This is a genomic window from Acrocarpospora corrugata, from assembly GCF_009687845.1.
GTDB classification, from domain to species: domain Bacteria; phylum Actinomycetota; class Actinomycetes; order Streptosporangiales; family Streptosporangiaceae; genus Acrocarpospora; species Acrocarpospora corrugata.
Genome location: NZ_BLAD01000037.1, coordinates 173,987 through 227,395 on the forward strand (window position 1 = coordinate 173,987; position 53,409 = coordinate 227,395).

46 protein-coding genes, 2 pseudogenes and 1 riboswitch are annotated in these 53,409 nt (G+C 70.0%); of the genes and pseudogenes, 22 read left to right on the forward strand and 26 right to left on the reverse strand.

What is annotated here, in order from left to right; genetic code table 11:
• Nucleotides 1-383, forward strand: a pseudogene (locus Acor_RS04045) (NAD(P)-dependent oxidoreductase); the annotation flags it as partial.
• Nucleotides 384-585: 202 nt separating this feature from the next.
• Here Acor_RS04045 and Acor_RS04050 read toward each other — a convergent pair.
• Nucleotides 586-927 (reverse strand): hypothetical protein, encoded by a 342-nt coding sequence (locus tag Acor_RS04050; protein ID WP_155335148.1) that lies wholly within the window; start codon nt 925-927, stop codon nt 586-588.
• A 220-nt stretch (nt 928-1,147) separates the two neighbouring features.
• On the reverse strand, nt 1,148-3,940 hold the full coding sequence (locus Acor_RS04055) for an ATP-binding protein (protein WP_155335149.1): 2,793 nt from the start codon (nt 3,938-3,940) through the stop codon (nt 1,148-1,150).
• A 241-nt stretch (nt 3,941-4,181) separates the two neighbouring features.
• On the opposite strand from Acor_RS04055, the gene Acor_RS04060 reads away from it, so the two are divergent.
• Nucleotides 4,182-5,654 carry a hypothetical protein gene (locus tag Acor_RS04060; RefSeq protein WP_155335150.1) on the forward strand — a complete coding sequence of 491 codons (1,473 nt, stop codon included), beginning with the start codon at nt 4,182-4,184 and terminating at the stop codon, nt 5,652-5,654.
• A gap of 64 nt (nt 5,655-5,718) precedes the next feature.
• Here Acor_RS04060 and Acor_RS04065 read toward each other — a convergent pair whose 3' ends face one another.
• Together Acor_RS04065 and Acor_RS04070 are read right to left on the reverse strand one after the other, a co-directional pair.
• Nucleotides 5,719-6,330, reverse strand: a complete 612-nt coding sequence (locus tag Acor_RS04065) for an FtsX-like permease family protein (protein WP_155335151.1) — start codon at nt 6,328-6,330, stop codon at nt 5,719-5,721.
• The gene (locus Acor_RS04070) at nt 6,245-7,051 is read right to left on the reverse strand and encodes an ABC transporter ATP-binding protein (RefSeq protein WP_155335152.1); all 807 of its coding nucleotides are present in this window, start codon (nt 7,049-7,051) and stop codon (nt 6,245-6,247) included. The genes Acor_RS04065 and Acor_RS04070 overlap by 86 nt, the downstream gene beginning before the upstream one ends.
• A gap of 54 nt (nt 7,052-7,105) precedes the next feature.
• On the opposite strand from Acor_RS04070, the gene Acor_RS04075 reads away from it, so the two are divergent.
• Nucleotides 7,106-7,675 carry a helix-turn-helix transcriptional regulator gene (locus tag Acor_RS04075; RefSeq protein WP_155335153.1) on the forward strand — a complete coding sequence of 190 codons (570 nt, stop codon included), beginning with the start codon at nt 7,106-7,108 and terminating at the stop codon, nt 7,673-7,675.
• A gap of 637 nt (nt 7,676-8,312) precedes the next feature.
• Here the strand turns inward: Acor_RS04075 and Acor_RS04080 are convergent.
• Nucleotides 8,313-8,522: a hypothetical protein gene (locus tag Acor_RS04080; RefSeq protein WP_155335154.1), complete on the reverse strand. Its 210-nt coding sequence runs from the start codon at nt 8,520-8,522 to the stop codon at nt 8,313-8,315.
• Nucleotides 8,523-8,617: 95 nt separating this feature from the next.
• Here Acor_RS04080 and Acor_RS04085 point away from each other — a divergent pair, with 95 nt between their 5' ends.
• Nucleotides 8,618-8,866, forward strand: a complete 249-nt coding sequence (locus Acor_RS04085) for a type 1 periplasmic-binding domain-containing protein (protein WP_155335155.1) — start codon at nt 8,618-8,620, stop codon at nt 8,864-8,866.
• Between the two features lie 3 nt (nt 8,867-8,869).
• On the opposite strand, the gene Acor_RS04090 is transcribed toward Acor_RS04085, so the two are convergent.
• Nucleotides 8,870-9,919 carry a LacI family DNA-binding transcriptional regulator gene (locus tag Acor_RS04090; RefSeq protein ID WP_246238410.1) on the reverse strand — a complete coding sequence of 350 codons (1,050 nt, stop codon included), beginning with the start codon at nt 9,917-9,919 and terminating at the stop codon, nt 8,870-8,872.
• A gap of 538 nt (nt 9,920-10,457) precedes the next feature.
• Between Acor_RS04090 and Acor_RS04095 the strand changes: the two genes are divergently transcribed.
• The 4 genes from Acor_RS04095 (at nt 10,458) to Acor_RS04110 (ending at nt 20,146) form a co-directional block, all read left to right on the forward strand.
• On the forward strand, nt 10,458-15,131 hold the full coding sequence (locus Acor_RS04095) for a discoidin domain-containing protein (protein ID WP_218034116.1): 4,674 nt from the start codon (nt 10,458-10,460) through the stop codon (nt 15,129-15,131).
• Between the two features lie 69 nt (nt 15,132-15,200).
• Nucleotides 15,201-18,362 carry a family 43 glycosylhydrolase gene (locus Acor_RS04100; protein WP_218034117.1) on the forward strand — a complete coding sequence of 1,054 codons (3,162 nt, stop codon included), beginning with the start codon at nt 15,201-15,203 and terminating at the stop codon, nt 18,360-18,362.
• Between the two features lie 50 nt (nt 18,363-18,412).
• Nucleotides 18,413-19,033, forward strand: a complete 621-nt coding sequence (locus tag Acor_RS04105; RefSeq protein ID WP_155335156.1) for a hypothetical protein — start codon at nt 18,413-18,415, stop codon at nt 19,031-19,033.
• A 78-nt stretch (nt 19,034-19,111) separates the two neighbouring features.
• A complete protein-coding gene (locus Acor_RS04110) occupies nt 19,112-20,146 on the forward strand; it encodes a WxL protein peptidoglycan domain-containing protein (RefSeq protein WP_155335157.1) in 1,035 nt (344 codons plus the stop codon).
• Nucleotides 20,147-20,151: 5 nt separating this feature from the next.
• Here the strand turns inward: Acor_RS04110 and Acor_RS04115 are convergent, their stop codons facing one another.
• Nucleotides 20,152-21,117, reverse strand: coding sequence for an SDR family NAD(P)-dependent oxidoreductase (locus Acor_RS04115; protein WP_155335158.1), 966 nt, complete (start codon nt 21,115-21,117; stop codon nt 20,152-20,154).
• A gap of 98 nt (nt 21,118-21,215) precedes the next feature.
• On the opposite strand from Acor_RS04115, the gene Acor_RS04120 reads away from it, so the two are divergent.
• Nucleotides 21,216-21,803 carry a TetR/AcrR family transcriptional regulator gene (locus Acor_RS04120; RefSeq protein WP_155335159.1) on the forward strand — a complete coding sequence of 196 codons (588 nt, stop codon included), beginning with the start codon at nt 21,216-21,218 and terminating at the stop codon, nt 21,801-21,803.
• On the opposite strand, the gene Acor_RS04125 is transcribed toward Acor_RS04120, so the two are convergent.
• A complete protein-coding gene (locus Acor_RS04125) occupies nt 21,788-22,273 on the reverse strand; it encodes a winged helix-turn-helix transcriptional regulator (protein WP_174876102.1) in 486 nt (161 codons plus the stop codon). The two genes, Acor_RS04120 and Acor_RS04125, sit on opposite strands and share 16 nt — an antisense overlap.
• Nucleotides 22,274-22,421: 148 nt before the next feature.
• Here Acor_RS04125 and Acor_RS46115 point away from each other — a divergent pair, with 148 nt between their 5' ends.
• Nucleotides 22,422-23,219 (forward strand): SDR family NAD(P)-dependent oxidoreductase, encoded by a 798-nt coding sequence (locus Acor_RS46115; protein WP_422664787.1) that lies wholly within the window; start codon nt 22,422-22,424, stop codon nt 23,217-23,219.
• 502 nt (nt 23,220-23,721) lie between these two features.
• On the opposite strand, the gene Acor_RS46120 is transcribed toward Acor_RS46115, so the two are convergent.
• Nucleotides 23,722-25,527, reverse strand: coding sequence for an AAA family ATPase (locus Acor_RS46120; protein ID WP_422664788.1), 1,806 nt, complete (start codon nt 25,525-25,527; stop codon nt 23,722-23,724).
• A gap of 31 nt (nt 25,528-25,558) precedes the next feature.
• Here Acor_RS46120 and Acor_RS43995 point away from each other — a divergent pair, with 31 nt between their 5' ends.
• Both Acor_RS43995 and Acor_RS04145 read left to right on the forward strand, forming a co-directional pair.
• Nucleotides 25,559-26,074, forward strand: a complete 516-nt coding sequence (locus tag Acor_RS43995) for an RICIN domain-containing protein (RefSeq protein WP_155335160.1) — start codon at nt 25,559-25,561, stop codon at nt 26,072-26,074.
• A 64-nt stretch (nt 26,075-26,138) separates the two neighbouring features.
• On the forward strand, nt 26,139-27,005 hold the full coding sequence (locus Acor_RS04145) for an NAD-dependent protein deacetylase (RefSeq protein ID WP_246238412.1): 867 nt from the start codon (nt 26,139-26,141) through the stop codon (nt 27,003-27,005).
• Between the two features lie 53 nt (nt 27,006-27,058).
• Here Acor_RS04145 and Acor_RS44000 read toward each other — a convergent pair.
• A pseudogene (locus Acor_RS44000) lies at nt 27,059-28,375 on the reverse strand (glucose/sorbosone family PQQ-dependent dehydrogenase); the annotation flags it as partial.
• A gap of 256 nt (nt 28,376-28,631) precedes the next feature.
• Between Acor_RS44000 and Acor_RS04155 the strand changes: the two are divergent.
• Nucleotides 28,632-29,987: a sensor histidine kinase gene (locus tag Acor_RS04155; RefSeq protein WP_246238413.1), complete on the forward strand. Its 1,356-nt coding sequence runs from the start codon at nt 28,632-28,634 to the stop codon at nt 29,985-29,987.
• On the opposite strand, the gene Acor_RS04160 is transcribed toward Acor_RS04155, so the two are convergent.
• Nucleotides 29,988-30,602 (reverse strand): vitamin K epoxide reductase family protein, encoded by a 615-nt coding sequence (locus Acor_RS04160; protein WP_155335163.1) that lies wholly within the window; start codon nt 30,600-30,602, stop codon nt 29,988-29,990.
• A complete protein-coding gene (locus tag Acor_RS04165; RefSeq protein WP_218034118.1) occupies nt 30,583-31,320 on the reverse strand; it encodes a DsbA family protein in 738 nt (245 codons plus the stop codon). The genes Acor_RS04160 and Acor_RS04165 overlap by 20 nt, the downstream gene beginning before the upstream one ends.
• 323 nt (nt 31,321-31,643) lie before the next feature.
• On the opposite strand from Acor_RS04165, the gene Acor_RS04170 reads away from it, so the two are divergent.
• Entirely contained in the window at nt 31,644-32,981 is a 1,338-nt protein-coding gene (locus Acor_RS04170) for a glycoside hydrolase family 12 protein (RefSeq protein ID WP_246238414.1), read from the forward strand.
• 46 nt (nt 32,982-33,027) lie between these two features.
• Here Acor_RS04170 and Acor_RS04175 read toward each other — a convergent pair whose 3' ends face one another.
• From Acor_RS04175 to Acor_RS04185, 3 genes are read right to left on the reverse strand one after another with little or no spacing between them, the layout of a single operon-like run.
• Nucleotides 33,028-33,681, reverse strand: coding sequence for an ABC-2 transporter permease (locus Acor_RS04175; protein WP_155335164.1), 654 nt, complete (start codon nt 33,679-33,681; stop codon nt 33,028-33,030).
• Entirely contained in the window at nt 33,678-34,565 is an 888-nt protein-coding gene (locus Acor_RS04180) for an ABC transporter ATP-binding protein (protein WP_155335165.1), read from the reverse strand. The genes Acor_RS04175 and Acor_RS04180 overlap by 4 nt, the downstream gene beginning before the upstream one ends.
• Entirely contained in the window at nt 34,562-34,942 is a 381-nt protein-coding gene (locus Acor_RS04185) for a GntR family transcriptional regulator (protein ID WP_155335166.1), read from the reverse strand. Before Acor_RS04185 ends, Acor_RS04180 begins: the two co-directional genes overlap by 4 nt.
• A gap of 157 nt (nt 34,943-35,099) precedes the next feature.
• On the opposite strand from Acor_RS04185, the gene Acor_RS04190 reads away from it, so the two are divergent.
• The 3 genes from Acor_RS04190 (at nt 35,100) to Acor_RS04200 (ending at nt 39,490) form a co-directional block, all read left to right on the forward strand.
• Nucleotides 35,100-36,008: a Bug family tripartite tricarboxylate transporter substrate binding protein gene (locus tag Acor_RS04190; RefSeq protein ID WP_155335167.1), complete on the forward strand. Its 909-nt coding sequence runs from the start codon at nt 35,100-35,102 to the stop codon at nt 36,006-36,008.
• Between the two features lie 56 nt (nt 36,009-36,064).
• A riboswitch (cobalamin riboswitch) is annotated at nt 36,065-36,228 on the forward strand.
• 131 nt (nt 36,229-36,359) lie between these two features.
• Nucleotides 36,360-38,495 carry a ribonucleoside-diphosphate reductase subunit alpha gene (locus Acor_RS04195; protein ID WP_155335168.1) on the forward strand — a complete coding sequence of 712 codons (2,136 nt, stop codon included), beginning with the start codon at nt 36,360-36,362 and terminating at the stop codon, nt 38,493-38,495.
• Nucleotides 38,495-39,490, forward strand: coding sequence for a ribonucleotide-diphosphate reductase subunit beta (locus Acor_RS04200; protein ID WP_155335268.1), 996 nt, complete (start codon nt 38,495-38,497; stop codon nt 39,488-39,490). The genes Acor_RS04195 and Acor_RS04200 overlap by 1 nt, the downstream gene beginning before the upstream one ends.
• On the opposite strand, the gene Acor_RS04205 is transcribed toward Acor_RS04200, so the two are convergent.
• The gene (locus tag Acor_RS04205; protein ID WP_155335169.1) at nt 39,487-40,128 is read right to left on the reverse strand and encodes a hypothetical protein; all 642 of its coding nucleotides are present in this window, start codon (nt 40,126-40,128) and stop codon (nt 39,487-39,489) included. The genes Acor_RS04200 and Acor_RS04205 overlap by 4 nt on opposite strands.
• Nucleotides 40,129-40,332: 204 nt before the next feature.
• Here Acor_RS04205 and Acor_RS04210 point away from each other — a divergent pair, with 204 nt between their 5' ends.
• Nucleotides 40,333-40,932: an Rv1733c family protein gene (locus tag Acor_RS04210; protein WP_155335170.1), complete on the forward strand. Its 600-nt coding sequence runs from the start codon at nt 40,333-40,335 to the stop codon at nt 40,930-40,932.
• Here the strand turns inward: Acor_RS04210 and glgC are convergent.
• The gene (gene glgC / locus Acor_RS04215; protein WP_218034119.1) at nt 40,929-42,155 is read right to left on the reverse strand and encodes a glucose-1-phosphate adenylyltransferase; all 1,227 of its coding nucleotides are present in this window, start codon (nt 42,153-42,155) and stop codon (nt 40,929-40,931) included. The genes Acor_RS04210 and glgC overlap by 4 nt on opposite strands.
• Before the next feature lie 50 nt (nt 42,156-42,205).
• On the opposite strand from glgC, the gene glgA reads away from it, so the two are divergent.
• Entirely contained in the window at nt 42,206-43,372 is a 1,167-nt protein-coding gene (gene glgA / locus Acor_RS04220) for a glycogen synthase (protein WP_174876103.1), read from the forward strand.
• Here the strand turns inward: glgA and Acor_RS04225 are convergent.
• Nucleotides 43,357-44,394: a zinc-dependent alcohol dehydrogenase family protein gene (locus tag Acor_RS04225; RefSeq protein ID WP_155335173.1), complete on the reverse strand. Its 1,038-nt coding sequence runs from the start codon at nt 44,392-44,394 to the stop codon at nt 43,357-43,359. The genes glgA and Acor_RS04225 overlap by 16 nt on opposite strands.
• Before the next feature lie 22 nt (nt 44,395-44,416).
• Complete coding sequence (locus Acor_RS04230; RefSeq protein WP_155335174.1) at nt 44,417-44,704, reverse strand: hypothetical protein; 288 nt, start codon at nt 44,702-44,704, stop codon at nt 44,417-44,419.
• A 100-nt stretch (nt 44,705-44,804) separates the two neighbouring features.
• Here Acor_RS04230 and Acor_RS04235 point away from each other — a divergent pair, with 100 nt between their 5' ends.
• From Acor_RS04235 to Acor_RS42745, 3 genes are all read left to right on the forward strand, one after another.
• Nucleotides 44,805-45,296, forward strand: a complete 492-nt coding sequence (locus Acor_RS04235; protein ID WP_155335175.1) for a hypothetical protein — start codon at nt 44,805-44,807, stop codon at nt 45,294-45,296.
• Between the two features lie 65 nt (nt 45,297-45,361).
• Nucleotides 45,362-47,104: an ABC transporter ATP-binding protein gene (locus tag Acor_RS04240; RefSeq protein ID WP_155335176.1), complete on the forward strand. Its 1,743-nt coding sequence runs from the start codon at nt 45,362-45,364 to the stop codon at nt 47,102-47,104.
• Between the two features lie 80 nt (nt 47,105-47,184).
• Nucleotides 47,185-47,871, forward strand: a complete 687-nt coding sequence (locus Acor_RS42745) for a hypothetical protein (protein WP_174876104.1) — start codon at nt 47,185-47,187, stop codon at nt 47,869-47,871.
• A 20-nt stretch (nt 47,872-47,891) separates the two neighbouring features.
• On the opposite strand, the gene Acor_RS04250 is transcribed toward Acor_RS42745, so the two are convergent.
• From Acor_RS04250 to Acor_RS04280, 7 genes are all read right to left on the reverse strand, one after another.
• Nucleotides 47,892-48,575, reverse strand: a complete 684-nt coding sequence (locus Acor_RS04250) for a hypothetical protein (RefSeq protein WP_246238415.1) — start codon at nt 48,573-48,575, stop codon at nt 47,892-47,894.
• A 53-nt stretch (nt 48,576-48,628) separates the two neighbouring features.
• Nucleotides 48,629-49,306 (reverse strand): NUDIX domain-containing protein, encoded by a 678-nt coding sequence (locus Acor_RS04255; protein WP_155335177.1) that lies wholly within the window; start codon nt 49,304-49,306, stop codon nt 48,629-48,631.
• Nucleotides 49,306-49,548: a DUF5302 domain-containing protein gene (locus tag Acor_RS04260; RefSeq protein WP_155335178.1), complete on the reverse strand. Its 243-nt coding sequence runs from the start codon at nt 49,546-49,548 to the stop codon at nt 49,306-49,308. The genes Acor_RS04255 and Acor_RS04260 overlap by 1 nt, the downstream gene beginning before the upstream one ends.
• A gap of 48 nt (nt 49,549-49,596) precedes the next feature.
• Nucleotides 49,597-50,175 (reverse strand): chorismate--pyruvate lyase family protein, encoded by a 579-nt coding sequence (locus Acor_RS04265; RefSeq protein WP_155335179.1) that lies wholly within the window; start codon nt 50,173-50,175, stop codon nt 49,597-49,599.
• 13 nt (nt 50,176-50,188) lie between these two features.
• The gene (locus tag Acor_RS04270; RefSeq protein ID WP_155335180.1) at nt 50,189-51,859 is read right to left on the reverse strand and encodes an MFS transporter; all 1,671 of its coding nucleotides are present in this window, start codon (nt 51,857-51,859) and stop codon (nt 50,189-50,191) included.
• 55 nt (nt 51,860-51,914) lie between these two features.
• Nucleotides 51,915-52,973 (reverse strand): 3-deoxy-7-phosphoheptulonate synthase, encoded by a 1,059-nt coding sequence (gene aroF, locus Acor_RS04275; RefSeq protein WP_155335181.1) that lies wholly within the window; start codon nt 52,971-52,973, stop codon nt 51,915-51,917.
• Nucleotides 52,970-53,409: hypothetical protein (locus Acor_RS04280; RefSeq protein WP_170316782.1), on the reverse strand; the 440-nt coding region annotated here is incomplete at its 5' end. The genes Acor_RS04280 and aroF, both read right to left, overlap by 4 nt.

Consider the following 53,409-nt stretch of genomic DNA (forward strand, 5'->3'; position numbering starts at 1 on the left):
TGCACCACGTCCACGCCGACGACGTCGCCCAAGCCTTCGAACTGGCCATCCAACACCGGGACGCGGCGGCGGGCCAGGACTTCAATATCGTCGCTCCTACCGCGCTGAACGTTCGCGGCTTCGCGCACCAGGCGGCCGCATGGTTCGGGCAGACCGCGTCGCTGGAACAGGTGACTTGGGAGGAGTTCCGCCACAACACACCCCCGGAGCACGCGCAGGCGAGCTGGGAGCACCTCTACCGCAGTCATTTCTGCTCCATCGAGAAGGCTACGGCCCTCCTCGGCTACGCACCGAGCCACCAACCGCAGGCCGCCGTCCTGGAGTCCGTCCGCTGGCTGATCCACCACGACGAGCTGAAGGTGGCCGGCCCGCTCATCGCCTGAGATGGCGGAACACCTCTGAGCATCAATCGCCGACATAGACTCGGCAGGAAGATCGCTGGCGGGCGTGCCGCTCATCGGATGGTCGCCGCACAGCCGCCGAATCAGCGCCGTAGGTCGTCAGTTGTTGGTGAAGATGGGGCCGAACTGCGTGTCCAAAGACGGCTGGCAGGCGACTGAGAAGTCGTCGACCTGCCGGCAGAAGTCAGCCCTGTGGTCGCCGTTGAAGTCGGCCCATGAGGTCCCCGCCGGCCCAGACGCCGGCGCCGAAGCCGCTGCCGGTGGACAGCAGGCACCTCATGACGTTGAAGATGTCGACCAGGCAGCTGTCGGCGCGGCCGTCGCCGTTGAAGTCCGTCCAGGCGGCGCTGCCCTGGATGTTGTGGAACCCGGGGACGGTGGCGTGCGCGGGTTTGCCGCCGCCGGTGAACATCGTCGCCGAAGCGGCGAGGACGATCGCGAGCGCCCGCCCGACGCGTACGGACAGGTGCCCTCGGCGGCGCGCGGCCGTGGTCGGGCGGTATGACTTCCCGGCATGGAACCTCATGACGGTTCCCCCTTTTCTTGGCGTTGGTTGGTTTATTCGCGTCCGCGCTGCGGGCAGCGCAATGGAATAGGCGACGGATCGTAAGAAGAAATGCCGGCGGAAGACGAAGGCTTGATGTCACCGCTTTCCGGTCCCCGGATGATTGGGTGTCATCGTGAGGTGGAAGGCAAAAGCCTCGATAGGGTAATTCTGCGTATTTCCTGGGCGGTACGGTCGGGGATCAGGACGGCAGGAAGGGGGTCAGGCGCAGGGCCAGCGCGGTGCGGTTGGGGCATCCCATCTTCTGGAGCAGCCGCTCGACGTGCTTGTCGATGGTGCGCGGGGACAGGAACAGATGCTGCGCGATCTCGCGATTGGACAGGCCGCGGATGACGAGCCCGGCGACCTCGAGCTCTCTGGCGGTCACCCCCGCCGCCTTGAGATCGAAGGGTACGCCCGCCCGGGGAGCCGCCCTCGTGGCGTGCGCGGCCGATGTGCCCGCGCAGGCCTGGGCGAGTGTGCCCAGCGCGGCGGCTTCGAAGAACCCCCGGGCGTGCTGGAGGTAAGGAGCCAGCTCGGGCCAGGCCGGGCCGACGTCGGACGCCGCCACATGGCGTACGGTCACCGCCTGAAACCAGGGGGTCGCGGCCAGTGTGCCGAACGCCTCCCGCAGCAGCACGTTCGCGCGGGCCCGGTTTCCCTGCCGGGCTTCCCGGATGGCGCACGCGGCCAGGGCAGGGCCGCGTGCCGCGGCGTGGGAAAGCCGATCGGGGTCCTGGAGCAGGGTCCGCACCGTCTCGTGGTAGTCCTCACCGGCCACGACCGACAGGAGGGTCAGCAGCCCCGGCACCGGGCTGTGGTGCGGGTCGGGGATCTGCATGAGGCCGTGGGCGTGCCGCAGCGCCAGCCGGGCCGCGTCGGAATCGTCCCGGTTGATGGCGGCGACGGCGTAGCAATGCCCCCAGATGAGGCTGGACCACTCGGGATCCGCCTTCAGCGCCTCGGGGACGTGCCGCAGCAGCTCCTCGACCGCGGAGATGTCGTCGCCCCGGGAGGCGGCGACCGCGGCACGGGCGATGGACGCCGCGTACTCCAGCGGCCCCATCCGGTGGCGGTGCGCGAGGTCGAGCAATTCGGCGGCGCGGCTCTCGGCGCGGTCGAGCTCGTGCCGGAACAGATGCAGGACCACGAGGTTGAACTGGGCGACGGTGCCCGCGACCACGGCCCCGATGGCGAAAGCCTGGCCGCGGGCTTGTTCCAGCGCGTCCGGCGTCCCATTGCGCAGCAGGTCGAGCGTGCCGATCTCGTTCAGTGATCCGGCGATCAGGTCCGGCATGGAACGTCGCTCGGCGAAGGCGAGCGCCCGCGCGAACGCGTCGCGGGCGCGGTCGGCGTCGTTCGGCCGGCGCGCCCGCCCGAGGATGAGCAGCGCCTCGCCGGCCAGCGGATGTTCGGGGTCGGTGTCGAAGGCCGCCTGCGCCAGCCGTTCCGCTTCCCGGTGCCGGTCGCGGCCGATGGCGATGTCGGCGCGGATCAGGTCGATCTCCTGGCGGAGGCGGCCCCGCGGGTCGAGACGCCTGGCCTGCGCGGCGTTCGCGGCGGCCTGCTCCCATCGTTTGGCGCCGAGGTGGGCCCGCGCGACGGCCAGCTGGATCCGGGCGCGCCGCTCGGGTGGCGCGTTGCCGGCCTCCAGCCGGAGCGCGAGATGCCGGCCCAGTTCGACGGCCTGGTCCAGGCGGCTCACGTGCACCCGGACCAGGCTGCCCCGGGCCCGCCAGGAGGCGAGGACGGCGAGCGTCTCCTCGTCGATCTGATCGATCGTCTCCGGATCCACGGCCAGCTCGCGTGCCCGGGTCAGCGCGATCTCCGCCGGGGCCGGCGCGCCGCACGCGCGGGCCCGCCGCGCGAAGGTCAGCAGCACGTACGCGCCGCGGGCCGGCTGGCGCGCCAGCGTGGCCAGCCCGGCCATGCTCTCCGCGATGTCGCCCGACTGCGCCTCAGCGCTTTCCAGGACGGTCAGCGCGGCTGACGCCAGAAGTTCGCGTTCGCCCGCGGGCAGGGAGGTGAGCACCGCCTCGCGGGTCAGCGTATGGCGGAACTCGACCGTCCCGTGCCGCTCCACCAGCAGGTACGCGCTGGACAGCCGGGCGACCAGGTCGGCCAGCCGGTTCTCCGGGAAGCCGGAGACCAAGGACAGCAGGCTCAGGGCGCTCCGACGGCCGAGCGCGGCCGCCACGGACACCACCCGCCGTTCGTCGGGGCCGAGTGCCGCCAGGCGACGGGTGACCGCCGTGCCGAACGCCCCCGGAATCACGAGCGCCGGCAGTTCGCCGGCCACCCACACGCCGTCCACCTGGCGCAGCCCGCCCGATGACAGGAGCGTGCCGAGCAGTTCCTCGACCAGGCGGGGAATCCCGTCCGCGTAGTGGCGGACGTAGTCGCCCACCGCGGCCGGCGCGCCGCCGAGGCACTCGTCGCAAATCCGCGCGATGTCGGGGCCGGACAGGCGGCCGAGGTCCAATCGGTCGACCGCGTGCCGGGCCGCCAGCCGTTGGACCATGTCCTGGGCAGGGCTCGCCTCCTCGGCGCGCAGGGCGGCGACGACGAGCACAGGTTCACGCGCGAGGCTGTCGGCGAGATATTCGACGCTGGCGAGGGTCTGCTCGTCCGCCCAGTGGAGATCTTCGAGCACCAGGATCCCCGGCCCGCCGCGGCCGGCCCGGTCGCGTAACACGCGAAGCACCGTCTCCCCGGCGACGATCGGGCTGAGCAGCGGGTCGAGCGTGCGCCCGGCCGACGCGGCGCCCGCGCGCTCCACCGCCATCAACGCCTCGGCGAAGGGCCGGTAGGGCACGGGGTGGGAGGCAGGGACGGCCCTGCCGATCAAGGGCTGTGCGGCGGTGAGAGCCTCTCCGACGAGCCGGGTCTTGCCGATGCCGGCCTCGCCCTCGATCACCAGGACCCGGCCCTCACCCCGTGCCGCCTGAGCGGCCGCGTCAAGAATCGAGCGCACCTCTTCGTCGCGACCGATCATGACAGGACATCGGGGAGTCCTCGCCCACCTGCTGTGCCGCACGTTCGGCCCCCTTCGGAGGCGTGCCACACCACCAGGTGGAGGGTAACTCCGCCGGGAAGACGCCGCCACATATTACTTTTTACTTTTCCATGATCACGCACCCGGCGAATACGTAGTTCTGCCCTACCGGCGCCGTCGCCGCCCCGCTCAGGATGAGTCGCGCCACGAAACAACGACCATTCCAGAACGGGGAAAAGAAATGAAGGCAGGAATTCGGGCACGACGGCTGTTCGCGCTGTCGTTGCTGGCATTACCTCTGACGGGCTGGACACAGCTCGTCCTGAGTCCGTCCGCGTCGGCGGATCCCGTCCGGCGGACCACCACCATCGTCTCGATGGGCGATTCGTACGCCGCCGGCGAGGGCTCCCCGGGCCCGGGGCGGACCTGGCAGGACCCGCTCTGCCACCGATCGTCCAACTCGGCGCTCAATCTGGGGATAAACGCGTTGCGGGCCGCCAGCCCATTCGCGGATCCGTACGTTCAGCTCAATGTCACCTGCGGCGGCGCGAAAATCGACGTCACGGACGGTGCCAGCGGAGGAATCCTGTCGCCGCAGCGCAATTTCGCCTCGGACCCGAACGCGGAACGGCCCGCGCAGATCGACCAGGTCGAACAGTGGTGGAACGACAACCAGCTGGGGATCGACGTCCTGACCATCGGCGCGGGCGGCAACGACGCGGGATTCGAGAACCTGGTGCGGGCGTGTGGCGTCCCGTGGAATCTCGACAGCTGCGACGGCTTCATGCAGGACGACCTCGACGCCGGCCTGGCGGCCATGCGCGGCCACTGGGCCGAGCTGATCAAGGCCATCCAGGGCGACGGGCAGGGTGGTTCCCGGAGACTGCACGCTCCGGTTCGCGACATCTACGTCACGATCTATCCGGACCCGACCTCCAAGCTGGTCAACGGCCAGCGGGCGTACTGCGACCGGCAGCCCCTCACTGACCCCGTGATGGGTTCGGTGACCGGCCGCGAATCGCAGTGGCTGTCGACGGTGGCCGTCGCCGGCATGAACCAGGTGGTCCGCGACGTGGTGAACGACGCCAACCACCAGGCCAGGGACGTCTACCCGGCGTGGCACGTCATCGAGCCGCCGGACTGGAGCAACCACGGATGGTGCGCGGCCCAGCCGTGGACCAACACCTACCTGCGCAGCCAGAGCATCCAGGGTGACGAGTGGGGCACCGCGCATCCGAACCTCGCTGGATACTCGGCGCTGGGCTCGGAGATCCAGGGCGCGCTGTACTACCTGAACAACGGGGTCAGGGACGCGAGTATCCGGACCACCATCTCCGCCGCGCACAGCAACCTGCCCCTGCAGATCCTGGCACCGGGCCAGGGCATGCCCGTCATGCAGGGCGGACCGTTGGACTACGAGCAGTTCACCTTCCACGCGAGCGGCACCACCGTGCAGGTCCGCTCGGAACGAAGCGGCAAGTGCCTGGTGAACGACCCGGCCAGGCCTCCGTTCGAGCCGGGCGCGGGGATCGTGCTCGGGGACTGCGCCAGCCCGTCTTCCCGCTGGGACGCGCGGCCGGCTCCGTACGGCGCGTGGGTCTTCACCCGCGGATTCCGGATGTGCTGGGACATCTGGCTGGCGACCACGGCCTGGAGCGCGCCGCTCATCCAGTACCCCTGCCATTTCGCCAACAACCAGAGATGGTGGATCTGACATCGTGTCCATCGCCCGTGTCCCCGCCAGGGGGCGCGGGCGATGCCTGCTGGACTTGGTCACTTCACTCGCGTGCCAGCACCCGGGCCGGCGGCAGTCGCTGGACGAGGATCGCCGGGGCGACTGAGGCGAGGGCCGCCAGCAGTACCGCGACCGCCCCGGCCACCAGAGCCCCCACGGCGACGGCGGCTCCGGCGGTCCCGGTGACGGCGAGTGTGACGGCCAGTCCCACGCCCGCGCCGACGACGGCGCCGAGCACGCCCACGCCGACGCCTTCGGTCACGATGAGCCGGGCCAGGGCCGTCAACGGCCAGCCGGACGCCTTCAGGGCGGCGAGTTCGCCGTCGCGTTCACGGACGCCGAGGTAGAGGACGTCGGCCACGGCCAGGGCGGCGAGCGCGAACATCAGACCGATCGCCACGTAGTCGACGGCCCGTGCCTGCAGGACGATCGCGTCGCCGAGGAGCGATCCCACGACCCGGCCGCGGAAGCCGTACGTCACGCCGAGCAGGATGGTGAGGGCGACCACCGCGATCGCGAGCGTCGCCGCGCCGAGCAGGGAACGGCCGGGGGCGTGCTCGCGGTCCCGGTCAGGACCGTGAATCCGGTGGCCGCCACGACGATGCCCAGCAGCAGGACGAGGGCGCGCCCGGCCCGGTGCCGCAACTGGCCCCACGCGAGCCGGGTCCTCCGATCCGGCCGATCCGGTCCATGACGTCGTCGGACGGCACGACGGTCTGGTCGGCGACCACGCGCCCGTCGCGCAGCCGCACCACCCGGTCGCGGGCGGCGGCGACCTCGGGGTTGTGCGTGGCCATGACGAGGGTCATGCCGCGTTCCTCGCGCAGCCGCAGCATCAGGTCGACGATCTCCTCGCCGGTGGCGGTGTCGAGGTTGCCGGTCGGTTCGTCGGCCAGCAGCAGGGGCGGTTCGGCGACGAGCGCGCGGGCGATCGCCACCCGCTGCTGCTGGCCGCCCGAGAGCTCGCCCGGCAGGGACTTCTCCCGCCCGGAGAGCCCGACGGCCGCGATGAGGTCCCGGCCCCGCGCCCTGCGGTCGAAGCCCACCCGGTACGGCAGGACCGGCGCGAGCACGTTGTCGAGCACGCTGAGGGCGGGCAGCAGGTGGAAGCGCTGGAAGACGAACCCGACCGTGCGCCGGTGCCGCTCCAGGCCGCGCCGCCGCAGCGTGTCGACGCGCTGCCCGCCCACGTGGACCTCGCCCCCGTCCGGGAAGTCCATCGCGCCGATGAGGTGCAGCAGCGTTGATTTGCCTGCCCCCGAAGGGCCGGTGAGCGCCACGGTGCCCCCCGCCGCGATCTCCAGGCCGACCCCGTCGAGGGCGAGCCCCGACGCGTACGCCCGGGTGACCGCCACGAGCCTGATCTCCACACTCATGAGCGATAAATTGTCACAATGTATGGGAAGTGCGGAAGCCCCTAGGATGACCGCATGCCGTTGAGCCACGCCGTACTGGCCCTGCTGTCGAGCGGCCCCAGCCACGGGTACGAGTTGAAGGGCCGCTTCGAGGCGGCCATCGGCCCCCAGTGGGGCGGGCTGAACATCGGGCACCTGTACCAGATCCTAGACCGGCTGGTCCGCGACGGCCACGTGACGAGGGACCACGTCTCCCAGAACGACCGCCCCGACAAGACGATCTACCGCCTCACCGACACCGGCCTCACCGAACTACGCGACTGGGCGGCCAGCCCCGTGGTGCGCGCCGGAGGCTTCCGCGACGAGCTCTTCCTCAAGCTGCTGGGCGTCGCCCGGCTCGGCCCCGAGGCGCTGGCCGCGTTCGTCGACCGGCAGCGCACCGCCTACCTGTCCGACCTGGCCGCGCTCACCCGGCAGCGCCGGGAACAGCCCGACCCGCTGGTCGCCGTCCTGATCGACGCGGCGATCGCCCACACCAAGGCCGACCTGGAGGTCGTGACGGCAGCCGAGACACGACTCGCCGAGCTGGCTGAGCGCTCGGGCCGATCCGGGCTTTCAGTCGGGGAACAGCGGTCAGTGGGCTGACGAGAGCGTCCCGGCAGCCGGCCAGAACCCACGCGAATCGTCTTCGGCCGTGGCAGCTCGCTGGGGTTCCTATTGTGGTGTGATTGTCGCACCGTTGCTTTGGGACGGCCTGTCAGCAGCTGGAGGCGGGTTGAAGCGCAGGCGCGAATTGCTGACCGAACTCGCCATATCTCTGGCCAGTGGCGTCATTCTGGCGGTGGGCGCGAGTTTGCTGACGGTGGCGGGATTACCGGGGGTCGCGGACGCGATTCCCACCTGGGTGCTGGTGGCGGTGGTGGCTGTCGTGGCGGCGCTCGTGGCCTTTCTGGTCGCGCGCCGGCTCGGTGGAGGCGGCGCCCAGGCGTTTGTCATGATCTCGGCATTCAGGACACGCTGGCTCGCGGATCTGCTCGCCGATCTGTCCCGGGTTCTCGATCGGCACGGAATCGAGCTGGTCGTCAAACTTCCCGAGTACGACCACACCGGCCGGAGCCAGCTTGACTGCCTGGCCTCACTACGCCGTAAGCGACGGTCCTTTGTCGGCGGTTTCCTGGTCACCGACCATCTCGACCACGTCCAGGACGAGGTCACGGCGGCGTGCCATGCCCTCAGAAAGCCCGTGCTGTTTCTCGACACGTGCCCGTTCAACGCGGCGGACCTACCGCCCCAGACGGCGTACGTGAATTGTGATGCCGACGAGATAGGCGAGATGGCCGCGCGGTGGCTGGCCCACGAGATGACGGAACGCGATATCGCCGATCCCGTGGTACTCGTTGTCGCGGGGGACGCGCAGCCCGGTCGGCAGAACCGTTTCAAAGAGCGATTTCACGAGCTGATGCCGTCCGCGAAAGTGGACATCAGTCCACATGGGCAGTTCGTGCGTGAGTGGGCCCGGGACATTGTGATGACTCATCTGTCCCGGCGGGGCAGCGCATCGACGCCATCTTCTGCACCAATGACGAGATGGCGCTCGGCGCGGTCGACGCGGTACAGAAACATTCAGGACCCAGCGATATCGTCATCATCGGAGTCGACGGAATCCCCGAAGCCCTCGCGACCATCGACACGGGAACGACGCACTTCCGGGCGACCATCGTGCAGAGCACCCGGCGCGCCGCCGAAGTCGCCGTCGACGCCCTGATGCGGATGCGGGCCGGAGAGCGCGTCCCGGCCGAACTCACCTTGCCCGCCATCTGGCACCCCATGCGATGAGCCTCACGGCACCCACTGCCGGTCGGCTGGGTTCTCGCGCAGGTTGCGCGGGGGAGTCGCGGTGGAGTCGCGGATGACCAGGCGGCAGGGGAGGCTGTGGATGCCGGGGGTGGCTCTGCCCTCGATGGCGGCGAACAGGTGCTGGGCGGCGGTGTGGCCCAGGTGTTCGAGGTCGGGGTCGATCGTGGTGAGGGTGGGGCGGGTCTGTTCGGAGAGGACCTCCCAGTTGTCGTAGCCGACGACCGCGATGTCGTCGGGCACGCGCCGGCCGCGTTCCCTGGCCGCTTCGATGAATCCGGCGGCGGCCTGGTCGCTGCCGCAGAACACCGCGTCGATTTTCGGTTCGGCCATCAGCAGCATTTCCGCGGCGAGGCGTCCCCAGCGCTGGGACCAGGAGCCGAATAACGTTTCCCCGACCTGCGGCAGCCCCGCCTCGGCGAGCGCCTGCCGTACCCCCTCGGCCCGGTCGGTGGCGGCTTTGTAGTCGCTGGGGCCGGTGACATGGGCGATGCGGGAGCGGCCGGTGGCGATCAGGTGGCTGACGGCGAGATGGGCGCCGCCCATGTCGTCGGGGACGAACGACACGTCCTCGGGGTCCTCGGAGGGGCCGTAGGCGTACACCACGGGGACGGGCAGGTCCTTGGTGATGGACGGGCGGGGGTTGGTGCTCTCGCCGACCACGATGAGGCCGTCGACCCGGCGGGAGAGCAGGGTGCGGACGTAGTGCTGCTCGCGGATCGCGTCGCCGCGGGCGTCGCAGAGCAGCACTGCCATCTCGCCTGTTCCGAAAGCGTTTTCCGCACCGAGCAGGACGGGGATGCCGAACCGGCCGACCATGTCACTGGTGAGCAGGCCGACGGTGCGGGTTTGCCCGGAAAGCAGGTCCTGGGCCAACGCGTTGGGCTGGAAACTCAGCTGCGCGGCGGCGTTGAGGACCAGCTGTCTGGTCGCCGCCCGGACATCGACACGGCCGTTGAGCGCCTTGGACGCGGTGGCGATGGAGACGCCCGCCAGGGCGGCCACGTCAGTAATGGTCGCACGCCTGGTCGTCACACCGAAAACCCTTTCTCCATGCTCTACCTGGTCGGACCTCATCATACGCAACAATCCGTTGACAAGTACCGCAGGTTTCTTCTACGTTACGAAAACCTTTTAGGTGATTTCGGACGTTGTGCCGGGGGGTATCGGAAGGAGAGGCCATGCAGCCACTTGTGCTGGTCAGTGCTGCCCTGGGAACGATCGGCGTCGCGCCGGTCGCAGGGCCCGACGGCAAAGAGCCCCCAGCTCAACGCCGAGTGGACAACCGTCTCTGAACCCCCCAGTCACGTTGCCGGACGACGAGTCCCAGACGTTCCCGCAGCGCATGGTCATGGAGCGTGCCACGGCCCGTCCGACCGCAGGCCGTCCACGATGCCGACCAGCCGATTCGCCATCCCTCACCCGCCAGCCGCACGCGTTCCCGGCACCGACCCGTCACGGTCCGTGTGCGCCCGAGACCCGGCTTCACCCCCCATCTGGTACCAGGAGGAAGTTAATGATTGCCAGACGCTTAGGCAGGGCGCCCACGTGGGCAGCTCTGACCGCGCTTACCGTGGCAGGCCTGGTCAGCCTGCCACCCGCCGCCCACGCCGACGGACCCGTTCTGCCCGGCAACGAGGGTGACGTGGGGGTTTACACCAACGGGCAGAGCCACGTCATGGACATCGGCGACCCGGTTTACGCCAACGTCGGCGATGTCGTCAACCAGCTCAAGCCCGGCGTGCCGTACACCGCGTCGAACCTGCACCAGTCGATTTTCGACAAGGACTTGGCCGCGGGCGGTACGGACTACTACCTCGACCGCGTGCTGGGCGTTCGCGGCGCGCTCGGGTCGACCGTGCTGATGACCCGTGGCCGCTCCGTGTACATGCGCGGCGCGAGCAACAACAACTTCACCGTCATGGGCTTCGCCGGCAGCACCTTCGTCGGCGGTCCCAACAACCTCGGCAACCTGTACACCGTCACGGTGCCCGGGCAGACGGTGGCCGAGGTGAACGCGAACCGGTTCAACGCGCCGAGCCACGCCAAGAGCCAGTACACGATCGGCACCACCGGCGTCACCGCCGATCTGACGAAGTTCATCACTTATGACAACGTCGCGGTCACCGCGATCAACTTCAACAACCCCGGTGAGACGGCGGCGACCTTCACGGTCCGGGCCGCCTCGCCGCTGGCCACCCAGGCCGGAGCCACCGCGGCCGAGCTGACCGGCACCCGCGTCATCACCAGCGGCTCCAACAACGGGCTCGTCGACACCCCGTGGAACACGGTCAAGATCGACGTCACCGGTGCCGGCTTCACCCGCACCGGCGCCAACCTGGACCGCGAGGTCACTGTCCCCGCCGGTGGCTCGGTCTCGGTCTCCGTGGTCGGCGCGGTGTCCTCGGCCACGCTGCCGAAGACGGTGGAGAGCTACCACGACTACGCCGCGCTGGCGCCGGCCGTGGCGGTTCGCACCGGTATCACCGCGTTCAACCGCCAGTGGGCGCAGGACGTGCCGTACATCAACGTCCCCGACCCGGCGCTTGAGAAGGCCATCGTCTACCGCTGGTGGGGCGAGCGTTACAACACCCTGGACGCCAACGCGACCGGTCACGTCTACCAGTACCCCACGACGATCGAGGGAGTGAACCTCTACCAGAACGCCGTGGCGCTGACCCAGCCGATGCACCTGCAGGACACCAAGTGGCTGCGTACGCCTTACCTGCCGTACGGCCAGATCCTGAACATCGGCGAACTGTCCGGCTCCTCGGCCTTCCTCGACAGCCCGGGGCACACGAGCTGGAACAACCACTACTCGCAGTACATCGGCACGGCAGGTCTTGAGGCCTACAACGTGCACGGCGGCGGCAAGGAGGTCGCCGAGAAGTTCGCTCACTTCTTCGAGGGCGACGGTGTCGGCCAGCTCCAGCACTACGACGGCAACAACGACAAGCTGATCGCTTACGACACCAACTACATGCCGGGCAACGACGCGGACGCCATCTCCTTCGGCTTCCCGAAGACCGGCGCCGGCGCGCCCGGCGCGCGGACGATCGAGCGTCCCGAGTCGGCGTACGTGTGGGGCGCCTTCGACGCCGCCAGGCAGCTGTACCAGATGTCCGGCGCGAGCCAGGCCAAGGTCGACCAGATGGCGACCAGCGCCAACGGCATCCGGGACGCGATCCTGGACAAGCTGTGGAGCCCCGACATGCGGATGTTCCTCGCCGCCACGTCGCACGGCGCCACCAGTGGGGCCAGCTCGAACGGAAAGGCCAACCCGCTGCCCGCGGCGGCTCGCGGCCTGGTCCCGGCGAAGGAGTCGAACCTCTACGACGTCTACGCCGAGAACCTCATCCCGTTCGACCAGTACCAGAAGTACGTCGACGGTTACCGCTTCCTGACCTACGGCGACAACTTCCCGATCTTCCCGTTCTACACCGCCAACCAGTACGACCGGACGGCGTACGGGGTCGGCGGCTCGAACAACTTCTCCAACATCAACTTCACGGTGCAGTACCGCAGCGTGCGGGCGGCCCTGCGCCACTACGACCCGGAGCAGAAGTACATCACCCCGGCCTACGCCAAGCGCCTGCTTGACTGGATGGCCTGGAGCATCTACCCGAACGCGGACATGCGGGTCCCGAACCAGTCGGAGTACTACTCCAACTGGAACGCGACCACCAAGACCTACAACCGCAACAACCCGAACCACGTGATGCTCGGCAACATGAACTACATCTTCGTCGAGGACATGGCCGGCATCCAGCCGCGCTCCGACGACAAGATCGAGCTCTGGCCGATCAAGTTCGGTTACGACCACTTCATGGTCAACAACCTGCGGTACCACGGCCAGGACGTCACCATCGTCTGGGACCCGGACGGCACCAAGTACGGTCTGGGCGCGGGCTACAGCCTGTTCCTGAACGGCGAGCGCAAGGCCAGCGCCGACCGGCTCGGCAAGCTGACCTACGACCCGAAGACCAACCAGGTCCAGGCCGAGGCCGGCGTGAACGTCACCTTCACCGCCGCCACCGGGAGCGACTTCCCGACCGCGGTCAACACCCCGATCGAGGACGACCGCGTCGTCGGCTACCTGAAGACGGCCGGCATCGACCTCACCGAGGACACCGCGAACCTGGCGAAGGGCGCCACCCTCGCCTCGTCCTACACCCAGCAGGGCACCCGCTCGACCCCGTGGCGGCAGTTCCACACGCCCGGCTACAGCACCACCTCGATGAACTACACGCCCGGCGCCATCAAGGAGACCGAGCAGGCCGTGACGCTGGCCGCCGTGAACGACGGCGTCACCGCCAACGAGCCCTACTGGGGCAACTACGGCACGACCGACAAGAACGGCTACGTCGAGATCAATCTGGGCTCGGCCAAGTCGTTCGACAACGTGAAGGCGTTCTTCGTCAGCGACCGCCAGGCCGGCGGTTACCACGAGCCCGCCCGCTGGTGGGTGCAGGTGCCCAACGGCAGCGGCGGCTGGAAGGAAGTGCCGGGCCAGTTCAAGAACCCGTCGGTTCCTTCGGCGAAGTTCAACGAGGCGCTCTTCGACTCCGTCACCGCGGACAAGGTGCGCATCGTCTTCACCAACAACCCGACCTACTACACCGCGATCTCCGAGATCCAGGTGTTCGACTCGGGCCGTGACGTGCCGGACGTCTCCAACCAGGCGCCCACCGTCACCGCCACCCGCGACGGCTCGGCGGACGGCAACCTGTCCACCAGGCTGGTCGGCAACGCGTCCGACGACGGCATCCCGTACGACGACGAGCTCACCTTCGGCTGGGAGACCGTCTCCGCGCCGCAGGGCGCGGGTGTCATCTTCACCGACTCCAAGGCGCTGTCGACCAGGGTGACCGGCACTGTCGCCGGTGACTACGTGTTCCGGTTCTTCGCCGACGACGGCGAGAAGCGGGCGACGGCGACCGTCTCGGCGACCCTCGCCAAGAAGGACGTCGTGGCGGAGTTCGGCTCCACCGCGACCGTCACCACCAGCGGCACCGCGTCGTGGGAGAACCACGCGCGGGTCAACGAGGCCACCACCCCGGCCAGCTCGAACCCGGGCTCCGGAACCGGCTGGGGCAACTGGGGCCAGCCGCGCAACGGCACCAGCCCCGCGACCGAGGCGTGGATCCAGTACCAGTGGACCTCGCCGGTGCGGCTCTCCTCGACCGACATCTACTGGTATGACGACAACGGCGGCACCCGCCGCCCGACGGCCACGACCTATGCCATCGAGACCTCCACGGATGGGACCACCTGGACACCGGTGACCCTGAACGGATCGACGTACGCCAACGGTCTGGCCACCAACGCCTACAACCGCTTCAACTTCGAGCCGGTGACGACCAACCGGATGCGGATCCGCATCTGGGGCCTGATGACCGGTGGCGCCGGCACCGGCGTGCTGCGCTGGCGCGCCAACGGCGAGACCGTCGACACGGTGCGCTCGCCGGTGCTCATCCGGACCGGCGTGGGCCAGGTGCCCACCCTGCCGGCCGCGCTCGACGCGGTGTACACCAGCGGTGCCCGCGGCACCGTCGGGTTCAAGTGGCAGACGATCACGCCGGACATGGTCGCGGAGACCAATGTCGACCCGTTCGTGGTCTACGGCACCAACGACGCCTACGGCCTGATCGCCGAAGCCCGCGTCTACGTGCGGCCTGAGATGTCGCAGGACGGCATCTCGATTCAGGGCGCCGAGTCGTTCCAGCAGCACGTCGAGATCGGCGAGCTGCCCTACCTGCCCAACAAGGTGGAGGTCTCCTACAACGACGGTTCCAGGGACAACCAGGCCATCGGTGTGAACTGGCGGTTCAACCCGGAGATCGTCAACACCGACGGCGCCTACACCGTCATCGGCGACCTCATCCTGCCCGAGTACGTCAGTGAGGCCGGCACCATCCGGACCACGCTGACGCTCACCGTCGGCGAGGGTGGCCCGATCTGGGTGACCAACGTGGCGCCGCGCACCCAGTGCACCGGCACCAACGCCTACGTCACCCTCAACGTCCGCAACGACGACGACGTGCCGCTCACCATCGAGCTGATCACGCCGTACGGGTCGCGGACCGTGGCCAACGTGGCGCCCGGGAAGTTCGCCTACCAGGCGTTCAACACCCGCGCCAAGTCGATCCCGGCCGGCACGGCGACGGTGAAGGTCACCGGAACCGTTGACGGCACGCCGGTCACCGTACCGGTGGAAGCGCCGTACGGCGCGCTCAACTGCGGCTAACACCCCCCTGGTGGCGGCGCCTCCGCGGCGCCGCCACCAACCACCGCTGAGAGTAAGGAAAGCACCACCTTGAAGATCGCCGTGAGGCGCACCGCCGCCTCATCACCCCCCCGCCCCCGGTTACGCAGGACCGTCCCGGCGGCGGTCGCCCTCCTCCTGGCCGGCTCCCTCCTCGGAGTCCCCACCGCGGCCTACGCCGCCGACTCCATCACCTTCACCAACACCCGCAACCCGATCCTCGGTGACGGCGCCTACTACTCGGCGGACCCGGCGCCGGTCGTCATCCCGGCCGGAGCCCCCGGCAACACGAGCGGGAGCGACGAGCTCTACATCTACACCGGCCGGGACCAGGCCGGGCCGTCCACCAACGACTTCACCATGAACGAGTGGGGCGCGTTCCGCACCACGAACGTGGAAGCCGGCGAGTGGACCCACTATCCGTCGCTGATGCGCCCGGAGACCGTCTTCTCCTGGGCGACGGCGGGCCGCGCGTACGCGGGCCAGATGATCCAGGGTGTGGACGGGCGTTACTACTGGTACGTCCCGGTCAGCGAGCGGGTGAGCACGGCGGCCGACAAGTTCGCGATCGGGCTGGCCGTCGCGACGACGCCGACCGGTCCGTGGACCGACTACGTGGGCGGGCCGCTGATCTCCCAGCGGGTGCCCTCGGCGAACACCATCCAGAACATCGACCCGACGATCCTGATCGACGGCGAGGCCCCCAACCAGCGGGTGTACGTCTGGTGGGGCACCTTCGGGAATCTGCGGATGCTGGAATACCAGCAGGACATGAAGACCCCCATCGGCACGCAGCGCACCGTCACGGGCCTGACCGGGTTCTTCGAGGCGCCCTGGATCTTCAAGCGGAACGGCACGTACTACCTGGCGTACGCCGGCAACAACGCCGGCCCGACCTCGCAGTGCACCCCGGCGAACTACCACGCGTGCATCGCGTACGCGACGGCCACCTCGCCCACGGGCCCGTGGACCTACCGCGGCACCGTGCTCCGGCCGGTCTCCTCGACCACCAGCCACCCGGGAATCCTGGAGTTCAACGGCAAGTGGTACATCGCCTACCACACGGCCGACGCGGTCGGCGGCGGTCACTTCCGCCGTTCGGTGGCGATCGACCGGGTGGAGTGGGACGACACCCAGACCCCGCCGCGGATGAAGCAGGTCACCACGACACCGGTCAAGGGACGTGACCTCACGCCCCGGCCGAACGTCGCCCAGGAGGCGAAGGTCGCCGTCTCCAACGAGCCCGTGCCCACCCAGTACTGGGTGAAGGCGCTCAACGACGAGCTCGTCCGGTCCAACCCGCTCCCGCCGGACATGTGGGGCACCTGGACCGGCAGCAACCCGCCGCAGCAGTGGGTGCAGTACACCTGGGACCAGCCGATGCGGATCACCGGTTCGCAGATCGACTTCTGGAACGACCAGGCGCAGGGCACCGGCGTGGGCGTCGCCGCGCCCGCTCGCTGGCGTATCCAGTACTGGAACCTCGCCACCGCGCAGTGGGCCGACGTGCCGAACCCGAGCGGCTACCCGACCAGCACGTCGGGCCCGCAGAGCACCACGTTCGACGCGGTCACCACCACGCAGGTCCGCGCGACCTTCGACGCCTCCACCAACGGCAGCACCTACTCGGCGGTCGCGGTCGAGGAGTGGAAGATCCTCGCCGCGCAGCCGGAATCCGTCACCGCGCCGGCCATCACGGTCGAAGTGGGCGAGCGGGAACTGCCCGGCACCGTCCCCGTCGTCTTCGGCGGCGAGACGCTGCGGATCCCTGTCTTCTGGGACCCGCTGACCGCGGAGCAGGTCGCGCAACCCGGCACGGTGACCATCCAGGGCACCCTGCTCGGCTACGCCGCCGGCCGCGTCTCCGCGCAGGTCACGGTCCTCTCGCTGGACGACACCGAAGGCGACGAGACCGCGCCGACCCTGACGCTCACCCCGAGCGGCAGCGCGGGCAGCGCCGGCTGGTACCGCTCCGCAGTGCGGGTCCGCGTCGCCGGCACGGACGACCGCGGCGGCCGGCTCACCATCGAGTCGCGGGTCGACAGCGGCCAGCCGGTCATCACCAGGGACACCCGGCAGGCCGACGCCGACGTCTCCGGCGACGGCCAGCACACGGTCACGGCCACCGCGACCGACCGCGCGGGCAACGTCTCGGCGCCCGCGAACCTCGCCGTACGCATCGACGCCACGGCGCCGGTCAGCGTGGGCACCCTGAACACTGCCAACCGCACGGTCAAAGTGATGGCCGCCGACGCCACGTCCGGTGTCGCCGGCATCGAGTACGCCATCGGCACCGGACCGTGGACCGCCTCCACCGGCGGCGTCATCGCGGCACCCGACGCCAATCGGCACACCGTGTCGTTCCGGGCGACCGACGTGGCGGGGAACCTGGAGACGGCCAAGTCGGTCGTCATCCCGGCGGACCTGTCCGGGCCGCTGACCGGCAACATCGCGCCGATCGCGACCCCGACCGCCTCCTCCACGGCGGGCTGGAACAGCGTCACCGCCCTCAACGACAACGCCGACCCGGCCAACCCGAGCCAGGCCCAGATCTGGGGCACCTGGTCCGGCAACCGCCCGGCGACCCAGTGGGTCCAGTACGAGTGGTCCCGCCCCGTACGGATCATCTCCTCGGAGCTGAAGTTCTGGCGGGACGCCAACCAGGGCACCGGCGACGGCGTCGCCCAGCCCGACGGATGGGTGCTCCAGTACTGGGACGAGGCCACCTCGGCCTGGGCCGACGTGCCCGGCGCGTCCGCGTACGGCACGAGCACGACCGCGTTCAACTCGGTCACCTTTACCCCGATCACGACGCCCCGGGTGCGGGCCACGGTCCGGGCCAACGGCAACGGCACCACCTTCTCCGCGGTCGCGATCACGGAGTGGCGGGTCTTCGCCGACGAGCCTGGCACCGAGCCGGTCAAGATCCCGGTCACGGTCACGGTGACGCCGCGCTGCATCGCCGGCAAGGCGTACCTGGGCGTGCAGGCGCACAACGACCACGAGTCGGCGGCGGCCATCACCGTGGAGACCGCGTACGGCGAGCGGGCCTTCCCGGGTGTCGCGCCGGGCGCCAACGCCTACCAGTCGTTCGCCACCCGGGCGGCCTCGGTCGCCGCGGGCTCGGTGACGGTCCGCGCCACCGGGACTGTGGACGGCGAGGAGATCACCACGGTCTACCCCGTCAGCCACCCCGCCCTCAGCTGCACCTGACCCCCCATCCCTATCCTCATCCCCAGTAATCACGCAAAATGGAGCATTACATGAAGAACCAGCACAAGTGGCTGCTCGCGGCGGCTGTCGCCATGACCGCGTCGGTGGCTCTGCAGGCGCCGGCGATGGCCGACCCCGGCGACAGCACCAGCGTCGCGGTGACGGTGGAGATCGAGCCGATCCGGGAGCCGGGCGTGCTCGCCATGTCCATCGCCGCCAACTCGGTCGCCCTGACCGAGGACGAGGCCACCCTGGAGACCCGCGAGTTCAACGGCACCCTGCCGACGGTGACCGTCACCGACACCCGCACGCTGGAGGAGGTGCCCGGCGGTGCGGCGTGGGCCGTTCTCGGCAACGCGACCGACTTCGCCGGCGACAGCGGCCAGGCGCCCATCAGCGCCGGCCACCTCGGCTGGAAGCCGAACCTGATCGACGGTGGCGAGACCGGCCTGGTCGCCGAAGGCGAGGAGGTCGTGACCGTCCTCGACGCGCCGACCCAGCCCGGCAACAACGTCGGCCTCGTCGACCAGGAGCTCCTGGTCTCGACCTTCGACTCCAGCGCCGTCACCGGTGGCGCGTACACCGTCAACGCCAACCTGTTCCTGCGCACGCCGCTGGACGTCGCCGCGGGTTCCTACGCTTCGACGCTGACCCTGTCCCTGTTCGAATAAACCCCCACGGTGGGGGCCGCGGCTTCGCGGCCCCCACCACCCCCCTATGCCGGACCCGCTATGCCGGAGGATTTCGCCATGATCCGAACATTGCCGCGGCTACTCGCCGTGCTGGCGGCGGTGCTTCTCGCCGTCCCGATCGCCCCCGCCATGGCGGAACCGGCAAAGCCCACACTCACCTGGTCGGTCCAGCCGGCCAGCCAGCAGGGCCCCGACGGCCGCCGGTGGATCGAGCTCACGCTCGACCCGGGCCAGAGCGTGACCGAGCACCTGGCCGTGCGCAACTTCAGCGACGGCGCCGCCGTCTTCGCCCTGAAGGCGGCCGACGGTTACCTCACCGACAAGGGCCGCTTCAACATGCTCCAATCGGACCAGACGTCAGTGGACGGCGGCACCTGGGTCAAGGTTCAGAACGAGATCACCGTCGGGGCCAAGGAGACGAAGGTGGTGCCGTTCACCATCACCGTGCCCAAGGACGCCGCGCCGGGAGACCATCCGGCCGGCATCGCGGCTACCGTCACCAGCGCCCGCGGTACGGTCGCCGTCGAGAGCCGGGTGGGGTTCCGGGTCATGATGCGGGCCACCGGCACGATCAAGGCGGCGGTGGCCGTCAACGACCTCACCGCGTCGTACGAGCAGTCATGGAACCCCTTCTCCTCCGGCACGATCCGGGTCAAGTACACCGCGAGGAACGACGGCAACATCGCGGTGACCGGCTCCGGCGGGGTGACGGTCAGCGGCCTGGCCGGCCTCGCGGGACGCGACGCCAAGACCAGCGTCGGGCAGATCTTCCCCGGCGACAGCCGCGTGGTCGAGACCCGCATCGCGGGCGTCTGGGCCCTGGGACCGCTCAGCACGAGCGTCACCGTGTCCCCCGCCGTCGAGGGCGGCGTCCCGGCCGGCACCGCGCTCGAACGCGCCGCGGCCGACGTGACGGTCTGGACTTTGCCCTGGCCGCAGTTGGCCCTCGCCGTGCTCCTCGGAGCCCTCCTCTTCTCCTTCCGGACCATCACCCGGCGACGCCGCCGGCGACTCGCGGACCTGCTCGCCCACGCCCGCGACGAAGGACGGGCAGAGGCGACCATCGGCAGTCCCCGGACTTCCGGCGAATAGGACGGTCAGGCCGGCCGGTGTCCGGCGGCGGTGAGCATGTCGAGGGAGACCTGCCACAGCCGGGCGGCGTTGCCGGGGTCGAGCGCGTACGGCGCGACGCCCGTGGGGCTGGTCGAGGGAGTGGCGGACTCCAGGAGGGTCGCCTCGGCGCAGTTCTCGAAGTAGCGTCCGCCGATGCCGTCGAGCGCGGGGGACGTCGCGACGAGGACGCTGGTGGCGGCGCCCTGTTCGACGGTTTTGAGTATTGTGCCGTGGCTCGCGGCCAGGAGGGTGGCGAGCACCTCGGGGTCCATGTGGCGGGCGAGGTTGGTCTCGGTGATGACGCCCGGGTGGACGGCGTTCGCCGTGATGCCCTCGGCTGACCAGCGGCGGTTCGCTTCGACGGCGAAGAGGATGTTGGCGGTCTTGGACTGGCCGTAGGCGAGCATCGGGTCGTACGGACGGCCGGTGAAGTCGATGTCGTCGAAGACCACGGGGGAGCGCAGGTGGCCGCGGGAGCTGAGGGAGACGATCCGGGCGTTTCCGGCGGCGGCCAGGGCGTCGTGCAGGCCCAGGGCGAGGGCGAAGTGGCCCAGGTGGTTGGTGGCGAACTGCAGCTCGTGGCCTTCGGCGGTGAGGATGCGCTCAGGCAGGTTCATCACGCCGGCGTTGTTCACCAGGATGTCCAGAGGGCCCTGCCAGTTCGCGGCGAAGGCGGCGACGGAGTCCAGGTCGGCGAGTTCGAGTGGCGCGACGAGCACGTTCTTGCCGCCGGTGCTCGCGTTGATCTCCCCGGCGACCTGATGACCGGCGTCAAGGTTGCGTACGGCCAGGGTGACTTCCGCGTGCGCGCCGGCCAGCGCCCGCGCGGTCTCGATCCCGATACCGGAAGAACCGCCGGTGACGACGGCGCGCTTGCCGGTGAGGTCGAGGCCGGCGATCACTTCCGCGGCGTTGGAGCGCGCGCCGAACGAGGTGGGGCTGTTGCTCATGATGACGCTGCTTTCTGCAGATACACTCGTAAGTGGAGCCGGGTCCGGAAACGACTATAAGCGGACCCTGCTCCGGTTTGCAAACGAGGGAGTATGGCATGGCAGCGGAGCGAGCTCGCCCGTTACGGGCGGACGCGCAGGCCAACCAGGACCGCATCCTGGAGGCGGCCGCGCGGGCGTTCACCCGCGACGGCGCCGACGCGTCGCTGAAGGGGATCGCGCAGGAGGCCGGGGTCGGGATCGGCACGCTCTACCGGCGTTTCCCGACCAGGGAGGACCTGATCGAGGCCCTCTACCGCAACCAGACCGCCGCGCTCTGCGACGCCGCGACCTCGCTGCTGGACGCGAATCCACCGGCGCTGGCACTCCGTACCTGGATGGACCGCTTCGTCGACTACGTCGCGACCAAACACGGCATGGCCGAAGCGCTGCAAGCCGTCCTGGCCACCCACAACGACCTGCGCATGCGCACCCGAGGCATGCTCGGCGACGCCGTCGCGCGCCTCGTCCGGGCCGGCGTCGCCGCCGGCACCATCCGCGCGGACATCGACACCGCCGACGTCCTCATGGCACTCAGCGGCGTCACTCTCGTCGCCGGCGAACCCGCCCAGCGTGACCAGGCCGCCCGCCTGCTGGACCTGCTCATGGCCGGCCTGGAACCCCGGGGACCTCAGCCGGGCGAGTAGCGCGCCCGCATGGCGGCGCTCGCGGCCGGGCCGTGGGTGAAGACGTAGGCCCCGCTGTCCTCCAGGCGACGGCCGGTCCTGGCGTCGACCACGACCGGTTCGACCTCCTCGCCGGTGACCGCGTCGACCAGGATCATGCTGCGCTGCTCCGGAGCGAGCCGCGCATTGCCCCAGGCCGCCATCGCGACCACGACCGGCCGCAGCGACCGGCCCAGCTCGGTCAGCACATACTCATGCCGGACCGGATTCGCCTGGTACGGCCGCCGCTCCAGAATCCCGTCCGCGACCAGATCCCTGAGCCGGCTGGTGAGCATGCTCGACGAGATCCCCAGATTCTCCTGGAACTGGTCGAACCGGGTGTACCCGTCGAAGGCGTCATGCAGCAGCAGCAGAGTCCACCACTCCCCGACGTGCTCGATCGTCGTGGACAACGGGCATTCCCGATCCTCCTGCCTGGTACGGCCGGCCACGGTCACTCCCCTCAGAAGTCACTGCTAATATCGCAGTCAGTTACTTTCATTTTAGCAGTAACTCCAACCGGAAGGACATCCGGCCACCACACGGGGGAAGCGCATGAAGACCTGGTTCATCACTGGAGGCACACCCGGCGGCTTCGGTATGGCCTTCGCCGAGGCCGCGCTGGAGGTCGGCGACCGCGTCGCACTGACCGCCCGCAGGCCCGGCGAACTGCGCGAATGGGCCGCTCAGTACGGCGATCGGGTCCTGCTCCCGCGCCTCGACGTCACCGACGCCCAGCAGGTCCGCGACGCCGTCGCGGCGGCAGAAGCCCACTTCGGCGGCATCGACATCCTGGTCAACAACGCCGGCCGCGGCTGGTACGGGTCGGTCGAGGGCATGGCCGACGCCGCCGTCAGAGAGCTGTTCGAACTGAACTTCTTCGCCGTGCTGGCGGTCACCCGCGCGGTCCTGCCCGGCATGCGCGCCCGCCGCAGCGGCTGGGTCGTCAACATGTCCTCGGTGGCCGGCCTGCGAGGAGTGACCGGGTTCGGCTACTACACCGCCGCCAAGCACGCCATCGAAGGCATGACCGAGGTCCTGCGCCAGGAGGTCGCCCCGCTGGGAATCAAGGTCCTGGCCGTGGAACCTGGCGCCTTCCGGACTCGCGCGTACGCCGGTTTCGCCGGCGAGCCGATCGAGGAGAGCATCGAGGACTACCATCCGATGCTGGAGAACGTCAGAAACGCCATGATCGAACAGGACGGCCGCCAGCAGGGAGACCCGCACCAGGGCGCGCGTGCCGTCATCGCGGCGATCAACCAGAGCGACCCGCCCCACCGCCTCGTCCTGGGCGGCGGCGGATACGACGCGGTGACCGCCCAACTCCAGGCGACGCTCACCGAGATCCGCGCCCACGAGAAGGTCTCCCGCTCCGTGGACTTCCCAGCGGGTCGATGACCGGTCAAGCGATAGCGTTCGCGGCCAGCTCCGCGGCCTCGGCCGCCGCCTCCGTCGCGGTCCGGCGATCACCGGCGGCGCACCGGTCCTCGGCCATCCGGAACAGGCAGTAGGCCAGCGGGTACGGCTCCGCCGCGACGCGCCACGCGGCCACCGCGTCCGGCCACTCGTGCGTGGCCCCATCGAGGCGGTCCGCTCCGCCGCCGTGGTCAACGCGTACCCGGTGGCGGCGGGGGTGAGCCTGGGCAGCGCGCCCGCGATCTCCGCCAGCGAGGCGAGGGCCGCGGGGGAGTGGCCGGCCGCGCGCCGGTCGCGGGCCAGCAGGGCGCGGTCGACCGCGATCCTGGTGCCCAGCCAGACCAGCGGCCAGGAGTAGCGGCCCAGCCAGAGGGTGCAGTCCAGGGTGAGCGCGTCCTGGATGATCGCGAGGCCGCCGTCCAGGTCGCCGGCGAGCCTGCGGGCCTCGGCCAGGCTGAAGGCCAGCGGCTGCAGGAACTGGGGGTCACCGGAGTCGATCACCAGGCTCTTGGCCCGCCCGGCCAGCCGGGCAGCCTCCTCCCGCCGCCCGGTCAGTACGGAGATCTGGGCGAGCTGCTCCAGCAGGGTCGCCGCGAACACCCCTTCCGGCTCTCCCCGCAACGACTGCCCGGCCGTCTGCTCCGCCTCCCGCCAGCGACCGAGCCGGTACATGGCCTCGACGAGATTCCCGGCCAGGTAGGCCCCCCAGGTGCGGCTGGTGCCGGTCCGCCGGGCCAGCTCCAGCCCCAGGGCCGCCGTGTCGACCGCCTCCTGGTGCCGGCCGAGCATCTCCAGCAGGTCGCTGGAGTTGTTCCTGGCCCGCATCACCGTCTCCACGGCCCCGATCCGCTCGGCCAGGGCCAGCCCTTCTGCCAGGGTCCGCATGCCTGTCTCGGTGTTGCCGACCGCCGCCTGCACGCTGCCCAGGGTGACCAATGCGTCGGCGTGCTCGGCGTGCGCCCGGACCGCTGCGGACACGGCGACCGCGCGTTCGGCGGTGGCCTGCACGTCCTCGTCGAAGTCGCCGCGCAGCTGGTTGCGGGTGAGCGAGGTCAGCAGCACCGCGTGGGCGTACTCCAGCGGCTCGGGCGGCATCAGATCCAGCGCTGACCGCAGCGCCTCGACGCTCTCCTCCAGCTGCCCGAGGTCGCGCAGCGTCTCGGCCCAGCGGGCCATCAGGAGCGCCCGCCTGGCGACGGGACCGGACCCGTCGGATTCCGCCAGCGCCAGCTCGAACAGCGCGCGCGAGCGATCCACAGAGCCGGTCCGCCAGGCCGCGTCCCCGGCGGCGGTGAGCACTCCGACCAGGTCGGTGCCGGTCAGGGCGGCGGCGTCCGGCACCCGGGGCCAGATCTCCAGCGCCCGTTCCAGATGCCATGACTCTTCGGCGGGGGCGTACGCGGAGGAGGCTCGCGCGGCGGCGAGCAGCGCGGGAAGGGCGGCGGGCAGGTCGAGCGCGGCGAACCAGTGGTGGGCCAGCTGCGCCCACACGCTTGAGGCGTCGGTCAGTTCGGGGCCGGCCGACAGCGCCCGCGCGTACGCCACATGCCACTGCGCCCGTTCGCCGGGGAGCATGTCGTGGTAGACGGCGTCCCTGGCCAGGGCGTGGCGGAAGGCGTACCCCTGCCCGCCTTCGTCCACCAGCAGCAGATGGTTCTCGACGAGCTCGCGCAGCGCCTCGAACAGCGCGGCCGACTCCAGGTTCGCGACCGCGCCGAGCAGCCGTTCCGGCACCTGCCGCCCAGGTCCACGGTCTCGCCTCGGGCGCGCGCCCGAGGATGGCGGCCAGCTGGACGGCGACCTCGTCCCGCTCGAATCTGGACAGTTCCAGGCGGCGCACCTCGCGCATCCGCTCCCACCCGCTGAGCAGCGGCCGGAGCGGGTGCCTGCGGTGGATCTCGTCGGAGCGGTAGGTCCCCACCAGCAGCACGGGCACGTCCCGCAACGTCCTGACCAGGTAGGCGAGCAGCCCGAGGGTGGACTGGTCGGCCCAGTGCAGATCCTCCAGGATGAACATCAGCGGCCGGTCGCCGCTGAGGCGTTCGATCATCCCCAGCACCAGTTCTGGCAGTTGCGCGGCGTGGCCGGACGGTTCTGCCACGGGTTCCAGGATGGGCAGCACCAGTTCCTCCCGCCGTCCGACGAAGACCGGGCTCGCGACCACCGCGCGCATGCTCGTCACACTCGCACTCCGCGTGGGTTCCGTACAGATCTGAGGTACGGCGGACGGCGCAAATAGGTCTACTGCCCGAAGTGGCGTGCCCGCCTTAGTGAATAACGTCCATTTCATCAACCAAACCACTCCAAAAGGAGTAAGTGAAATGTTCAGAAACTCCGTCAAAAAGGCGGCCGTCGTCGGCGCCCTGTCCGCCGCGGGCCTGCTCGCCACCCTGCCGAGCCCCGCCCAGGCGGCCAGCGGATTCACCGTCCGGGTCGAGCCCGAGTCCAACCCGTTCCTGTTCCTCGACGTCAACGGCGGCGCGACCGGCGACGGCGCCCAGATCATCCAGTGGAGCCTGTCCGGGGACAACCAGATCTGGACGTTCCAGCCGAGCGGCTCGCACTACCAGATCGTCAACCGGCGCAGCGGCAAGTGCATCACCAGCGACGGCCTGCCCGGCACCCCGCTCTACCAGTGGCGCTGCAAGGGCACCGCGCTGCAGCAGTGGGACACCTCGCTGACCCCGAGCACCGGCCTGGCGTACTCGATCAGGAACGTCGGCAGCGGCCTCTTCATGGAGGTCTCGGGCGACAGCGGCGCGCAGGGCACGGCCATCGACACCTGGTACTGGAACGGTGGCTTGAACCAGTACTTCCTCGGCACGACCGCCTACTGACGCACGGGCTCCGCACCCCCTCCCGCGGAGCCACCGCATGCCGGGCATGCGGCACGATGGGAGGGTGAGGAACGCGGGGCCGGGCTCGGCCGGGGAGCTGGCGAGGTTGGTGGGCGCGGGCGGTGTGGTCGTGCTGAGCGGGGCGGGGCTGTCGACGGAGTCGGGTATTCCCGACTATCGGGGGCCGACCGGGCGGGGGCGGCGCGCCGAACCCATGACCTACCAGAAGTTCGCGGGGAGCGCGGAGGCGCGGCAGCGGTACTGGGCGCGCAGCCACGTCGGCTGGCGGGAGATCAACCGGGCCGCGCCCAACGCGGGGCACCAGGCGGTGGCCGAACTGGAGGGCCACGGGCTGGTTGAGGCGATCATCACCCAGAACGTGGACGGCCTGCATCAGGCGGCCGGGGCCCGGCGGGTGACCGAGTTGCATGGCGGGCTGGACCGGGTGGTGTGCCTGGGCTGCCGGGAACGCAGCCCGCGCGCCGACCTCGACCTGCGGCTCCGCGCGGCCAACCCCGGGTGGGAGGCCACCGCCCACCAGTTCAACCCCGACGGGGACGCCGTGCTGCCGGATGAGCATGTCGCGGCCTTCCGGGTGGTGAACTGCGACGGCTGTGACGGCCTGCTCAAACCCGACGTGATCTTCTTCGGCGAGAACGTCCCCCGGCCTCGGGTCGACCTGTGCTTCGCCCAGGTGGCCACGGCTCGTTCGCTGCTTGTCCTCGGCTCGTCGCTCACCGTCCGTTCCGGCTATCGGTTCGTGGCACGAGCGGCGGCCCTCGGCATCCCGATCGCCATCGTCAACCAGGAGGAGACGGCCGGGGACGACCTGGCCCTGATCCGGCTGGACGCTCCGCTCGGCCCCACCCTCACCGCCGTCGTCGACGCGACACCGGTGGGTGAGGCGAGTGCTCCAAGGGCGAGATCGTAGGCGAGGATCGAACCAGGATGCTGGAGGTTCAGGGTCGGTGAGCCGTCCGCGTCGCGGGTGTAGCCCGCGCGGTCGGTGGCGATGAAGACGGTCTTGCCGGTGGGGTCGAGGGCCGTGTCGCGGTAGCGGTCCGTGGTGTCGGCGACTCTGCTGGGGGTGCCGGTCTTCTTGCCTTCGGCGGTCAGTGGGATGCGGTGGAGGGAGCCGTCCTTGAGGGAGGTCGCCAGGAGGAATCCCGCCGGGTGGACCTCCAGGCTGGAAAGGGCCAGGGTCGGCCAGCAGATGAACTCCGTGCCGGGGTCGAGGCAGTCCGAGGCGGCGCGGAAGTTGAAATCGTTCTCCACTGTTTCGAAGGTGACGAGTGGGGGCGCGAAATCGGGGTCGTCCCAGTCGCTTTCCTTCGTCTGCGGGACGCTCAGGGGAATGTCGTAGTCGCTGTAAGTTTCAGCGCGGCAGCCGTTCCTGGCTTTGGCCCACTCGGCGTAGACGTACGCCTTGTCGTCCTGGTAGCCGGCCACATTGGGCCAGCCGTAGTTCTTTCCGGGGCGGATGAGGTTGACCTCGTCGTCGGTTTTGGGGCCCTGGTCGGTGCCGTACAGGAGACCCGAAGGGGCGAACGCCAGCCCCTGGGCGTTTCGGAAGCCCATCGCGTAGAGGTGGCTGCGTACGCCGTTGAACTCCGGATTGTCGTCGGGGATCGAGCCGTCGAGGTTGAGGCGAAGGATTTTGCCCCGGTAGGCGCTCCAGTCCTCCTCCTTCACCTGTACGGCGGAGGGAAGCGTCTGTGCCTCAATCGACTCGCAGTAGAGCGCGAACTGGTTGGCCCCCTGGTCCCCGATCGTGTAGTAGAGCTTGGCGTCGGGGCCGAATCTCAGCTTTCCCGACTGGTGGTCGACGCCGCCGGCCAGGCCGGTGATGAGGTCGACGGGCGATCCCAAGACCTGCTTGTCCTTGTCGTAGGTGTATCGGACGATCTTCGTGCGGTAGTCCTGTTCCTCCAGCTCAGTCGCCGCGTCGTAGGTGTGGGAGACATAGACGTAGTCATGGCCGTCGCCCTTGAGCAGGTCGGGATGGAGCGCCAGGCCAAGGACGCCGTCCTGCCCGCCCGCCGTGTGGACGGCGTCTTCGATCGTGAGCGCCGTGATCTTCCGCCCGTTCGCCGGATCGATCCGGGTGACGCGTTTGCCGGTCTTCTCGGTGGCCCAGATGAACCCATCGGGACCCCAGACGATTTCGTACGGATCGGCGAGCCCCGTGGCAACCACCCGGAGCACGCTGTTCCCCGCTTGGTCATCTGATTCCGTCGAACTACACGCGGACGCCAGCGCGAGCGAACAGACGACGGCGAGCACGGCCGGGAAGCCCCTCATGCCGGTAAATGTCAGCACAAACAAGATACGGGCACAATCCCGCCGGAACCCAGCGCGAACATTATTACCAGACGAGACGGTCAGCCCACCGTGGGATCTGCCGTTCTTTACCTACTTCCCGAAAGCTTTGCCCAGATTCGGGACGTTGTGGGCAGATTTCGGGGTTTTCTCAGCCATAGAGGGGTGAGTAGCCTCACGTTCGGGGAGTCAGATGTTGAGATGGGACCGATCATCGTTTCGGGCCCGTAGGACAGCGGTGACCGGGATTCTCGCGGCACTGGTGTGCATCGGGGTCAGCGTTCTCTTCCTCCTGTTCGCGGGCAGCAAGGAAGCCGACAAGGCGCAGGCGCAGGCCATCGGCGCCTGGAACCGGGTCGTGCCCCTGATCAGGCAGGGTCCGCTGCCGTCCGTGCTGCCGGCCAGCGAGGGCGAGGCGATCCAGGTCCTGAACGCGCACGGCGTCCCGGTCGCGTCGACCGCGCAACTCGCCGGCAAACCGCCGATGGCCGCTTTCGTCTCGTCCAGCACCAGCGTGCGCGTCGCCCGGGTGCTCTGCCCGCCGACCGGGCTGAAAGGCTGTATGACCGTCGTGTCGTACAAGGTCTACCAGCCCGACGGCGTCTGGCCGCTCTACATCGCCGTCCCCGTCGCCCCCTGGTACGGCGACACCACCGCGCTGCTGCTGGCCATCGGCGTCTCCATCCTGGTGACCGGGACGATGACCGCCTGGGCGTTCCGCGACCTCACCCAGGCCGTGCAGCCGGTGAACGACATACGCTCAGAACTGGCCGAGATCACCGCCACCCACCTGGACCGCCGCGTCCCCGTGCCCCGCAAGTACCGCACGTACGAGGAGATCAAGTTCCTCGCCGAAACCGTCAACGACACCCTGGACCGCCTGGAGGGCGCCTACCAGCAGCTCCGGCAGTTCACCTCGGACGCCTCGCACGACCTGCGCAGCCCGCTGACCGCCATGCGGGTCCAGCTGGACGAGGCGCTCATGTACCCCGAGGAGACCGACTGGCCGAAGATGACGGCGGCCGTGCTCGCCGGCGTGGAACGGCTCCAGGCCATCGTGACCGACCTGCTGGCCCTCGCCCGGCTGGACGCGCACGCCCCGCTCAGCCGCAATCCCACCGACCTGAGCCAGCTGGTCTGCGCCGAGGTGGACCGCCGCGCCTACCGGGTGAACATCGTCAAGAACCTCCAGCGGAACGTCTTCGTCGAATGCGACCAGCTCCGGATCACCCGGGTGCTGGTCAACCTGCTCGACAACGCCGAACGCCACGCCAACTCCCAGATCACCGTCAGCGTACGGGCCGACGGCCCGACGGCGACCCTGGAGGTCGTCGACGACGGCGCCGGAATAGCCCCAGAACACCGCGAACTGGTCTTCGAACGCTTCGCCCGCCTGGACGCCTCCCGCGAACGCGACTCCGGCGGCACCGGCCTCGGCCTGGCCATCGCCCGGGAGATCGCCGAAGCCCACGACGGCACCCTGACCATCGAGGACAGCGACTGCGGCGCCCGCTTCGTCCTCCGCGTCCCGGTGTACGACCGCGTCCGGCTCGAATACTCCGACCTCGCCCTGCGCTCCGGCCGGACCCTTTGATCAGAGGAGTGAACTCCAGTAGTCCCAGAACCGGATCGTGATCAGTGTGACGATCAGGAGGAACCACGCGGTCAGCGCCACGGCGTGATAGTCGGCCAGCAGGCGGCCTGCGCGGGTTCGTCGCAGGTTGACCGTGGTGACGTAGGCGAACAGTGGAATCGTGACCGCCCAGACCACCATGCAGTACGGGCACAGAGCGCCGATCGCATAGAGGCTCTGCCAGACGAGCCAGTGCACGAACAACACGCCGAAGGTGACGCCCGCCTGGAGCCCGGCCCAGAACCACGGGCGGAACTCCGCACCGGCCAGCATCGCCGCGCCGATCGCGGCCACCACGGCGAACGCGGCCATCCCGATGAGCGGATTCGGGAACCCGAACACCTCCGCCTGCGGCGTCTTCATCACCGAGCCGCACGACAGGACCGGATTGATGCTGCAGGACGGCACGTAGTCGGGATTCTTCAGTAGCGCGATCTTCTCGACCGTCAGCGTGAACGCCGCCGCGAATCCGACCAGCCCGCCGACGAGAAGCAGCCACGGAAGCGCCCCCGGGAAAGGCCGTCCGTCCGTCTCCTCGTCGCCGGCCGGGCTCAGCTCAGCTGTTGAGTGCCGCATCGATGGCCGCCTTCATCTGCTCCTCGGACTCGATCTGCAACGCCTGGCCGTTCAGGAAGAAACTCGGCGTCCCCGACACACCGAGCGCCTTACCGTCGGCGACGTCCTTGTTCACCCGCGCCAGCGTCGCCGGATCGTCGTACGCCTTCTCCCAGGCGGCCATATCCAGGCCGAGCCCCTGCGCCAGCCCGCGGAAATAGTCGTCGGCCGGGGTCCGCTGCTCACCCCACTGCGTCTGGGTCCGATACATCTGCTGGTACATCTCCTCGAACTTGTCCTGCTGCGCGGCGGCCTCCACCGCCCGGGCGGCCCGTTCGGCATTGAAATGACCCGGCAGCGGGAAATAACGCACCACGAAGCTCACCCGCCCCTCGTATTCCGTGCGCAGCTTTTCCACCAGCGGAAACGCCGCCTTGCACGCCTCACATTCGAAATCGAGGAATTCCACCAGGGAGACCTTGCCGTCGGCGGCCGTGGTGAGCTGGTGACTGTCGGCCCGCACGTACTGGGACTCGCCCGCCGCCACCGCCGTGCCGTCCGGCTCGGAACCGCGCCCCACCATCAGGAAAACGCCTATGACGATGGCGAAAACCCCGACCAGGCTGACCGCGATCGTGACGTTCCGTTTCCGCACGGCTTGGCGCCTGTCCCTGGCACGGGCGGCATCGAGTTTGGTGCGCGCATTGTTCACGCGTGCCTTGGACGATTTGGACGCCACGATCGCTCCTTGTTCACGGTTCGGCTGTCGACCGCTTTAACGTAGCGACGGGCTTATGTGATCGATGTAAAGCGCGTGACGCCTGATCAGGCGCACGTAAATCCTTATGAGTCTGTTTCATCAGCGGATGGGCAGCCGGGCCGCGAGGACGGCGTCCCGGTTCACGCGGCTGTAACTTTCAGCCTGGTAGGCGGTGTTCCAGCAGGTGGACACGGAACCGCGTCCCGGGCTCGTAGGAGACTGGCCCGCCCCGATCTAGCGTCTGCTGGGAGCGCTCCCAACGCCCCCCAGGAGGACCAGTGAACCGTCTTAAAAGCATAGGGTTGACCGTCGCCTTACTCCTCGGCACGGTCGTCGCCGTCGCCACTCCCGCCAATGCCGCCCCCGTCATCTGCGAAACGTTCGGCGCCACCAACATCCAGTCCGGCCGCTTCACCGTGATGAACAACGTCTGGGGCGCGAGCACACCCCAGTGCATCGACGTGAACCAGGCGGGTGGCTTCACCATCCAGTCGGCCGGCCACAACAACGCCACCAACGGCGCCCCGGCCGCCTACCCGGCGATCTACGCGGGCTGCCACTACGGCAACTGCACGACCGGCAGCAGCCTGCCCATGCAGGCCAGCAACCCGGCGTTCAACAACATCCGCAGCAGCGTGAGCTACACCTACCCGAGCAGCGGCACCTACAACGCCTCCTATGACCTCTGGTTCGACCCGACCGCGCGGACCAACGGCCAGAACACCGGCGCCGAGATCATGATCTGGCTCAACCGGCAGGGCCCGGTCCAGCCGTCCGGCTCGCAGGTGGCGACGGTCACACTCGCGGGCACGACCTGGCAGGTCTGGTTCGGCAACATCGGCTGGAACGTGATCTCCTACGTCCGGACCACGGTCGGCAACACGCTCGACTTCAACATCAACTCGTTCTACACCGACGCGGTGAACCGCGGCTACGCGCAGCGCAGCTGGTACCTGACCAGCGTGCAGGCCGGCTTCGAGCCCTGGGTCGGCGGCGCGGGCCTGACCCTGAGCAACTTCACCTACACCACCACCGGTGGCGGCGGCGACACCAGCCCGCCCACCGCCCCCGGCGGCCTGACCGCGTCGGGCACCACCGCGAGCGGCACGAACCTGTCCTGGTCCCCGTCGTCCGACAACGTCGGCGTCACCGGATACACGATCTTCCGCCGCCAGGGCACCACCGGCACGTTCACCAACGTCGGCACTTCGACGGGGACGACCTTCGCGGCGACTGGCCTGTCGGCGTCCACCCAGTACCAGTTCTACGTGGTGGCCCGGGACGCGGCCAACAATCAGTCGCCGCAGTCCAACACCGTCTCGGTGACCACCACCGCGGGTGGCGGCGGCACCGGGACCTGCACGGTCCACTTCGACGCCTGGAACGTCGGCTACGTGGCGCAGATCACCGTCGGCGGGCCGCGTACCGGCTGGTCGTTCGCCTTCACGCTGCCGGCCGGTCACGCCATGACCGGTAACTGGAACGCCCAGTTCACCACCAGCGGCTCCAACATCACCGCGACCAACCAGTCCCACAACGGCAACCTGACCGCCGGGCAGACCACCGGCATCGGGTTCCAGGCCTCCCGGCCGAACGGCAACACCCAGCTGCCGACCATCCCCGGCTGCACGGTCGTCTGACCCGTCCAGCCCCTGGGCCCGCGCCTTCGACCTCCAGGCGCGGGCCTCAGGCCGGATTCCGCCTGGCGGTGAAATACCAGGCGGTTACGGTCATCGCCGCCGCCAGGGCGAGCAGGATCTCCACCTCCGCCGACTGCAGGATCCACAGGTTCTCCGCGGTCCACTGGGACACCGCATCCGACCGCTTGCGCAGCCCTTCGGCGATGAACTGGCTCGCGGCGACACCGAAGAACGACGCCGCCATCGCCGCCGTGGTCCAGCGCGTGATCGCGCTCCACATCAGCCCCGTCGCCACCGCGAAGACCCCCCACGCGTACGGCACCGCCCCCGTCAGCGGATACATCACACTGTCCACGGTCAGGGTGAACGACGGCGTGATCAGCCCGACCACCGTGCCGAGGTAGGCCGTGGTCGCCAGCGCCAGCCCCATCGCCACCACGGCCTGCCACCAGAACCACTGCGACCGGGAGAAACTCTGGGTCCAGGCGAACTGATGGGTACCGCGCTCGAACTCGCGGGAGACGACGGGCGCGCCCAGGAACACCCCGAAGACCAGCGGGACGTAGGCGAAGAAGACCGCCGACATCCCGGCCAGCACCGGCGAGTACGACTCCATCCCCGCCAGACCGCCCCAGAGAACGACGATCAGCCCCATCCCGATCATCCGCCCTCGATGCTGGCGGAACGCGAGCCAGCTCATGCGACATCGTCCCTCTCTGCGAGTACGGGCGGCGGGAAGTGCGTGCTCATGGGGGAGCGCATGTAGCCGAGGACGACGTCCGTCAGCGACAGCTCGTGCGCCGTCCAGCGGGGGTCGGGGATCGGCTCACGTAATCGGGCGAACAGGCTGGTCTGCCGTTCGGTCCGGTCCTCGCCGATCACCTCGTACGCCCCGCCGGGCATCATCCCGGCGGGCCCGGTCAGCATGCGGTGCGCCCGCAGGATGTCCTCGATGTCCCCGGCCACCTGGACCCGCCCCCGGGACAGCAGCACCAGGTGATCGCAGACCTCGTCGAGTTCGGCGACGACGTGCGAGGAGAGCAGCACGGTCAGGCCGGTCTCGGCGACCGCCATCATCAGGCCCCGCATGACCTCGTGCCGGGCCAGCGGATCCAGGCTGGCGAGCGGCTCGTCCAGGACGATCAGGTCGACGCGTTTCGCCACCGCGAGCGTGATCGCCAGCTGGGCGCGCTGCCCGCCGGACAGCTGGTGCACCCGGGCCCGGCCCGGGATGTTCAGGTCGGCCAGCCGATCCCGGGCCCCGGCGAGGTCGAACCGCGGGTTGAGATGCCGGCCCACGTTCAGCATCTCGTTCACGGTGAACTCGTCGTAGAGGGGTTTGTCCTGGGCGACGTACGCGACCTGGGCGAGGGCCTCGCCGTAGGGTTCCGCGCCGAACACGCGCAGGTGGCCGGTGGTGGGGCGGTGCAGGCCCACGGCCAGGCGCATCAGGGTGGTTTTGCCGGCGCCGTTGGGGCCGACCAGGGCGACGACCCGGCCGCGGGGGACGCTCAGGAAGACCTCGCGGAGTGCCCAGGTGTCGCGGTAGCGCTTGCCGAGTCCGGTGGCTTCCAGCGCGGTCATGCCGTCTCCCGTTGGCCGGGGGAGAGCGCGAATTCCAGTAGGGAGCGCATGTCGTCGTCGCCCAGACCGGCCGCGCGGGCCGTCGCGACCCACGCCCCCAGCGCGGCCTCCAGCTCCGGATCGTGCGGCGCGACCAGAGAGCGCCGGACGAAGGTCCCCAGACCGGGCATGGCCTCCACCAGCCCGCGCGACTCCAGCTCGCGGTAGGCCCGCAACACTGTGTTCGGGTTGATGGCGAGCCTCCCAACCACCTGTTTGGCCGTGGGCAGCTGATCGCCTGGCATCAGCAACCCGAGCCGCAACGCATGCTCCACCTGCTGGATCAACTGCGCGTATGTAGCCGTACCCGACTTCCGGTCGAGCGTGAAATCGATCAAACACGTCACCTCATTCCACTAATGCATTAGTTAATCGACGATTGCCAGCCCGGTCAACCCGACGATGTGACGTTATGTACCGAGATGTACTCTTAGCGTCATATGGGAAGAGAGGTGTGGTTTGCGACGTCGCCGGTTTCTCGAGTGGGGAGTGGGGATGGTCGTTCTCGGCACCGGCTGCGGTTCGCGGCGGGAACCGGCGGTCGCGGGCCCGCTCCTGCTGTACGCCCCCGAACCCCCCGGTGACCCGTTCTGCCGGACCTTCCAGACCGTGGTGGAGCACCGCCACCTCACGAAGGTCATGCTCTCGCCGTGCGGCGGCGGCCCCGGCACGATCGCCCAGTTCGCCCGCAGCGAGCGCCCCGACCACCTGATGGTGGCCGGTCCCACGCTGGTCCAGGCCGCCGCCACCGGCGACGCGGACGCGCTGATCGCCAGCACCACGCCGCTGGCCCGGCTGGCGGGGGAGTGGCTGCTGTTCGTGGCCTCGCCGCGCGCCGCCTTCCGCGACTTCGACGGCCTGGCCAGGGCGCTGGTCCGGGACCCGGCCTCGGTCGAGATGGCCGGGCGCGCCCAGGGCAGCCCCGACCACGTGCTGTACGGCCTGACCGCGCGCGGCCTCGGCGCCGACGCCCGCCTGCTCAGGTACGCGGCCTACGCCGACACCCCCCAGGTCGTCGCCGCCCTGCTGGACGGCCGGATCTCGGTCGGCATCGGCGGCTACCGCGACCTCGCCCCCCGGCTGCGCGCCGGCACGCTCCGGGCGCTCGCGGTGTCCTCCCCGGACCGGATTCCCGGCGTGGACGCGCCGACCCTGATGGAATCGGGCGCGCGGCACACGTACGCGAACTGGCGGGGGCTGCTCGCGCCCGGCGCGCTGGCCGACGGGGACCGGGCCGCGCTGCTGGACCTGACCCGCGAGATCGGCGACTCGGCCGCCTGGCGGCACGCGCTGCTGCGGGAGCGGTGGGCCCCCATGTATCTGGCCGACGCCGACTTCCGGGACTGGCTGGCCACCGAGGCGCGCAGGGCCCGGGACGTACTGGCCGATCTCGGTGTCCTTTGAGACACAACCTGTTGGGGTTGCCACGCCGTGCGCCACTAGATGTAGGATTCCCGACGTTGCTGGTTCACCCCGTGGAGGGTGTGAAAAGGGAACCCGGTGGGAATCCGGGACTGCCCCGCAGCGGTGAGCGGGAACGACCGCCGTCACAGGCACTGGGCGCGCACGCGCCTGGGAAGCGACGGCCAGTAGGACGCCCGCGAGTCCGAAGACCTGCCAGTGGCCGACGCGCGGGCCGATGCCCGCGCCGGGTTGTGCCGGGCCTCGTGGGAGGGCCCGCCGACGGGCCGCTTTCGCGTGCTCCGACGCGTGCCTCGACGAAGGTCCGGGTCGAGCTCGCGAGGGAGAGAGCACATGAGCGATCGATGGGCGCTGATCGAGGCCGCGGCGGCGGGGGTGATCACCGATCCGGAGAACTCGAAGCGGGCGGCCCGGCTGCTCGGTGAGCTGATCGCCGACGAGGCCGAGGCCGAGGGGGTGCGCACCTTCGCCGACTCGATCGCCGCCAGCCACCGGGCCGGGCTGATCCAGGACCGGCTGGCCGATTTCGTGGCCGCGCACGCCGACAAGCTGAACGAGCTGATCGGCGGCGACGACCGGTTCGAGTACTTCGGGCTGCGCACGGTCTACGACCGCTACCTGCTCCGCCACCCCGGCACCCGCCGGGTCCTGGAGAGGCCGCAGCACTTCTTCCTCCGGGTCGCCTGCGGCCTGGCCGAGACCGTGGCAGACGCGGACGAGCTCTACCGGCTGATGGCCGGCTTCGCCTACCTGCCCAGCTCGCCCACCCTGTTCAACTCCGGCGCGCGGCGGCCCCAGCTGTCCTCGTGCTTCCTGCTCGACTCGCCGCGGGACGACCTGGACGGCATCTACGAGCGGTACGCCCAGATCGCCCGGCTGTCCAAGTACGCCGGCGGCATCGGCGTCTCATGGAGCCGGGTCCGCTCCCGGGGCAGCCTGATCCGGGGCACCAACGGTCACGCCAACGGCATCGTGCCGTGGCTGCGCACCCTGGACGCCTCGGTGGCCGCCGTCAACCAGGGCGGCAGGCGCAAGGGCGCGGCCTGCGTCTACCTGGAGACCTGGCACGCCGACATCGAGGAGTTCCTGGAGCTCCGCGACAACACCGGCGAGGACGCCCGCCGCACCCACAACCTGAACCTGGCCAACTGGGTGCCGGACGAGTTCATGCGCCGCGTCGAAGCCGACCAGGACTGGTCCCTGTTCGACCCCAAGGAGGTCCCCGAACTCACCGACCTGTACGGCTCCGCCTTCGACACCGCCTACCGCGCCGCCGAAGCGGCGGGCCGCCGCGTCAGGCAACTGCCCGCCAGAACCCTGTACGGCCGAATGATGCGCACCCTGGCCCAGACCGGCAACGGCTGGATGACCTTCAAGGACGCCGCCAACCGCGCCTCCAACCAGACGGCGCTGCCCGGCAACGTCATCCACCTGTCCAACCTGTGCACCGAGATCCTGGAGGTCACCACCGACCGGGAGACCGCCGTCTGCAACCTCGGCTCGGTCAACCTGGCAGAACACCTCACCCCGGACGGCGTCGATCTGGACCGGCTCCGCGCCACCGTCCGCACCGCCGTACGGGTGCTGGACCGCACCATCGACCTCGGCTTCTACCCCACCCCGGAAGCCGAGGCGGCCAACCGCAAGTGGCGGCCGATCGGGCTCGGCGTGATGGGCCTGGCCGACGTGTTCTTCGCGCTGCGGCTGCCGTTCGACTCGCCGGAGGCCGCCGCGCTGTCCACCCGGCTGGCCGAGGAGATCGCGCTGGCCGCGTACGCGACCTCGGCCGATCTGGCCGAGGAACGCGGCGCCCACCCCGCCTACGCCGACACCCGGGCGGCGCGCGGAGTACTCCATCCCGACCATTTCGACGTCCCCCGCAGCGCGGAGTGGGAGCGGCTGCGGGCCAGGATCGCCGAGACCGGGCTGCGCAACTCGCTGCTCGTCGCGATCGCCCCCACCGCGACCATCGCCTCCATCGCCGGCTGCTACGAGTGCATCGAGCCGCAGGTCTCCAACATCTTCAAACGGGAGACCCTGTCCGGCGAGTTCCTCCAGGTCAACCGCTACCTGGTCCGCGACCTGGCGGCCCGCGGCCTGTGGACGCAGGCCACCAGGGACGCGATCAAGCGGGCCGACGGCTCGGTGCAGGACATCCCCGGCCTGCCCGCCGACCTGAAGGTCCTCTACCGCACCGCGTGGGAGCTGCCGCAGAAGGCGCTCATCGACCTGGCGGCGGCGCGGCAGCCGTACATCGACCAGTCGCAGTCGCTCAACCTGTTCATGGCCGCGCCGACCATCGGCAAGCTCTCCTCGATGTACGCCTACGCCTGGAAGAGCGGCCTCAAGACCACCTACTACCTGCGCTCCCGCCCGGCCACCCGGATCGCGCAGACGACCGTCGCGGCAGTGGAGACCGCGGTCGCCTGTTCGCTTGAGAACCCCGAGACCTGTGAGGCGTGCCAGTGATGCTCCTGGACCCCGGCATGGACCTGACCCTCCGCCCGATGCGCTACCCGCAGTTCTACGAGCGCTACCGGGACGCGATCCGCAACACCTGGACGGTGGAGGAGGTCGACCTGCACTCCGACCTCGCCGACCTGGCCAGGCTCGGCCCCGGCGAACGCCACCTGATCAACCGCCTGGTCGCGTTCTTCGCCACCGGCGACTCGATCGTCGCCAACAACCTGGTCCTCAACCTGTACCAGCACCTCAACGCCCCCGAAGCCCGCCTCTACCTGAGCCGGCAGCTGTTCGAGGAGGCCGTGCACGTCCAGTTCTACCTGACCCTGCTGGACACCTACCTGCCCGACCCGGACGAGCGCGCCAAGGCGTTCGCCGCCGTCGACCACATCCCGTCCATCCGCGCCAAGGCCGAGTTCTGCTTCCGCTGGATCGACTCCATCGAGGGCCTGTCCCGGCTGGAGACCCGCGCCGACCGCCGCGCCTTCCTGCTCAACCTGGTCTGCTTCGCGGCCTGCATCGAGGGGCTGTTCTTCTACGGCGCCTTCGCGTACGTCTACTGGCTGCGCTCCCGGGGGCTGCTCAACGGCCTGGCCGGGGGCACCAACTGGGTGTTCCGCGACGAGTCCATGCACATGGAGTTCGCGTTCAGCGTCGTCGACACCGTACGCGCCGAGGAGCCTGAGCTCTTCGACGGCGAGTTCGCCGCCCAGGTCACCCAGATGATCGAGGAGGCGGTCGCCGCCGAGTTAGCCTTCGCCCACGACCTGTGCCGCGACGGCCTCTCCGGCCTGACCGCCGAGCAGATGGGCGGCTACCTCGAATACGTCGCCGACCAGCGCCTGACCCGCCTCGGCCTGCCAGCCCGCTACGGCACCGCCAACCCGCTCCCGTTCATGGAACTCCAGGACGTCCAGGAACTGGCCAACTTCTTCGAACGCCGGGTTTCCGCCTACCAGGTCGCCGTCTCCGGCGACGTCAGCTTCGACGAAGCCTTCTAAACCGGGCGAATCGTGCCGCCGATCTGATCGAAAAGGGCGTCCTTGCCGGTCAGGTCGGTGCTGAAGGTGACCACGCAGGTGCGGCCCCGGTCGGAGGGCGCGTAGTACTGGGTGCCGTGCACGATCGTCTGGCCGAGCGGGAGGGTGTAGCGGATGCGGACGCCGCTGCCGTTGCCGAGCGGGATGGCGGTGGCTTCGGTGACCTCGGCCTTGACGCTGGTGAGCTGCTGCTTGGCCAGCTCGATCAGGGCGTCGGCCGAGCCGCCGACGCTCGGCTGGCAGAAGCCGTTCAGGTTGGTGACGAACTTCTGCGGGGACTCCTCCTGGGAGCCCGGGTCCATCGCGTAGATGGCCTTGTTCTTCTGCAGGGCGCGCAGGCTCGTCTTGGCCTGCTCCAGCGCGGTGCCGGACAGGCCGCTGGCCGCCAGCTCCGCCTCGAAGTCCGTCTTGGACAGGTCGACCGAGCGCCAGCCGGACGGGATGGCCATGACCACGCCGTTGGACAGGCCGCCGATCCGGGTGAACCCCTCCGGGATCGGCAGCGAGGAGGGGCGGCTCACCGGTGGTGAGTCGCCGCCGCAGCCGGTCAGCAGGAGCGCGGCGGCGAGCAAGGCGGCGGAGGCGGGTACGCGCGACACCCCGCGAGCTTAACCCAACCCCCCGCCGCGGCCCGGCCGTCTCAAGGCCGCTGTAAGGAGGCTTTACCGCGCCGTGAGGCCGCTCTTGATCAGGAAGGTAAACAGCCCGGGCCGTAAGTCATTAGATTTCCAACTCAGCTTCCTTTCGGCCTCCAAACAGGCATAAACCGGATTCTGGGTGGTACTCACCAGATGAGGTGTGAGATGGTCCAGAATCCTGTTTCGCGCGGTCCCGTCACCCGGCTCGTCCGCTGGCTGGGGCTCGACCGCAACCCGCTGCGCCGCCGCAGCGACCGGGTGGAGGCGGCGATCCGGCTGCTGTCCGTGATCGGCCTGCTGGTCTCGGTCGTGTTCGGCGTGCTCTTCGGCGTACGGACCTATCAGGACGGTCTCCGCGTCGAAGCCGACCAGCAGCGGACCAGGCACCCCGTCGACGCCACCCTGCTGGAGACGGTGGGGCCGAAACTCTCGGTGACCTCACCCGCGGCGGGACCGGCCATGGCCACCTGGAAGTCGCTCAACGGCGTTCCGCACCAGGGCCTCATCCACGCGCCCGCACTGTGGAAGAAGGGCCAGACCGTGCACGTCTGGATCGACGACCGCGGCGAGATCGTCCCCCGCCCGAGGGACCGGGAGACCACCCTGATCTCCGGGATGACCGTCGGCGTCGGCACCCCGATCCTCACCGGCGTGCTGGCCGGCCTGATCCTGCTGACCACCAGGCTCGTGGTGGCCCGCCGGGCCCGCCGGGTCTGGGCCGCCGAATGGACGATCATCGAACCCACCTGGCGCATCAACGACTAACGGTCCAGGATCTCGTTCTTGCCGATCACCACGATGCCGCCGCGGGTGACGGCGAAACGTTTGCGGTCCTCCTCCAGGTCGAAGCCGATCCGCGCGCCGTCGGGGATGACCACGTTCTTGTCGATGATGGCGCGGCGGATGATCGCGCCCCGGCCGACCTTGACGCAGCCCATCAGGACCGAGTCCTCCACCTGCGCGTGCGAGTGCAGGATCACGCCGGGGGACAGGATCGAGCGCAACGCCGTGCCGCCGGAGACGATCACCCCGGCCGAGACCAGGGAGTCGATGGCGTGGCCGATCCGGTCGCCGTCGTTGTGCACGAACTTGGCGGGCGGCAGCGGGTCGTGGCCGGTGTAGATCGGCCAGCGGTCGTTGTAGAGGTTGAAGACCGGGTGCGGGGAGATCAGGTCCATGTGGGCGTCGTAGTAGGCGTCCAGGGTGCCCACGTCGCGCCAGTAGCCGCGGTCCCGCTCGGTCGAGCCGGGGACCACGTTGTCGGCGAAGTCGTACACCTCCGCGCCGCCGGCCTTGACCATCATCGGGATGATGTTGCCGCCCAGGTCGTGCTTGCTGGACGGGTCCATGGCGTCCTCGCGGAGCGCCTCGATCATCGACTGGGTCTTGAAGACGTAGTTGCCCATCGACGCGTACACCTGGTCGGGCGCGTCCGCCAGGCCGACCGCGTCGGTGGGCTTCTCGCGGAAGGCGACCACGCGGCGGCCGGACGGGTCGGTGTCGATCACGCCGAACTGGTCGGCCATCGACAGCGGCTGCCGGATCGCGGCCACGGTCACGTCCGCGCCCGAGTCGATGTGCTGCTCCACCATCTGCCGGGGGTCCATCCGGTAGATGTGGTCGGCGCCGAACACGATCACGTGGTCCGGCAGCTCGTCGTAGATCAGGTTCAGGTTCTGGAACAGCGCGTCGGCCGACCCGGCGAACCAGCGCGGGCCGAGCCGCTGCTGCGCGGGCACCGGCGTCACGTAGTTGCCCAGCATGGCCGACAGCCGCCAGGTCCGCGAGACGTGCCGGTCCAGGCTGTGGCTCTTGTACTGGGTCAGTACGACGATCTTCAGATAATGGCCGTTGGCCAGGTTGGACAGGACGAAGTCGATCAGGCGGTAGATTCCGCCGAACGGCACGGCCGGCTTGGCCCGGTCGGCGGTGAGCGGCATCAGACGCTTGCCTTCACCACCGGCGAGCACGACTGCGAGGACCCTCATGGCCATGACCTTAACCCGTCAAAAGGGTCGCAAACACTAGGCTGACCCGTATGCGTGTCGATCTGCTCAGCCGCGAGTACCCGCCCGAGGTTTACGGGGGCGCCGGAGTCCACGTCGAGTATCTGGCGCGCGAGCTGCGCCGCCTGGTGGAGGTGCGGGTCAGGTGCTTCGGCGCCCCCCGCGAGGACGCCGACGCCTACCGGATCCCGGCCGGGCTCGAATCGGCCAATCCGGCCCTGCAGACGCTCGGCGTGGACCTGGAGATGGCGGCCGGCTGCGCGGGCGCCGACCTGGTGCACAGCCACACCTGGTATGCCAACTTCGCCGGTCATGTCGCCAAGATGCTGTACGGCCTGCCGCACGTCGTCACCACCCACAGCCTGGAGCCCCTCCGCCCGTGGAAGGCCGAGCAGCTCGGCGGCGGCTACACCCTCTCCTCCTGGGCCGAACGCACCGCCCTGGCGTCGGCGGACGCGATCATCGCGGTCTCGGCGGGCATGCGCGCCGACGTCCTCACCGCATACCCCGAAATATCGCCCGACAAGGTGACCGTGATCCACAATGGCATCGACACCGGCGAGTACGCTCCCGCCCCCGGAGCCGCCGCCCTCACCCGGCACGGCATCGACCCGGACCGCCCGTACGTCGTCTTCGTCGGCCGCATCACCCGCCAGAAGGGCCTCGCCCACCTGCTCCGCGCCGCCGCCGCCTTCGACCCGGCCGCCCAGCTCGTGCTCTGCGCGGGCGCGCCCGACACCCCGGAGATCGCTGCCGAGGTGACCGCGCTGGTCGAGGAGCTGTCGGCCGCCCGCAAGGGCGTCATCTGGATCTCCGAGATGCTGCCGCGCCCCGAGGTCATCGAGATCCTCACGCACGCCACCGTCTTCGTCTGCCCGTCGGTGTACGAGCCGATGGGCATCGTCAACCTGGAGGCGATGGCCTGCGAGACCGCCGTGGTGGCCACCGCCACCGGCGGCATCCCCGAGGTCGTCGCCGACCAGGAGTCCGGCCTGCTGGTCCCGATCGAGCAGGGGCCCGACGGCGAGCCGCTGGACCGGGAGGCGTTCGCGGTCGCCATCGCGTCCCGGGTCAACGCGCTGCTGTCCGATCCCGGCCTGGCCGCCGACATGGGCCGGGCGGGCCGCCGCCGCGCGGTCGGGCACTTCTCCTGGGCGCGCATCGCCGAACGCACCCGGGAGCTCTACGCGTCGCTCTGAAGCCAGGGGTCGATCATGGTGACGCCGGGGGTGGAGCCGCCCGTCAGGGCGGCGACCGCCTCGTCCAGCGAGATGGTCCTGGTGATCAGCGCCTCCGGGTGGAGGCGGTCCGCCGCGATCAGGTCCAGCATGGGCGGGTAGGCGTGCGCGGGCATGCCGTGGCTGCCCAGGACGTCCAGCTCGTAGCCGATGACGCGGCCCATCGGCAGGTCGGCGCCCTGGGGGAGCAGGCCGATCTGCACGTGCCTGCCGCGTCTGCGCAGGCTGCTGATGGACTGGGCGCAGGTGCCGGGGTCGCCCAGCGCGTCCAGGGACACGTGCGCGCCGCCGGAGGTCAGCTCGGCGATCCGGCCGGGGAGGTCGCCGGAACCGGCGAGTAGGCCCTCGGCCGCGCCGAAGCTCCTGGCCAGGGCGAGGGCCTCCGGCGCGGTGTCGATCGCGATCACCCGGGCTCCCGCCGCCGCCGCGATCATGACCGCGGACAGGCCGACGCCGCCGCAGCCGTACACGGCGACCCATTCGCCGGGCCGTACCGCCGCGCGCTCGACGATCGCGCGGAACGCGGTCGCGAACCGGCAGCCGAGCCCGGCCGCCGTGGCGAACGCCATGCCCTCGGGCAGCCGGATCAGGTTCACGTCGGCGTGGTCGATCGCGACGTAACCGGCGAACGATCCCCAATGGGTGAAACCCGGCTGGGTCTGGTTCGCGCAGACCTGGTGGTCGCCCCGCGCGCAGTCCGCGCAGGTCCCGCACGCGCAGACGAACGGCGCCATCACCCGGTCGCCGGCCGTCCAGCCCCGGACCCCGGCGCCGACCTCGGTGACGACCCCGGCGAACTCATGCCCCGGCACATGCGGAAATTTCTGGATGTCGGCGTCGTGGCCCTGCCATCCGTGCCAGTCGCTCCGGCAGAGACCGGTCGCCTCCACCCGGATCACGGCGCCCCCGGGCGGCGCACCGGGCTCGGGCACCTCACGGACCTCGGGAAGCTGCTGGAAACCGTCATAGACCACTGCGCGCATCAGCCCAGCGTAATGTGCGTGGTCACGGCATCCGGGCCGAGATCTCCCTGGTGAGGTCGATCAGCACGCGGACGAGTTCCGGGCGTTCGGCCATGGCGTCCTGGAGCCGGACCCGCCACGTGCCGGACTCGGCGTTCAGCGCGTCCTCGGTCAGCATGTGCAGGCGGGTCTCGGCGAGCTTCAGCTGGTACATGACGCCCAGGTAGGTGCCGACCATGTCGCTGAGCCACCAGTACACGTCGGCGGTGGACGCGGCCACGATGACCCGCGCGGTGTCCCACGCCACTCGTTGAGGATGAATGACGTCCATGGCCGGATGGTACGCCGTAAATGGTCTGTTTCCGAGAGAAAGATGGCGCATATCGGCAACGTGCTGGATTCTGGTGTGAATCGCGTGAAAGGAACGTGCCATGCGCGTAATCGCCGGGCTGATCTCAGCCGTGATCCTCTTATTACCCGCCGCCCCCGCGCTCGCCGCGCCGGCCCCCGTCGCCTCCCAGACGGGCGAGGCCCCGCTGTACAAGGCCCGCAAGAACTGGGACCGCTACTCGCCCGGCAAGCGGGCGTACGCCAAGGGCACCCTGCTCGCCGGCAGCCTGACCACCGACACCATCCCGCCGCTGGCCACCGTCAAGGTCACCGGCAAGGCCTACGACCTGACCAAGGGCAGCAGCTGCGGGTACGCGGTCTTCCGGATCACGTACATGAAGGCCGACGGCTCGCTCCCGTTCAAGCACCGGACCATCCGCGACTGCACCTACAAGTCGGCCAAGGCGTTCACCTTCACCGACAAGCGCGTCTACCTGGTCGAACTCAAGGTGTGCAGCGAGGCCAAGCACACCAAGCCGTCGCTCAACTGCCTCTACGAGCAGGCCTGGAAGGTCCTGTACTCCACCCAGTAATCCCGTCGAAACGTACATAGGAAAAGATCTACCTAGTTTGTAGGTCTTTTCACCCGGGGGATTTGATGGGCGAGCTCGAACACCGGTATCGGGGCGAACACCCCATCCGTACCCTCGCCTATCTCTACCGGGACCACCGGCGGCGGCTGCTGGTCGCGGTGCTCGCTTTCGTCGTGAAGCACAGCCCCACCTGGCTGCTCCCGCTGGTCACCGCCAACATCGTCAACGTGCTGGTGGAGCACCGCCCGGTCGGCGAACTCTGGGTCAACTCCGGGGTGCTCTGCCTGCTGCTGATCCTCAACTACCCCTTCCACCTGTGCTACGTGCGCGCCCTCAGCGGCGCCATCCGGCGGGTCGGCACCGGGCTGCGCTCGGCGCTCTGCCGCCGGATGCAGGAACTGTCCATCGGCTACCACTCCCGGGTCAGCGCGGCCGTGCTGCAGACCAAGGTGATCCGGGACGTGGAGGGCGTCGAGCAGATGACCCAGCAGGCCAGCGACATGGGCCTGGCCGCGGTCGTCACCCTGGCCGGCGGGCTCACCGTGATCGCCGTCAGGGTGCCCGCCGCCCTGCCGGTGTTCCTGCTGGTGGTGCCCGCCGCGGCCGTCCTGGTCATGAAGATGCGCGACCGGCTGCGCTCCAGCAACGAGAGCTTCCGCCTGGAGGTGGAGCGGCTCTCCTCGCGGGTGACCGAGATGACGCACCTCATCCCGATCACCCGCGCGCACGGCCTGGAGAAGGACGCGCTGCACCGGGTCGACGGCACCCTGACCAAGGTGCTCCGCACCGGCCTCAAGGTGGACCTGGTCAACGGCAGGTTCGGCTCGCTGGCCTGGATCCTGCTGAACGTGCTCGGCGTGGCCTGCCTGGCCGGGGCCGCGCTGGTGTCCTACTACGGGGTGTTCGCGCTCACGCCCGGCGACGTGGTCATGCTCAGCACCTTCTTCACCACGCTGACCGCGTCGGTGACCACCCTGATGAGCCTGTCCCCGATCATCGCCAAGGGCCTGGAGTCGGTCCGGTCCATCGGCGAGGTCCTGCAGGCCCCCGACCTGGAGCAGAACGCCGGCAAGGCCGGGGTGGCGGCGGTGTCGGGGCGGCTGGACTTCCAGGACGTCACCTTCGCGTACGAGACCGGGCGGGTCGCCGTGGACGGCCTCAACCTGAGCGTCGTGCCCGGCGAGACCGTCGCCCTGGTCGGCGCGTCGGGCGCGGGCAAGTCGACCGTGCTCAACCTGGTGATCGGCTTCCTGCGGCCGACCGGCGGCCGGATCCTGCTGGACGGCCGCGACATGGAATCGCTGGACCTGCGCAGCTACCGCAGGTTCGTCTCGGTGGTGCCGCAGGAGTCGATCCTGTTCGAGGGCAGCATCCGGGAGAACGTCGGCTACGGCATGCCCGAGGTGCCCGACGAGGTGGTCCGGCGCGCGCTGCGGGACGCCAACGCGATGGAGTTCGTGGAGCGGCTGCCGGACGGGCTCGACACCGTGGTGGGGGAGCGCGGCGCGCGGCTGTCCGGGGGGCAGCGGCAGCGGCTGGCCATCGCCCGCGCGCTGATCCGGGATCCGCGGGTGCTGATCCTGGACGAGGCCACCTCGGCGCTGGACACCCGGTCGGAGGCGCTGGTGCAGCAGGCGCTGGGGCGGCTGGTGGCGGGCCGTACCGTGCTGGTCGTGGCGCACCGGATGTCGACCATCCGGAACGCCGACCGGATCGTGGTGCTGGACGGCGGGCGGATCGCCGAGGTCGGCTCGCACGAGGAGCTGCTGGGCTCCGGCGGGGTCTACTCGGGGCTGCAGAGCGCGTGAATCAAGCGCCGGTCAAGCGAGGTGCAGGCGGCCGGGTGCATAACTGAGGCGCCGCAGAAGAACCCCTCAGGAGCACCGCCATGAACCGCACCCTGCTCGGCCTGGCCGCCGTCGCGATCGCCGGATTCGGCGTCACCGTCCCCGCCACGGCCGCCGCCGCGACCGCCGACTACGGCCCTGACACCTGCCGTCAGGGGTATGTGTGGCGGGCCGCCCGCCCCGCCGACCGGGTCTGCGTCACCCCCGGCAACCGGGACCAGACCGCGCTCGACAACAGCGTGAAGCGCACCCGCTGGACCTCCGGCGCGTACGGCGACCACACCTGCCTGACCGGCTACGTCTGGCGCGGCGCCTTCGACGGCGACGACGTCTGCGTGCACCCGAAGGTGCGCGGTCAGGCCGCCGCGGACAACGCCGCCAGTCCCGGCCGCAAGGTCGCCGCCAAGGTGTGGATCTCCAAATACACGACCAGCTCCACCGGTACCACGGACGACATCCCCAAGCTGAAGATCAACGGCAGTCACTTCAACTACGGCCAGATCAAGCTGTACGTCCGGTACAACGGCAGCAACCGGATCGCCTACCAGGTCCTGATCAACGGCACGAATCACCCCGGCTTCGACGGGGGCAGCTTCGGCCGCAAGACCGGCCTGTTCGACTGCTCGGGACCGGGCAAGCCCGCCAACGCGTACGCGCAGGCGCACGACCTCGTCTCCGGCCGGTGGTCGGCCCGGGTGCCGATCCGGATCGGCTGCGCCGTGCTCTGAGCCGATCCGGTCGTGTTTCGCTAGCGAACCGGCTGGACCTCCGGCACGGCCGGCTCAGCCGTCAGGATCGCCTTCTGGCAGTCCAGGATGGCCCCGGTCAGCAGCTCCCTGAGCAGCCGGTCCGGGTCGGTCACGCACGCCTGGGCGATCCCGCGGACCGCCAGCTGAACCGTGTTCGGCGCCGCGTACCGGCGGAAACCCCGGCGGGAGACGTGCACGCCGCCGCGGAATCCCCGGGCCCAGCGAGCCGCCTCCGGAACCAGATCCAGCGCCCGGCGGCTGGCCGGTTCCAGACCCGGCGGCCGGTTCTCCAGCTCGCCGAGCACGTGCTCGGCGGCCAGGACCGACACGGCGAGCGCCAGCTGCCGCTCCGCGGCCACCACGGGTAGCGCGGTGGTGGCGCAGCGCAGCGCGATGGCCACCTCGATGCGCGGATCGTCCCCGGTGAGCCCGATCACCGACGGGATGAGCGGCGTCAGCAGCTGCCGGTTCTCATCGGTGGTGTGGTCGTTGACCAGCCGGGCCAGACCGGCGAGCAACGGATGGGTGCAGCCTGGGTGGTCGCTCCACTTCTCCCCGGCCAGGTAGGACGCGAACTCCATGAAGCACGCGCCCTTGCGTGGATTGCGGTGCTTTCCTCGGGACAGCAGCGGAACCGCCGCCGGTGGTTGGCCTGATGTGAGTCGTTCGGTGCGATTTCCCATGTGAAGTCCCATGCGATTTCGTCCGTGTTGTCACTTTCCAGTGTGCGCCTGGATCACGCGGAGCGGAAGGGGCCCTCCAGCGCCGCCCACTGCAGCAGCATGATCGTCTTGGCGTCCGCGATCTCGCCACTCCTGATCATGGCGAGCGCCCGGTCGAAGGGCAGCTCCACGACCTCGATGTCCTCGCCCTCCTCGGCCACTCCGGCCCGGACCGCCCGGCGCGAGTCCGCCTGGTACGGCGCCGCGTAGAAATGCACGCACTCCGTCACCGAGCCCGGACTCATGAAGACATCGAATACATGCTCGATCGAGCCGATGGTGAAACCTGTCTCCTCCTCCACCTCGCGGCGGACGGCGGTTTCGGCGTCATCGGTGTCGAGCAGGCCGCCCGGCGTCTCCAGCAGCATGCCGTCCGGGTGGCCGTTCACATACACCGGGTAGCGGAACTGCCGGGTCAGCAGGACCGTGCGCCGGTCTGGGTCGAACAGCAGCATGGTCGCGCCGTTGCCCCGGTCGTAGGACTCCCGGTGCTCGACCGACCAGTGGCCGTCGGCGTGCCGGTAGTCGAAGGTGGTCTTGAGCAGCACATACCAGCTGCAGGAGAGCAGCTCCACGGCGCGGACCCGCACCCGCGGGTTTCCGGCCAGATCGCGGCCGGCCTGGTCGAGGCCGGTCCGGCCGCGACCGTCCGGAACGTCGATCCCCGGAATCCCGGTGATCTGGGTGGTCATCAGCCGCCGCTCTTGCGGCGGAACGACCGCTTGCCACCCACCACACTGTGCGTGCCGTGGATCTTCGAGGAACCCTTGCCGCCGCCCTGCGCGTTCCGGTCGGCCTGCGACTGGCGCTTGCGCTCCAGCGCCTCCCGGAACTTGCGCTTCAGCTCGTCCTCCCCTTCTTCCCCTTCGGCCACGGCGATATCGGCCGGGTCCTGCTCGGGATCGGGGGTGGGCTCTGTCGTGCTCTCAGACATCGGAACCTCCTGATCACCCACCCTACCGTGCCGGTTCAACCGAGATTTTCAGGTGACAGGTTCCCGCCACTGCGGGATCAGGTGCAGCGGCAGCACCGGCTCCCTGGCCGGGCGGGTGTCGGCGTCGGTGACCGGGGGGACCACCCGGGGGCTGAAGATCTCCTCGACGTACAGCAGGGGGGTGTCGCCGAGCATGATGACGTAGCTGCGGCTCGCGCTGGTCCGGCTGTCGGAGGCCCAGCCGTTGAACCAGCGGGTGCCGGTCCGCAGCAGGATCCGGTGGTGGCCGGGCACGTGCTCGTCCAGCAGGCGCCCGAGGGGGACGTCGCCGCCGTCGAAGATGCGCTCGATGACCGGGTGGCGGTCCGGCATCATCACGACCCGGTTGACCGAGACGGTGGTGCCGCTGGCCCGGACCAGCTCGGAGTAGCGGACGATGACGATCTGCTCGGCGGTGACGCGCAGGTGCGCGCGGACCTCGGCGGCGAGCGCCAGACCGGCCTGGATGTGTTCCTGGCGGCCGATCCTGACCCGCAGCGGCTCGCCCAGGAGGGCGGACAGGATGCGGGTGGTCGAACCGTCGTGGCCAAGGATCATTCGCGTCAGCGCTTCCGGCGCGATGTTCATATCGGTTGTCCCTTCAGGAGGTGTGAGCGCGGTGGCGCGAAGGCGGTTTAGGCGGCGCCTGCTCGTTTACGGCGTGCTGCGAGAGCACGGTGTCGGCCGCCTCGGCCACCCGCCCGGCCGCCTCGTAGAGCGCGATGAGCGAGGTGACGGGGACCTGAGGCCGGCTCGGCTGGCTGGGAGGTGAGGGAGGGGGTTCGGGGGCGGTCCTGCGGGGTGGCGGATCGCGGCGGACGAGCACCGGGACCACCCGTTCGGCGGGCTGCGGCGCCGGCGGCGCCGGCTGTTCGGCGGGCTGCGGCTTCTTGACCCTGGCGGGGGCGAGGAACAGCCCGAGCACGCCCGCCAGGGCCGCCATCAGCAGGCAGGTCAGCACGCTGGAGCTGTAGCCGGGCATCGGGCCCGACACGATCGGGTGGTCCATCAGCACGGCGGCGCAGGCCACGCCCAGGGCGGCCCCGACCTGCCGGGCCGATTGGCTGGCGCCGACCGCGGCCGCGTACCGCTCGGGGCCGCCGGACAGCGCGGCCGCCGCCGAGATGGCGGTGCTCAGCGCGCCCAGGCCGAGGCCGAAGACCGCGCTGGCGGGCAGCCACACCTCCAGCAGCCGGGGCGGCCCGTCCTGCATGCCCTGGGTGATCAGCCAGACGCAGGCCGTGGTGACCAGCAGCGCGCCGGTGTAGATCACCGGCCGGGGGCCGTGCTTCTTGGTCAGCTGCCCGGAGATCAGGCCGGAGACCAGCACGCCCAGCGAGATCGGGGCCAGCCCCGCCCCCAGCAGGGCGGGGTCGTCCGGCCACATGTCCCGCAGGTACATCGGCGCCATCACCAGCATCGGGAAGGCGATCAGGCCGTACAGCACCGAGAGCAGCCCGGCCAGGGCGAACATCGGCGTCCGCCACAGGCCCAGCTCCAGCGCCGGGACCGGGTGGTTCGAGGACCGCCGCACGGCCACCAGCAGCAGCACCAGACCGGTGCCAAGCGCGGCCGCCAGCTGGGTGCTCCAGCCCCAGGTGGGGCTCTGCACGATGGCCCAGACGATCATCGACAGCGAGCCGAACAGCAGCGCCGTGCCGAACGGGTCGGGGAGCCGGCCGGCCAGCCGCTTGGTGTGCGGCAGGGCCAGCGCGGCGCACAGCAGCAGCGCTCCCACGATCGCGCTCGGCATGAAGTAGGCGCGCCAGCCCAGGTCCTGGCCGAGCCAGCCGCCGGCCGCGTGCATCAGCGCGCCGCTCAGCCCCGGCGCGGCGCTCCACGCGCCGATCGCGGCGGCCCGGCGCTCGTCGGGGAAGCCGGCCAGCATCAGCGCCAGCGACGACGGCACCATCGCCGCCGTGCCCACGCCCTGAATCGCCCGCGCCGCCAGCAGCAGCGGGAAGGAGTTCACCGTGATCGCCACCGCGGCGCCCGCGGTGAACGCGCCGAGCCCGAGCACCAGCAGCCGCCGGTGCCCGACCAGGTCGGCGATCCGCCCCGCGGTCGGCAGCAGCGCCGCGTACGGCACCGCGAACGCGGTGATCACCCACTGCAGGTCGGTGCGTTCCAGGCCGATCGCGATGGTGGTGTTGGTCATGACCGGGACGGCGAACGTCGCCCCGATCGAGTCGGCCATGGACAGCGCCATCACGCCCATGCACACCAGGAGGGTCAGCGCGGTCCGGCCGCGCTGTGCGGGGAGAGCGGTCATGGGGTTCTCCTGTCCGAGCCGCGGACGCCGGGGAGTGGCGTCCGCGTGTCGAGTCTCAAGCGCCGACAGGCACCCGGGGTGCGTGCCCGGCCAGCGTCAACGGGGAGATCGCGGGGATTCTGTTCATCAGCGGGGCGAAGGAGGTCAGCGTCCCGGCCAGCTCGCGGAGATCGTCGCGGACCAGCGCCTGCGCGCCGTCGCAGAGCGCGCGCTCCGGCCGCGGGTGCACGTCCACGATGATCCCGTCCGCGCCGACCGCGATGGCCGCCCGGGACAGCGGCAGCACCAGGTCGCGGTGGCCGCCGGAGTGCGAGGGATCCACCAGCACCGGCAGGTGGGACAGCCGCTGCGCGACCGGCACCGCCGAGATGTCCAGGGTGTTCCTGGTGGCCGTCTCGAACGTCCTGATGCCGCGCTCGCACAGCACCACCCGCAGGTTGCCCTGCTGGGCGATGTACTCGGCCGACAGCAGCCAGTCCTCGATCGTGGCGCTCATGCCCCGCTTGAGCAGCACCGGGCGGCCCGACCTGCCGACCGCGCGCAGCAGCGTGAAGTTCTGCGCGTTGCGGGCGCCGACCTGCAGCATGTCGGCGTAGGAGGCGACCAGTTCGACGTCCCTGGCGTCCACCACCTCGGTGACCACCGGCATCCCGGTCTCCGCGCCGACCTCGGCCAGGATCTTCAGCCCGGCCTCGCCGAGCCCCTGGAACGCGTACGGCGAGGTGCGCGGCTTGAACGCGCCGCCGCGCAGCAGCACCGCGCCGGCCTCCCTGGCCATCTGGGCGGCCTCCAGGGTCTGCTGCGGCGACTCCACCGCGCACGGCCCGGCGATCAGCGTCAGCGTGCCAGGGCCGATCGGCACCGGGCCGACCCAGACGGTGGACCGCTCCGCGTGCCCCTCCCGGCTCACCAGCTTGTACGGCGCGGACACCCGCCGCACCTCGTCCACCCCGCGCAGCTCCAGCGAGCCGACCTGGTCGACCGCCCCGGCGAGCGCGATGACGACCCGGCTGACACCCTGGCTGACAAAGGCTTCGCAACCGCGCGCGGTCACGGTGTCGACGACGGAGGCGATGTCCTCGGCAGTGGCCCCAGGCCGCATCGAGATGATCATCGCTGCGCCCGCCGCGCCGGGCCCGGCCACAGGACGCCGCCCTGGTTCTCGATGGCCGCCTCCAGGGCGGACATCAGCTGCATGGTCTGCTGCCTGAGCTCGCGGACCGCCGCCACCATGTCGGGGGATAGCGAACCGCGGGACCGGTTCTCCAGGCCGGCCGCCGCGGTTCGCAGCTTCAGGTGCATCTCGTAGGCGATGTCGGCCTCCGCCACCGGCGCGGCCAGCATCTGCTGCATCGGCTGGCGGGGCTGCGGGATGGAGTGGCCGACCGCGGGGAGCACGTCGGTGTCGGCCTCCTCGGCGGGCAGCCACCCTTGCCATGGCTGCACCCCCACCGGCATCGGGCGGGCGTGCCGGCCCTGGACCGGGCGCTGGCCGGTGACCGCCTCGGGGGGGTCGTCCGCGTAGGGGTCGGGGGCCGGGGGAGTGGGGT

What these genes read in the sequence shown, in the direction of transcription:
- Acor_RS04110 (WP_155335157.1), top strand. Translation starts at nt 19,112, where the DNA reads ATGATCCGAACATTGCCGCGGCTACTCGCCGTGCTGGCGGCGGTGCTT.
- Acor_RS04260 (WP_155335178.1), bottom strand. Translation starts at nt 49,548, where the DNA reads ATGTCTGAGAGCACGACAGAGCCCACCCCCGATCCCGAGCAGGACCCG.
- aroF (WP_155335181.1), bottom strand. Translation starts at nt 52,973, where the DNA reads ATGATCATCTCGATGCGGCCTGGGGCCACTGCCGAGGACATCGCCTCC.
- Acor_RS04055 (WP_155335149.1), bottom strand. Translation starts at nt 3,940, where the DNA reads ATGATCGGTCGCGACGAAGAGGTGCGCTCGATTCTTGACGCGGCCGCT.
- Acor_RS04240 (WP_155335176.1), top strand. Translation starts at nt 45,362, where the DNA reads ATGGGCGAGCTCGAACACCGGTATCGGGGCGAACACCCCATCCGTACC.
- Acor_RS04060 (WP_155335150.1), top strand. Translation starts at nt 4,182, where the DNA reads ATGAAGGCAGGAATTCGGGCACGACGGCTGTTCGCGCTGTCGTTGCTG.
- Acor_RS04270 (WP_155335180.1), bottom strand. Translation starts at nt 51,859, where the DNA reads ATGACCGCTCTCCCCGCACAGCGCGGCCGGACCGCGCTGACCCTCCTG.
- Acor_RS43995 (WP_155335160.1), top strand. Translation starts at nt 25,559, where the DNA reads ATGTTCAGAAACTCCGTCAAAAAGGCGGCCGTCGTCGGCGCCCTGTCC.
- Acor_RS04250 (WP_246238415.1), bottom strand. Translation starts at nt 48,575, where the DNA reads ATGGGAAATCGCACCGAACGACTCACATCAGGCCAACCACCGGCGGCG.
- Acor_RS04085 (WP_155335155.1), top strand. Translation starts at nt 8,618, where the DNA reads ATGGCGCTCGGCGCGGTCGACGCGGTACAGAAACATTCAGGACCCAGC.
- Acor_RS04175 (WP_155335164.1), bottom strand. Translation starts at nt 33,681, where the DNA reads ATGAGCTGGCTCGCGTTCCGCCAGCATCGAGGGCGGATGATCGGGATG.
- Acor_RS04115 (WP_155335158.1), bottom strand. Translation starts at nt 21,117, where the DNA reads ATGAGCAACAGCCCCACCTCGTTCGGCGCGCGCTCCAACGCCGCGGAA.
- Acor_RS04235 (WP_155335175.1), top strand. Translation starts at nt 44,805, where the DNA reads ATGCGCGTAATCGCCGGGCTGATCTCAGCCGTGATCCTCTTATTACCC.
- Acor_RS04080 (WP_155335154.1), bottom strand. Translation starts at nt 8,522, where the DNA reads ATGTGGACTGATGTCCACTTTCGCGGACGGCATCAGCTCGTGAAATCG.
- Acor_RS04180 (WP_155335165.1), bottom strand. Translation starts at nt 34,565, where the DNA reads ATGACCGCGCTGGAAGCCACCGGACTCGGCAAGCGCTACCGCGACACC.
- Acor_RS04265 (WP_155335179.1), bottom strand. Translation starts at nt 50,175, where the DNA reads ATGAACATCGCGCCGGAAGCGCTGACGCGAATGATCCTTGGCCACGAC.
- Acor_RS04200 (WP_155335268.1), top strand. Translation starts at nt 38,495, where the DNA reads ATGCTCCTGGACCCCGGCATGGACCTGACCCTCCGCCCGATGCGCTAC.
- Acor_RS04225 (WP_155335173.1), bottom strand. Translation starts at nt 44,394, where the DNA reads ATGCGCGCAGTGGTCTATGACGGTTTCCAGCAGCTTCCCGAGGTCCGT.
- Acor_RS04105 (WP_155335156.1), top strand. Translation starts at nt 18,413, where the DNA reads ATGAAGAACCAGCACAAGTGGCTGCTCGCGGCGGCTGTCGCCATGACC.
- Acor_RS04195 (WP_155335168.1), top strand. Translation starts at nt 36,360, where the DNA reads ATGAGCGATCGATGGGCGCTGATCGAGGCCGCGGCGGCGGGGGTGATC.
- Acor_RS04230 (WP_155335174.1), bottom strand. Translation starts at nt 44,704, where the DNA reads ATGGACGTCATTCATCCTCAACGAGTGGCGTGGGACACCGCGCGGGTC.
- Acor_RS04075 (WP_155335153.1), top strand. Translation starts at nt 7,106, where the DNA reads ATGCCGTTGAGCCACGCCGTACTGGCCCTGCTGTCGAGCGGCCCCAGC.
- Acor_RS42745 (WP_174876104.1), top strand. Translation starts at nt 47,185, where the DNA reads ATGAACCGCACCCTGCTCGGCCTGGCCGCCGTCGCGATCGCCGGATTC.
- glgA (WP_174876103.1), top strand. Translation starts at nt 42,206, where the DNA reads ATGCGTGTCGATCTGCTCAGCCGCGAGTACCCGCCCGAGGTTTACGGG.
- Acor_RS46115 (WP_422664787.1), top strand. Translation starts at nt 22,422, where the DNA reads ATGGCCTTCGCCGAGGCCGCGCTGGAGGTCGGCGACCGCGTCGCACTG.
- Acor_RS04120 (WP_155335159.1), top strand. Translation starts at nt 21,216, where the DNA reads ATGGCAGCGGAGCGAGCTCGCCCGTTACGGGCGGACGCGCAGGCCAAC.
- Acor_RS04255 (WP_155335177.1), bottom strand. Translation starts at nt 49,306, where the DNA reads ATGACCACCCAGATCACCGGGATTCCGGGGATCGACGTTCCGGACGGT.
- Acor_RS04210 (WP_155335170.1), top strand. Translation starts at nt 40,333, where the DNA reads ATGGTCCAGAATCCTGTTTCGCGCGGTCCCGTCACCCGGCTCGTCCGC.
- Acor_RS04160 (WP_155335163.1), bottom strand. Translation starts at nt 30,602, where the DNA reads ATGCGGCACTCAACAGCTGAGCTGAGCCCGGCCGGCGACGAGGAGACG.
- Acor_RS04190 (WP_155335167.1), top strand. Translation starts at nt 35,100, where the DNA reads ATGGTCGTTCTCGGCACCGGCTGCGGTTCGCGGCGGGAACCGGCGGTC.
- glgC (WP_218034119.1), bottom strand. Translation starts at nt 42,155, where the DNA reads ATGAGGGTCCTCGCAGTCGTGCTCGCCGGTGGTGAAGGCAAGCGTCTG.
- Acor_RS04070 (WP_155335152.1), bottom strand. Translation starts at nt 7,051, where the DNA reads ATGAGTGTGGAGATCAGGCTCGTGGCGGTCACCCGGGCGTACGCGTCG.
- Acor_RS46120 (WP_422664788.1), bottom strand. Translation starts at nt 25,527, where the DNA reads ATGAAATGGACGTTATTCACTAAGGCGGGCACGCCACTTCGGGCAGTA.
- Acor_RS04050 (WP_155335148.1), bottom strand. Translation starts at nt 927, where the DNA reads ATGAGGTTCCATGCCGGGAAGTCATACCGCCCGACCACGGCCGCGCGC.